This window comes from Candidatus Pantoea formicae (assembly GCF_011752625.1).
GTDB lineage: Bacteria > Pseudomonadota > Gammaproteobacteria > Enterobacterales > Enterobacteriaceae > Pantoea > Pantoea formicae.
In genome coordinates, this window is record NZ_VWXD01000007.1 from 230,227 (window position 1) to 287,442 (window position 57,216).

The 57,216-nt window shown below is 54.2% G+C and carries 52 protein-coding genes, 4 tRNA genes and 1 other RNA gene (2 of these 57 cut by a window edge); 43 read left to right on the plus strand and 14 right to left on the minus strand.

The features are described 5' to 3' along the window. The 11 genes from rffC to F3J38_RS20015 all read left to right on the plus strand — a co-directional run. Positions 1-7, plus strand: partial view of a dTDP-4-amino-4,6-dideoxy-D-galactose acyltransferase gene (rffC, locus tag F3J38_RS19965; protein WP_167141257.1) — the 3' end only. 692 nt of this gene lie to the left of the window's left edge; 7 of the gene's 699 nt are visible here — the last part of the coding sequence; its start codon lies off the left edge, out of view; its stop codon occupies positions 5-7. After that, complete coding sequence (gene rffA, locus F3J38_RS19970; protein ID WP_167141259.1) at positions 4-1,134, plus strand: dTDP-4-amino-4,6-dideoxygalactose transaminase; 1,131 nt, start codon at positions 4-6, stop codon at positions 1,132-1,134. Before rffC ends, rffA begins: the two co-directional genes overlap by 4 nt. Then, positions 1,134-2,387 carry a lipid III flippase WzxE gene (gene wzxE, locus F3J38_RS19975; protein WP_167141262.1) on the plus strand — a complete coding sequence of 418 codons (1,254 nt, stop codon included), beginning with the start codon at positions 1,134-1,136 and terminating at the stop codon, positions 2,385-2,387. The genes rffA and wzxE overlap by 1 nt, the downstream gene beginning before the upstream one ends. Continuing rightward, positions 2,384-3,454 (plus strand): TDP-N-acetylfucosamine:lipid II N-acetylfucosaminyltransferase, encoded by a 1,071-nt coding sequence (wecF, locus tag F3J38_RS19980; RefSeq protein ID WP_167141264.1) that lies wholly within the window; start codon positions 2,384-2,386, stop codon positions 3,452-3,454. The genes wzxE and wecF overlap by 4 nt, the downstream gene beginning before the upstream one ends. After that, a complete protein-coding gene (gene wzyE / locus F3J38_RS19985) occupies positions 3,451-4,809 on the plus strand; it encodes an ECA oligosaccharide polymerase (protein WP_167141266.1) in 1,359 nt (452 codons plus the stop codon). Before wecF ends, wzyE begins: the two co-directional genes overlap by 4 nt. A 3-nt stretch (positions 4,810-4,812) precedes the next feature. Then, entirely contained in the window at positions 4,813-5,547 is a 735-nt protein-coding gene (wecG, locus tag F3J38_RS19990) for a lipopolysaccharide N-acetylmannosaminouronosyltransferase (RefSeq protein WP_167141268.1), read from the plus strand. Between the two features lie 158 nt (positions 5,548-5,705). After that, positions 5,706-5,782 (plus strand) — tRNA-Arg (locus tag F3J38_RS19995). An 87-nt stretch (positions 5,783-5,869) separates the two neighbouring features. Then, positions 5,870-5,945 (plus strand) — tRNA-His (locus F3J38_RS20000). 16 nt (positions 5,946-5,961) lie between these two features. Then, positions 5,962-6,048, plus strand: a tRNA-Leu gene (locus F3J38_RS20005). A 44-nt stretch (positions 6,049-6,092) separates the two neighbouring features. Continuing rightward, positions 6,093-6,169: transfer RNA gene (locus F3J38_RS20010), tRNA-Pro, on the plus strand. Between the two features lie 33 nt (positions 6,170-6,202). Continuing rightward, positions 6,203-6,332, plus strand: a non-coding RNA gene (locus tag F3J38_RS20015) — RtT sRNA. Positions 6,333-6,925: 593 nt separating this feature from the next. Here the strand turns inward: F3J38_RS20015 and hemY are convergent. The 4 genes from hemY to hemC are packed head-to-tail and all read right to left on the minus strand — an operon-like array spanning position 6,926 to position 10,957. Further along, positions 6,926-8,122 (minus strand): protoheme IX biogenesis protein HemY, encoded by a 1,197-nt coding sequence (hemY, locus tag F3J38_RS20020; protein WP_167141270.1) that lies wholly within the window; start codon positions 8,120-8,122, stop codon positions 6,926-6,928. Positions 8,123-8,124: 2 nt separating this feature from the next. Further along, on the minus strand, positions 8,125-9,255 hold the full coding sequence (hemX, locus tag F3J38_RS20025; protein ID WP_167141272.1) for a uroporphyrinogen-III C-methyltransferase: 1,131 nt from the start codon (positions 9,253-9,255) through the stop codon (positions 8,125-8,127). A gap of 23 nt (positions 9,256-9,278) precedes the next feature. After that, complete coding sequence (gene hemD, locus F3J38_RS20030) at positions 9,279-10,019, minus strand: uroporphyrinogen-III synthase (protein WP_167141274.1); 741 nt, start codon at positions 10,017-10,019, stop codon at positions 9,279-9,281. Then, positions 10,016-10,957 carry a hydroxymethylbilane synthase gene (gene hemC, locus F3J38_RS20035; RefSeq protein WP_167141276.1) on the minus strand — a complete coding sequence of 314 codons (942 nt, stop codon included), beginning with the start codon at positions 10,955-10,957 and terminating at the stop codon, positions 10,016-10,018. Before hemC ends, hemD begins: the two co-directional genes overlap by 4 nt. 312 nt (positions 10,958-11,269) lie before the next feature. On the opposite strand from hemC, the gene F3J38_RS20040 reads away from it, so the two are divergent. The 9 genes from F3J38_RS20040 (at position 11,270) to F3J38_RS20080 (ending at position 22,169) form a co-directional block, all read left to right on the plus strand. Then, entirely contained in the window at positions 11,270-13,831 is a 2,562-nt protein-coding gene (locus F3J38_RS20040; RefSeq protein ID WP_167141278.1) for a class I adenylate cyclase, read from the plus strand. Positions 13,832-13,966: 135 nt separating this feature from the next. Next, a complete protein-coding gene (lptM, locus tag F3J38_RS20045; RefSeq protein WP_167141280.1) occupies positions 13,967-14,170 on the plus strand; it encodes an LPS translocon maturation chaperone LptM in 204 nt (67 codons plus the stop codon). A gap of 29 nt (positions 14,171-14,199) precedes the next feature. After that, positions 14,200-15,024 carry a diaminopimelate epimerase gene (gene dapF / locus F3J38_RS20050; protein ID WP_167141348.1) on the plus strand — a complete coding sequence of 275 codons (825 nt, stop codon included), beginning with the start codon at positions 14,200-14,202 and terminating at the stop codon, positions 15,022-15,024. After that, a complete protein-coding gene (locus tag F3J38_RS20055) occupies positions 15,021-15,725 on the plus strand; it encodes a DUF484 domain-containing protein (RefSeq protein ID WP_167141282.1) in 705 nt (234 codons plus the stop codon). Before dapF ends, F3J38_RS20055 begins: the two co-directional genes overlap by 4 nt. Then, positions 15,722-16,624 (plus strand): tyrosine recombinase XerC, encoded by a 903-nt coding sequence (gene xerC / locus F3J38_RS20060; protein WP_167141284.1) that lies wholly within the window; start codon positions 15,722-15,724, stop codon positions 16,622-16,624. Before F3J38_RS20055 ends, xerC begins: the two co-directional genes overlap by 4 nt. After that, on the plus strand, positions 16,621-17,337 hold the full coding sequence (gene yigB / locus F3J38_RS20065; protein ID WP_167141286.1) for a 5-amino-6-(5-phospho-D-ribitylamino)uracil phosphatase YigB: 717 nt from the start codon (positions 16,621-16,623) through the stop codon (positions 17,335-17,337). The genes xerC and yigB overlap by 4 nt, the downstream gene beginning before the upstream one ends. Before the next feature lie 172 nt (positions 17,338-17,509). Further along, positions 17,510-19,672 (plus strand): DNA helicase II, encoded by a 2,163-nt coding sequence (gene uvrD / locus F3J38_RS20070; RefSeq protein WP_167141288.1) that lies wholly within the window; start codon positions 17,510-17,512, stop codon positions 19,670-19,672. Between the two features lie 320 nt (positions 19,673-19,992). Then, entirely contained in the window at positions 19,993-20,946 is a 954-nt protein-coding gene (corA, locus tag F3J38_RS20075; protein WP_167141290.1) for a magnesium/cobalt transporter CorA, read from the plus strand. A 170-nt stretch (positions 20,947-21,116) separates the two neighbouring features. Next, on the plus strand, positions 21,117-22,169 hold the full coding sequence (locus F3J38_RS20080; RefSeq protein WP_167141292.1) for an AbrB family transcriptional regulator: 1,053 nt from the start codon (positions 21,117-21,119) through the stop codon (positions 22,167-22,169). Here F3J38_RS20080 and rarD read toward each other — a convergent pair. Both rarD and F3J38_RS20090 read right to left on the minus strand, forming a co-directional pair. Further along, entirely contained in the window at positions 22,140-23,039 is a 900-nt protein-coding gene (gene rarD, locus F3J38_RS20085; RefSeq protein WP_167141350.1) for an EamA family transporter RarD, read from the minus strand. The two genes, F3J38_RS20080 and rarD, sit on opposite strands and share 30 nt — an antisense overlap. Before the next feature lie 42 nt (positions 23,040-23,081). Continuing rightward, positions 23,082-23,552, minus strand: a complete 471-nt coding sequence (locus F3J38_RS20090) for a thioesterase family protein (RefSeq protein ID WP_167141294.1) — start codon at positions 23,550-23,552, stop codon at positions 23,082-23,084. A gap of 163 nt (positions 23,553-23,715) precedes the next feature. On the opposite strand from F3J38_RS20090, the gene pldA reads away from it, so the two are divergent. The 3 genes from pldA to rhtC are packed head-to-tail and all read left to right on the plus strand — an operon-like array spanning position 23,716 to position 27,076. Further along, positions 23,716-24,594, plus strand: coding sequence for a phospholipase A (pldA, locus tag F3J38_RS20095; protein ID WP_167141296.1), 879 nt, complete (start codon positions 23,716-23,718; stop codon positions 24,592-24,594). A 22-nt stretch (positions 24,595-24,616) separates the two neighbouring features. Beyond that, complete coding sequence (recQ, locus tag F3J38_RS20100) at positions 24,617-26,440, plus strand: ATP-dependent DNA helicase RecQ (RefSeq protein WP_167141298.1); 1,824 nt, start codon at positions 24,617-24,619, stop codon at positions 26,438-26,440. A gap of 12 nt (positions 26,441-26,452) precedes the next feature. Beyond that, positions 26,453-27,076, plus strand: a complete 624-nt coding sequence (gene rhtC, locus F3J38_RS20105; protein WP_167141300.1) for a threonine export protein RhtC — start codon at positions 26,453-26,455, stop codon at positions 27,074-27,076. A 144-nt stretch (positions 27,077-27,220) separates the two neighbouring features. On the opposite strand, the gene rhtB is transcribed toward rhtC, so the two are convergent. Next, a complete protein-coding gene (gene rhtB / locus F3J38_RS20110; RefSeq protein ID WP_167141302.1) occupies positions 27,221-27,844 on the minus strand; it encodes a homoserine/homoserine lactone efflux protein in 624 nt (207 codons plus the stop codon). A gap of 104 nt (positions 27,845-27,948) precedes the next feature. On the opposite strand from rhtB, the gene pldB reads away from it, so the two are divergent. Together pldB and yigL are read left to right on the plus strand one after the other, a co-directional pair. After that, on the plus strand, positions 27,949-28,941 hold the full coding sequence (gene pldB / locus F3J38_RS20115) for a lysophospholipase L2 (RefSeq protein WP_167141304.1): 993 nt from the start codon (positions 27,949-27,951) through the stop codon (positions 28,939-28,941). A gap of 32 nt (positions 28,942-28,973) precedes the next feature. Beyond that, a complete protein-coding gene (yigL, locus tag F3J38_RS20120; protein WP_167141306.1) occupies positions 28,974-29,774 on the plus strand; it encodes a sugar/pyridoxal phosphate phosphatase YigL in 801 nt (266 codons plus the stop codon). Positions 29,775-29,806: 32 nt separating this feature from the next. Here yigL and glpT read toward each other — a convergent pair whose 3' ends face one another. Next, entirely contained in the window at positions 29,807-31,147 is a 1,341-nt protein-coding gene (gene glpT, locus F3J38_RS20125; protein WP_167141308.1) for a glycerol-3-phosphate transporter, read from the minus strand. 433 nt (positions 31,148-31,580) lie between these two features. Between glpT and F3J38_RS20130 the strand changes: the two genes are divergently transcribed. Next, on the plus strand, positions 31,581-32,450 hold the full coding sequence (locus F3J38_RS20130) for a carboxylate/amino acid/amine transporter (protein WP_167141310.1): 870 nt from the start codon (positions 31,581-31,583) through the stop codon (positions 32,448-32,450). A gap of 557 nt (positions 32,451-33,007) precedes the next feature. Here the strand turns inward: F3J38_RS20130 and F3J38_RS20135 are convergent. Together F3J38_RS20135 and metR are read right to left on the minus strand one after the other, a co-directional pair. Next, positions 33,008-33,490: a YehS family protein gene (locus F3J38_RS20135; protein ID WP_084933263.1), complete on the minus strand. Its 483-nt coding sequence runs from the start codon at positions 33,488-33,490 to the stop codon at positions 33,008-33,010. 92 nt (positions 33,491-33,582) lie between these two features. Then, complete coding sequence (gene metR / locus F3J38_RS20140) at positions 33,583-34,515, minus strand: HTH-type transcriptional regulator MetR (protein WP_167141312.1); 933 nt, start codon at positions 34,513-34,515, stop codon at positions 33,583-33,585. Between the two features lie 226 nt (positions 34,516-34,741). On the opposite strand from metR, the gene metE reads away from it, so the two are divergent. Beyond that, positions 34,742-37,012, plus strand: a complete 2,271-nt coding sequence (metE, locus tag F3J38_RS20145) for a 5-methyltetrahydropteroyltriglutamate--homocysteine S-methyltransferase (RefSeq protein ID WP_167141353.1) — start codon at positions 34,742-34,744, stop codon at positions 37,010-37,012. A gap of 31 nt (positions 37,013-37,043) precedes the next feature. Here metE and F3J38_RS20150 read toward each other — a convergent pair whose 3' ends face one another. Then, a complete protein-coding gene (locus F3J38_RS20150; protein WP_167141314.1) occupies positions 37,044-37,880 on the minus strand; it encodes a dienelactone hydrolase family protein in 837 nt (278 codons plus the stop codon). A 300-nt stretch (positions 37,881-38,180) separates the two neighbouring features. On the opposite strand from F3J38_RS20150, the gene udp reads away from it, so the two are divergent. The 10 genes from udp to tatD all read left to right on the plus strand — a co-directional run bounded on the left by udp (position 38,181) and on the right by tatD (position 47,537). Further along, complete coding sequence (udp, locus tag F3J38_RS20155; RefSeq protein ID WP_084933275.1) at positions 38,181-38,942, plus strand: uridine phosphorylase; 762 nt, start codon at positions 38,181-38,183, stop codon at positions 38,940-38,942. A gap of 89 nt (positions 38,943-39,031) precedes the next feature. After that, on the plus strand, positions 39,032-40,300 hold the full coding sequence (locus F3J38_RS20160) for a tetratricopeptide repeat protein (protein ID WP_167141316.1): 1,269 nt from the start codon (positions 39,032-39,034) through the stop codon (positions 40,298-40,300). Between the two features lie 85 nt (positions 40,301-40,385). Further along, the gene (gene rmuC, locus F3J38_RS20165) at positions 40,386-41,897 is read left to right on the plus strand and encodes a DNA recombination protein RmuC (protein ID WP_167141318.1); all 1,512 of its coding nucleotides are present in this window, start codon (positions 40,386-40,388) and stop codon (positions 41,895-41,897) included. Between the two features lie 75 nt (positions 41,898-41,972). Next, complete coding sequence (ubiE, locus tag F3J38_RS20170; protein WP_167141320.1) at positions 41,973-42,731, plus strand: bifunctional demethylmenaquinone methyltransferase/2-methoxy-6-polyprenyl-1,4-benzoquinol methylase UbiE; 759 nt, start codon at positions 41,973-41,975, stop codon at positions 42,729-42,731. A gap of 6 nt (positions 42,732-42,737) precedes the next feature. Beyond that, positions 42,738-43,343, plus strand: coding sequence for a ubiquinone biosynthesis protein UbiJ (gene ubiJ, locus F3J38_RS20175; protein WP_167141321.1), 606 nt, complete (start codon positions 42,738-42,740; stop codon positions 43,341-43,343). Further along, a complete protein-coding gene (gene ubiB / locus F3J38_RS20180) occupies positions 43,340-44,977 on the plus strand; it encodes a ubiquinone biosynthesis regulatory protein kinase UbiB (protein WP_167141323.1) in 1,638 nt (545 codons plus the stop codon). The genes ubiJ and ubiB overlap by 4 nt, the downstream gene beginning before the upstream one ends. Before the next feature lie 109 nt (positions 44,978-45,086). Then, complete coding sequence (gene tatA, locus F3J38_RS20185) at positions 45,087-45,332, plus strand: Sec-independent protein translocase subunit TatA (protein ID WP_038643775.1); 246 nt, start codon at positions 45,087-45,089, stop codon at positions 45,330-45,332. Between the two features lie 9 nt (positions 45,333-45,341). Then, positions 45,342-45,902, plus strand: a complete 561-nt coding sequence (tatB, locus tag F3J38_RS20190; RefSeq protein WP_167141324.1) for a Sec-independent protein translocase protein TatB — start codon at positions 45,342-45,344, stop codon at positions 45,900-45,902. Between the two features lie 2 nt (positions 45,903-45,904). Further along, on the plus strand, positions 45,905-46,666 hold the full coding sequence (gene tatC / locus F3J38_RS20195) for a Sec-independent protein translocase subunit TatC (protein WP_167141325.1): 762 nt from the start codon (positions 45,905-45,907) through the stop codon (positions 46,664-46,666). An 88-nt stretch (positions 46,667-46,754) separates the two neighbouring features. Then, positions 46,755-47,537 carry a 3'-5' ssDNA/RNA exonuclease TatD gene (gene tatD / locus F3J38_RS20200; protein WP_167141326.1) on the plus strand — a complete coding sequence of 261 codons (783 nt, stop codon included), beginning with the start codon at positions 46,755-46,757 and terminating at the stop codon, positions 47,535-47,537. Here the strand turns inward: tatD and rfaH are convergent. Further along, positions 47,534-48,022: a transcription/translation regulatory transformer protein RfaH gene (gene rfaH / locus F3J38_RS20205; protein ID WP_084938407.1), complete on the minus strand. Its 489-nt coding sequence runs from the start codon at positions 48,020-48,022 to the stop codon at positions 47,534-47,536. The two genes, tatD and rfaH, sit on opposite strands and share 4 nt — an antisense overlap. A 215-nt stretch (positions 48,023-48,237) precedes the next feature. On the opposite strand from rfaH, the gene pepE reads away from it, so the two are divergent. From pepE to fre, 3 genes are read left to right on the plus strand one after another with little or no spacing between them, the layout of a single operon-like run. Continuing rightward, the gene (gene pepE / locus F3J38_RS20210) at positions 48,238-48,969 is read left to right on the plus strand and encodes a dipeptidase PepE (RefSeq protein WP_167141327.1); all 732 of its coding nucleotides are present in this window, start codon (positions 48,238-48,240) and stop codon (positions 48,967-48,969) included. A gap of 49 nt (positions 48,970-49,018) precedes the next feature. Continuing rightward, positions 49,019-50,503, plus strand: a complete 1,485-nt coding sequence (gene ubiD / locus F3J38_RS20215) for a 4-hydroxy-3-polyprenylbenzoate decarboxylase (protein WP_084938409.1) — start codon at positions 49,019-49,021, stop codon at positions 50,501-50,503. Between the two features lie 31 nt (positions 50,504-50,534). Beyond that, entirely contained in the window at positions 50,535-51,236 is a 702-nt protein-coding gene (gene fre, locus F3J38_RS20220) for an NAD(P)H-flavin reductase (protein ID WP_167141328.1), read from the plus strand. A gap of 142 nt (positions 51,237-51,378) precedes the next feature. Here fre and fadA read toward each other — a convergent pair whose 3' ends face one another. Both fadA and fadB read right to left on the minus strand, forming a co-directional pair. After that, the gene (gene fadA / locus F3J38_RS20225) at positions 51,379-52,542 is read right to left on the minus strand and encodes an acetyl-CoA C-acyltransferase FadA (protein WP_167141329.1); all 1,164 of its coding nucleotides are present in this window, start codon (positions 52,540-52,542) and stop codon (positions 51,379-51,381) included. A 10-nt stretch (positions 52,543-52,552) separates the two neighbouring features. Then, positions 52,553-54,736 carry a fatty acid oxidation complex subunit alpha FadB gene (gene fadB / locus F3J38_RS20230; protein WP_167141330.1) on the minus strand — a complete coding sequence of 728 codons (2,184 nt, stop codon included), beginning with the start codon at positions 54,734-54,736 and terminating at the stop codon, positions 52,553-52,555. 186 nt (positions 54,737-54,922) lie between these two features. On the opposite strand from fadB, the gene pepQ reads away from it, so the two are divergent. The 3 genes in view from pepQ to trkH are tightly spaced (at most 27 nt apart) and all read left to right on the plus strand, a layout consistent with a single transcriptional unit that may run on beyond the window. Beyond that, the gene (pepQ, locus tag F3J38_RS20235; protein ID WP_167141331.1) at positions 54,923-56,254 is read left to right on the plus strand and encodes a Xaa-Pro dipeptidase; all 1,332 of its coding nucleotides are present in this window, start codon (positions 54,923-54,925) and stop codon (positions 56,252-56,254) included. Then, complete coding sequence (locus F3J38_RS20240) at positions 56,254-56,871, plus strand: IMPACT family protein (RefSeq protein WP_167141332.1); 618 nt, start codon at positions 56,254-56,256, stop codon at positions 56,869-56,871. The genes pepQ and F3J38_RS20240 overlap by 1 nt, the downstream gene beginning before the upstream one ends. Before the next feature lie 27 nt (positions 56,872-56,898). Beyond that, positions 56,899-57,216 carry the beginning of a Trk system potassium transporter TrkH gene (trkH, locus tag F3J38_RS20245; protein WP_167141333.1) on the plus strand. 1,134 nt of this gene lie beyond the right edge of the window, so the window shows 318 of its 1,452 coding nt (coding positions 1-318); it begins with the start codon at positions 56,899-56,901; its stop codon lies off the right edge, out of view.

Consider the following 57,216-nt stretch of genomic DNA (forward strand, 5'->3'; position numbering starts at 1 on the left):
CTCATGATCCCATTTAATGCGCCTCCGATTGTAGGCAGCGAAGTTGAATATATGCAGTCGGCGATGGCCAGCGGCAAGCTGTGCGGCGATGGTGGTTTTACCCGTCGCTGTCAGCAGTGGATGGAACAGCACTTTGGCAGCAAGAAAGTCTTGTTGACGCCGTCCTGCACTGCTTCGCTCGAAATGGCCGCGCTGCTCATCGATATCCAGCCTGGCGATGAAGTGATCATGCCAAGCTACACCTTTGTCTCCACTGCCAATGCCTTCGTGCTACGCGGGGCCGTCATCGTGTTCGTCGATGTACGCCCCGACACGCTCAATATCGATGAAACGCTGATTGAAGCAGCGATTACTGAGAAAACCCGCGCGATTGTGCCGGTGCATTACGCGGGTGTCGCCTGCGAGATGGACAGCATCATGGCGCTGGCAGCGAAGCATAAGTTGTTTGTGATTGAGGATGCGGCGCAAGGCGTGATGTCGCAGTACAAGGGGCGTGCGCTGGGCACGATAGGCCATATTGGTTGTTTCAGCTTCCATGAAACTAAAAACTACACTGCGGGTGGTGAAGGCGGTGCGACGCTGATTAACGACGCCAAGCTGGTGGAACGTGCAGAGATCATCCGTGAGAAAGGCACCAATCGCAGCCAGTTCTTTCGCGGACAGGTGGATAAATATACCTGGCGTGATATCGGTTCGAGTTATCTCATGGCGGACCTACAGGCGGCCTACTTATGGGCTCAGCTGGAGGCGGCAGAGCGAATTAACCAGCAGCGTCTGCGCTTGTGGCAACGCTATTATGACGCGCTACAGCCGCTGGCGGCAGCCGGACGTATCGAATTACCGGTGGTGCCTAAAGATTGCCGCCACAACGCACACATGTTCTACATCAAACTGCGTGACAGTGACGATCGCCAGTCGCTGATCAACTGGATGAAAGAGGCCGAGATCCTCACTGTCTTCCACTATATTCCGCTGCACTCATCGCCAGCTGGCGAGCGTTTTGGCCGCTTCCACGGTGATGATGTGTTCACCACACCGGAGAGCGAACGTTTACTGCGCCTGCCGCTGTTCTACAACCTGACAGACAATAACCAGCGCACGGTGATCAGTTCGCTCCTGAGCTTCTTCGCCTGATGTCGCTCGCGAAAGCTTCAGTCTGGACGGCCTCATCAACGTTGGTAAAAATCGTCGCCGGTTTGCTGGTGGTGAAACTGTTGGCCGTGAGCTTTGGTCCTGAAGGGGTCGGGCAGGCGGGTAACTTCCGCCAATTGGTTACCGTATTAGGCGTGTTGGCCGGCGCGGGTATTTTCAATGGCGTGACCACTTACGTCGCACAATTTCAGCAGCAACCTGAGCAACTACGTGCCGTAACCGGTACTGCATCGAGCATGGTGATCGGGTTTTCCACCCTAGTGGCGCTGGTGTTCTTGCTGGCGGCGGGGCCGATTAGCCATGCGCTGTTTGGTCATGATGACTATGCCAATGTGGTGAGGATCGTGGCCTTTTTGCAGTTCGGTATTGCCTGGGCCAATTTGACGCTGGCGTTGCTAAAGGGCTTTCGTGATGCGCGCGGCAATGCGCTGGCGCTGATTACGGGCAGCCTGGTGGGTGTGCTGGGCTATGTCTTGTGTTGGAGGCTGGGTGGCTATACCGGGGCGTTAGTGGGCTTAGCCTTGGTTCCGGCCTTGTTGGTGTTTCCGGCTCTCCTCATGCTGCGTCGCCATCACCAAGTGTTGCCATTGAGCTGGCTTAAGCCTTCATGGCAGCCTGAGTTGGCGCGTAATCTGGCGAAATTTACGCTGATGGCGCTCATCACCTCCGTCACCTTACCGGTGGCGTGGGTGATGATGCGTAATTTGCTGGCACAACAGCAAGGCTGGGCGCAGGTGGGATTGTGGCAGGGCGTGACCAGCATTTCCGATGCTTACCTGCAGTTCATCACCGCAACCTTTAGCGTCTGGTTATTACCCACGTTGGCGCGATTAGAGCATAAGCAACAGATTGCGCGTGAGATTGGGCGTGCGCTGCGCTTTGTCCTGCCCGCCGTTGCCGCCGCCAGTTTTTGCGTGTGGTTGCTGCGTGATGTGGCTATCTGGCTGCTGTTTTCGCCGCAATTTGCCGCAATGCGAGACCTTTTTGTCTGGCAGTTGTGCGGTGACGTCTTTAAAGTAGGCGCCTATGTTTTTGGATACTTGGTGATCGCCAAAGCATCACTGCGCTTCTATATTCTGACGGAAATCAGCCAGTTTGCGCTGCTGACTGCGTTCTCTCATTGGTTGATCCCCTTACATGGTACAGCCGGAGCCGCACAAGCCTATATGGCGACCTACGTGCTCTACTTCGCCCTTTGCTGTGGCGCTTTTTTGATTTATTGCCGGAAAAAATGACTTTATTTCACGTGCTGGGATCGGATATCCCGCATCACAACCATACCCTGTTGCGCTTCTTTAATGAGGTGATGAACCGCGAACTGCCGGGCGATGCGCCGCGTCAGTTTATGGTGGTGACCTCTGCACCAGAGGCACTCAAGGTATACACGGCGTTGCATATTGAAACTTTCACCAGCAAGCGCGCGTTGGCGCAGGCGGTCATCGCACGGGCTGCCGACCGCTCGCAACGTTTCTTCTTTCATGGGCAGTTTAATCCGCAAATCTGGCTGGCATTGCTGAGCGGTAAACTCCGCCGCCAGCAGGCGTTCTGGCATATCTGGGGCGCCGATTTCTATGAAGAAGGACGTGGGCTGAAGTATCAGTTGTTTTATTTGCTGAGACGTCTGGCGCAGAGCCGAATCGCACAGGTGTTCGCGACACGTGGAGATTTGCATGCGTTTCAGCAGCGCCATCCACGGGTGCCCACATCGCTGCTCTATTTCCCCACGCGTATGCCAGAGGCTGCGGTGCCTGGCAGTGTGGTGAGCGACGATTTTACGGTTCTGCTAGGTAACTCCGGCGATCGCAGCAATCGCCACATTGAGGGTTTGCAGGCTATCCACGCTCAGTTTGGTGGCAAGGTGAAGGTGTTGGTGCCGCTCGGCTATCCAGAAAACAATCAGGTTTATATCGATGAGATAAGTGCGGCGGCACAGCGTTTGTTTCCGCAAGGTCAGGTGACGTTGCTGCGCGATAAGATAGATTTTGACACCTATCTGCATTTGCTCAGTCGCTGCCAGCTCGGTTATTTTATGTTCGAACGTCAGCAGGGTATTGGCACGCTGTGTTTACTGATTCAAGCCAATATCCCGTTTGTCCTGAATCGGAAAAACCCGTTTTGGCGCGATTTGAGCGAGCAAGGATTACCGGTGCTGTTTAGTGAAGATGAACTGGATGCGGCACGTGTCGCCGAAGCGCAGCGTCAATTGGCGCACTGTGATAAATCCTCGATTGCCTTTTTTTCCCCAGGTTACCTGGCTGGCTGGCGCCACGCGCTCAGCTTGTGTGAAAGGGAGAGAACATGAGCCTGATGCAGTTTAGTGGTCTGCTGGTGGTTTACCTGCTTTCGTTGGGCTTTATTTTGACCTTGACCTGGCGAGAATTTAAACGGGTGCGTTTCAACTTTCACCTGTTCTTTACCATTCTGTTTTTATTGACGTTTTACTTTGGCTTCCCACTGACCAGCGTGCTGGTTTTCCGTTTCAACGTCGAAGTGGTTCCGCCGGAGTTTTTACTGCAAGCCCTGCTCGCCGCCACCAGTTTCTACGCGATTTATTATGTCAGCTACAAAGTCCGTCTCAGGCCGGTTAATGCGCCGCCGCGTAAGCCGTGGCTGCAAATGAACCGAGTGGAAACGCATCTTACGTGTGTGTTGCTGGCACTGGTCGCGATTGGCACGGTCGCGGTGTTCTTTATGCACAATGGCCTGTTGCTGTTTAGGCTTTCAGCGTACAACCAGATCTTCTCCAGTGAAGTATCAGGCGTGGCGCTGAAGCGCTTCTTCTACTTCTTCATTCCTGCGATGTTGATTCGCTATTTCCTCAATCCGACGCAGCGTCAGTGGTTATGGTTTTTGCTGGTGTCGGTCGCGTTCGGATTGCTGACTTACGCTCTGGTGGGCGGGACGCGCGCCAATATCATCATTGCCTTCGCTCTGTTCTTGTTTATCGGTATTACCCGCGGCTGGATCACGTTATGGATGTTAGTCGGGGCGGGGGTGATGGCGGTGGCTGGCATGTTCTGGCTGGCGCTGCGCCGCTATAACCTTGATGTAGTGGGTGATGAAGCGTTCTATACCTTCCTGTACTTGACGCGTGACACGTTCTCGCCGTGGGAAAACCTGGCGTTATTACTGCAAAACTACGACAAAATTGATTTTCAGGGATTGGCACCGATTTGGCGCGACTTCTATGTCTTTATCCCAAGCTGGTTATGGCCTGGGCGCCCATCAATTGTGTTGAACAGCGCCAACTATTTTACCTGGGAAGTGCTGAACAACCATTCTGGACTGGCGATATCACCCACGCTGCTTGGCTCGCTGCTCGTGATGGGTGGCGTTTGGTTTATTCCGCTGGGCGCGATTGCGGTGGGTTGGCTGATGAAAGGGTTTGATAACCTTTATCTACAGGGCCGCGATGCCAAAAACCGCTACAGCGGGGCCATTTTGCAAAGCTTCTGTTTTGGCGCGGTGTTTAACATGATCGTGCTGGCACGCGAAGGGCTGGATGCGTTTGGCTCTCGTGTGGTGTTCTTTTGCGTTATTTTTGCTGCCTGCATGGCAGTGGCTAAATTGCTGTACTGGCTATTCGCTCGCGCGGGACTGATTCGCCCGCGCAGCAAACCGGTGTTTAACAGCCTTTCATCACCTTTGGGAAAATGATTAATGGAAACCGATAAGCCGCGCCATACGTTGCGCGGCGTCGATCTTCACGCGTTTAACAATATGGATAGCTTCCTGCATTTCCTCCTGCCAGATGGACAGCCACGTAACGGCACGCTGGTGGCGATGAATGCCGAGAAGATGCTTACGTTGGAAGAAGATGCTCAGCTGCGGGCGCTGATTGCCGAGGCGGAATTCAAGTATCCAGATGGCATCAGCATCGTGCGTTCATTACGTAAAAAGTATCCTGAATTACAGGTGAGTCGCATTGCCGGGGCTGATTTGTGGGAAGCTTTAATGGAGCGCGCAGGCCGAACGGGCATTCCCGTGTTTCTGATTGGTGGCCGCCAGGCTGTGCTGGATGAAACCTGCGACAAGCTGCGTCGTCAGTGGAATGTGAACATTGTAGGCAGCCAGGATGGTTATTTTGCGCCAGCCGAACGTGATGAGCTGTTCGCGCGCATTGCAGCAAGTGGTGCGAAGATTGTTACCGTGGCACAGGGATCGCCGCGTCAGGAGTTGTTGATGCGTGATTGCCGCGAACACTGGCCACAGGCCCTCTACATGGGCGTAGGTGGAACCTACGATGTTTTCACGGGACATGTCACCCGCGCGCCACGCATCTGGCAGAATTTAGGCCTTGAGTGGCTGTATCGTCTTATTCGTCAGCCTTCACGTTTGCGTCGCCAGTTAAAACTGCTGAAATATTTACGCTATCATTGGCGTGGCGATCTCTGATATCGCTGATTTATTCAGCAATTCCCGGTCGACAGGCAGCGAAACTGCGCTATTTATCGACGGAATGCACAAAGCGTAAGCAAACGCGTTTTTTTTATAAAAAAGGGCTGGACAGTATGAGGTCAAGCCCGTAGTATGCCCATCCGCAACGGCGCTACGCGCCCGTAGCTCAGCTGGATAGAGCGCTGCCCTCCGGAGGCAGAGGTCTCAGGTTCGAATCCTGTCGGGCGCGCCATTTAGTTTGTGCGCAAGAGCTTCGGTGGTTGGTTGACCGCGTTATGCAGTGAAAAGTAAGCAGGAATGCTTACGCACCAGAATTATGGTGGCTATAGCTCAGTTGGTAGAGCCCTGGATTGTGATTCCAGTTGTCGTGGGTTCGAGTCCCATTAGCCACCCCAGATTTTGCTCGGACACGCGATGGTGGCGGAATTGGTAGACGCGCTAGCTTCAGGTGTTAGTGTTCTTACGGACGTGAGGGTTCAAGTCCCTCCCTTCGCACCAAGCAAAATTACGCGGTAGCGTGAAGAAGTAGAGAAGTAAAAAATCGGCGAGTAGCGCAGCTTGGTAGCGCAACTGGTTTGGGACCAGTGGGTCGGAGGTTCGAATCCTCTCTCGCCGACCATATTCGAAAAGCCTGCTTGAAAAAGCAGGCTTTTTTCGTTTGTAGCTTAAGAGGATGAGAGCCTCCGAAGGAGGTTTGAGCCGAGCGTAGCGAGACAACGTTGCTTTAGCAACGGCCCGTAGGGCGCTTCTCGCAGAGAAGCGTAATCCTCTCTCGCCGACCATATTCGAAAAGCCTGCTTGAAAAAGCAGGCTTTTTTCGTTTTTGCCTCTCCAGATGATTTCATCCTATTTGCCTTCGGAGGCGCAAAAACGAATGCTCGCTATTGTCGCTTTTATGAGACATCTATCTCATTGATATTTAACAAGATTACAATTCCTTGCATAGCTTGTCGCTAAGCGGAGACATCTCACCGCAGGTGATGTCGCGAGATTACGACAGAGCACGATGATCGGGGTGCTATTTCAAGACTATCCCGCTGATTTAAAATAACTTATGTCACCATCTGCAATTTTGGCACGGCTTGTGCAATAATTACCGTGTAGATGCTCATTCCACCTCTTATGTTTGCTCTAGCTACATAAACCTGGGAATGATGCAGAGCCCCTTACGGTATCCGTTGTCCAACCTGGCAGTATTTGCGCACGCTTTACTGCAGTAAGAAGGACATTACGTTGAGTCGGATACCATCAGTTGTCTGAACGACCTGATCTTACACCTGCTTATGGCAGGTGTTTTTTTATCTGCACGTTGCTGCCATGCAGGCAAAAAAAAGCCGGGACAAGCCCGGCGTGCACAAAAGTAACAATCGTAAAATTAGTTGCCTGAATTGGTCTTCAATGTCAGTAACAGGCCTTCACGGCGCATTTTTGCCGCGTCTTCCGGGCGGTGCAAACGGTCATAGACATCGGCCAGCCAAGCATAATCGAACGCGTCAGGACGCTGTGCTAAAGCCTGCTCAAAGGCTTCTGCTGCCTGTTGCCATTCACCATGACGCATCAACATCTGCCCCAGCGTACTGTGCAGCAGCGGCGTCGCGCCATGCTGTTTCATTTGCTGACGTAGCGCTTTCTCCAGTGATTGCGGATCGCCGCTTTTGATGCGAGGCATCAGCAGCACCAGGCGATCGTCATACTGGCGTTTCAAGCCTTCCAGCACGATGTTTTGTGCCGTATCGGGATCGTCACACTCAATCAAATGCTCAACCATGGCGACCTGCAACGCCGTCTCTTGGCGGGTTTTACGACTCTGGTTTTGCCACCATTTCTTCAGGCCTTCACTGCCTTGGTCGGCCATTGCCTGATTCATCAGGCCCAGCCAGGCCTGCTGCTGCAATGCCTCACGTTGTACTTCGTCGTTCACCTGAGATTTTCGCATCGACGGCAAAATGTCGAGTAATGCGCCCCATGCGCCGGTACGAATATAAGCCTGTTCAGCCAGGCGCAGCACTTCTGGGTGACGCGGTGCCACTTCCAGCAAACGGTCAATGCCGTGGCGCGCCGCATGGTCTTCATTACGTGCAAGCTGCAGGCGTACGCGGGTGATTTCAACCGGAATGGTGTCGTTCTCAGAAAGCTCAGACGCACGTTCCAGATGTTGATTGGCTCGCACCTCGTCGCCGCGCTGTTGCGCCGCTTCAGCTGCCAGTAAATAGTTGGCGACGGGCTGATCGGCGTGATCGGCATTTTTCGACAGCAGTTTTTCTGCCTGCTTATAGTCACCTTCTGCCAGTTTCATCAGTGCACTTTGCGTATGGCGCTGGGCACTGCGGCGCTTGCGGCCTGTGAACCAACCACGGGTACGGGCGCCGGTACGGAACAGTCGGCGTAAAATCCACTCAATGAACAGAATCACCAGCAGGCTGAGAATCAGGATAATGACCAGACCGGTCACACTGGTTTCAATATTCCAGTTATCCGTTTGAATCAATACATAGCCCTGATGGCCCGCAATCATCGGCCCCAGCACCACCCCTGCAATCAGCAGGAGGAAAAGCACTAATACTTTTAGCATGCTTAGCCTCCTTGTTGAGTAGCCGGAACGGATGGCTGCGCCAGTAGATTTCTCACGCGGGTTTGCATCAGTTTTTCCAGCAGTGCCTGGCTCTCCAGCGTATCGGGTACATCCATTGAGATGTTTTGCTGGCTGAGTTCATCTAATTGAGCAAGAAACGCTTTCGTGGCGGCATCATTAGTGTCGTACCAGGCGCGTACCCAGGTGGATACCGCATCAATCGACTGCTTGTAGATCTCATCCTGATGGCGCGGTACGGCCTGTGCCGCAATCAACAGGCGAGAACGGATGTTTTCACGTAGATAGACGTCTTGATTTGGTGCCAGCAAAGGCTGTGCCGTGTTGTCGCGGCGGCGGATGGTAATAAAATCATCCATAAAGTTGTGCCAGCTTTTCACCAGGTTTTGACGCCATTCATGCAGCGAGCTGGATAACTCACCGCCATCCGCATCCATCGGTGAATCATCACTGTCATTGTCGGCCAGGCGCAGGTTATCGACGCCATTCGACAGCTGATTGAGTTTGAGGATGATGCCGTCGTAATCCACCTGGCTGACGGTGGAAAGTGAACTGATGTCCTGCGTCAGTGCGCGGCGCACATTCATCACGCTGGGGTCATTCATGTCAGCCAGGCTGGTGTCTGCGCTTTTTAGCAGCGCAGCGGCGGTGGTGACATCCTGGTCGCTCCACAGTTTGCGACCTGCCAATTTCACCAGGTAGTCAGCTTGCGCTACCAGCCAGGTGCGCGTGTCGTTGCCGGAAATCGTCGCGACTTTATCACGCAGGGTTTCCAGCTCTTTGGCACTGTTGTCCTGCTGAGTGCGCGCTTCCTTTAATGCCGTATTGGCCGCATCCAGCTGTTGCGTGAGCTGTTGTTTGTCGCTGCCCAGTTGCTGTTGCAACGCGCTGAGCTGCTCGCTGAGGTTTTGGTTAGTTTGAGCCTGTAAGTCGGCCTGGTGTTTCCCATTCAGGTAAAGTCCTGCGCCAATCGCCAGCGCAATCACAATCGCCACCGCACTCAGTACTTTGCCGTCGCTTTTTTTATCACGAGGCTTTTTGTTGTCTGGTTTGGGGGAAGTGTCCGCTGGGGTGGTTTCATCAACCATGGCGGAGGGGGCTTTTTGTTCCGTCATTATGGCTCATCCCATTGTTAAGTTCAGCGTAACGCGCGCAGCAGCGCATCGTTATCGGCACCATCGGCTACGTCAACGTCCTGCCAGCCTAATTCGGCGGCTTGCGTAGCCAAACGTTCACTGACGACCACCAGCCGACAGTGCAATAACCATTCCCGACGATCGATTGGCGGAAACAGTGCAAACAGTTGTTGTAACATCTCACCGCTGGTGACCACCAGTGTGGTGATACCCCGGTCGCGCCAGCGTCGGCCCTCAATAGCGCCGTCATAATGCTTTTCACAGCGCTGATAGCACTCGCAATACTCAACGCTGGCACCTCGTGCGAGCAGCGTCTCTGCCAGTAATTCGCGGCCCGGACTGCCACGCAAGATTAGCGCACGTTTGCCCTCTACTTGCTGCAAACGATTGAGACGCACCAGTTCTTCACTGGTCTCCCGCGCATGAGGATAGTCTACTTTCAGATGACTGACGGTATGCAATGCCAACGCAGTGCTGCGGCCTATCGCATAATAGTCAAGCGCATCGGGCCAGGCGAGGGCATGGCGCTGCAAGGCTGGATGGGCAAAAAGCACGACCTGCTGCGACAGCAAAAATACCATATCGCCCGGCTGCAATGCCGCCAGCTTTTGTGGCAGGTGTTCAAGATCGCGACCCGGCGTGAATTCAATCAGCGGTAAGGTCCACGCCAGTTTTCCTTGGGTTCGCAAACGCGAAACCAATTCACTGGCGGCGGGCTCTGGGCGGGTCACGAGGATGGTCATGCGGGAGGTTGTCCTTGATAGACGTCACGCAGGATGTCACGGGCACCGCCATCCAGCAGCTCTTCTGCCAGTGAAATACCCATCTGTTCAGCCTGCTCGCGCGGGCCACGACGTTCACCCACCACCATTTGATGGCCATCCGGCGAACCGACCAGGCCGCGCAGCCATAGCTGGCCATCTTCCAGTACCGCGAAGCTACCGATCGGCACCTGACAGCCGCCTTCAAGGCGGGTATTCATGGCGCGTTCAGCACGGACGCAAATCGCGGTATCGCTGTGATTCAACGCGTCCAGCAGGGTAATCAGTGCGTGATCGTCCAGGCGGCATTCAATGCCCACAGCACCTTGGCCCACTGCCGGTAAGGAGACCTCAGCCGGCATTGCCTGACGAATGCGCGCTTCCAGCCCTAAACGCTTGAGCCCCGCCGCAGCAAGAATAATGGCGTCATATTCACCGGCGTCCAGCTTACCTAAACGGGTGCCAACGTTGCCGCGCAGTGAGCGAATCACCAAATCAGGACGACGTGCGCTGAGCTGGCATTGGCGACGTAGGCTGGATGTACCGACCACCGCACCCTGCGGCAGTTCATCAATCGAGTGGTAATGATTAGAGACAAACGCATCACGCGGATCTTCACGCTCGCAGATGGTCACTAATCCTAAACCTTCGGGGAAATCCACGGGGACATCTTTCATGGAGTGCACCGCAAGATCGGCGCGATTTTCCAACATGGCCAGTTCGAGTTCTTTGACAAACAGCCCTTTACCCCCCACTTTAGCCAGCGGCGTGTCGAGGATAATATCGCCTTTAGTGACCATCGGGACCAGCTCAACGCGCAGCCCCGGATGTGCTGCCATCAGGCGTTGTTGGACATATTGTGCCTGCCACAGGGCAAGAGGACTTTGCCTGGTAGCAATTCTGAAAATTTTGTTTAACATACTGTTAACCATTTTGATCGTTCATCGATTATCCTATCATTGATAGGGGAATGCTGTCAGTTTCAACGGATTGAAAAGGCCCCGATGCCAGATTGGATCGCATAGCGCGGCATAATCTGAGGTCGAAGTCCGAAAAAGCAGGGCTACCAACGGAACGTGCTAAACTGTTAGGTAGCGCAACTTTCTTTACGGTCAATCCTCCAGGTGTTAGATTGATCACGTTTCCAGCAATAATTTGCCCGATATCTTTATTATTAAGCGGCAGGTTTTGGAAACAGGGTGCTTAACACTGGGACAATCAGGCGAAACGTCTTGTACCTCTACATTGAGACACTGAAACAGAGACTGGATGCAATTAACCAGCTGCGCGTTGATCGCGCACTGGCTGCTATGGGGCCTGCTTTCCAGCAAGTCTACAGTCTGCTGCCAACATTACTGCACTATCATCATCCGCTGATGCCGGGCTACCTCGAAGGTAGCGTTCCCCACGGCGTCAGCTTCTTCACGCCTGATGAAAATCAACAGCAGCTGCTGCAAGATCTCGCAGGCGAACAGCCACTGGATCTCAGTACGGCCGTCAAAGGCGAACGTCCTATCACGGGTATCTATTCAATGGGCAGCACCTCGTCCGTTGGACAGAACAGCGTGTCGGATCTCGATATCTGGGTATGCCACCAATCCTGGCTAGATAATGAAGAGCGCCTCAATCTGCAGCGCAAGTGTACGCTGTTGCAGAAATGGTGTGTGTCGATGGGTGTGGAAGTCAGTTTCTTCCTGATTGACGAGAACCGTTTCCGCCACAATGAGAGCGGCAGCCTCGGTGGTGAGGATTGTGGTTCGACCCAACATATTTTGCTGCTGGATGAGTTTTACCGCACCGCCGTGCGTATGGCAGGCAAGCGCATCCTGTGGAACATGGTGCCCGGCGAAGAAGAACACCATTACGACGAATACGTGATGTCACTCTATTCTCAAGGTGTGTTAACGCCGAATGAGTGGCTGGATCTCGGCGGCCTCGGCACGCTGTCCGCGGAAGAGTATTTTGGTGCCAGCCTGTGGCAGCTCTATAAAAGCATCGACTCGCCTTATAAAGCGGTGTTGAAAACGCTGCTGTTAGAAGCGTACAGCTGGGAATACCCCAATACGCAGCTGCTGGCAATGGATATCAAACAGCGCCTGCACGATGGCGAAATCATCTGCTTCGGCCTCGATCCCTACTGCATGATGCTGGAACGCGTGACGCGTTATTTGACCAGTGTCGACGACATGGCGCGCCTCGATCTGGTGCGTCGATGTTTCTACTTAAAAGTGTGTGAAAAGCTCTCGAGCGAAGATCACCATCATCAACGCTCAGGCTGGCGTCGCGAGATTCTGTCACAGCTGGTGAAAGAGTGGGGCTGGGATGATGAGAAATTAGCGGTATTAGACAACCGCGCGCAGTGGAAAATTGAACGTGTGCGTGAAGCACACAACGAATTGCTGGATGCGATGATGCAAAGCTATCGCAACCTGATCCGTTTTGCCCGTCGTAACAATTTAAGCGTCAGTGCCAGCCCGCAAGATATCGGCGTGCTGACGCGTAAACTGTATGCCGCGTTTGAAGCGCTGCCGGGTAAAGTGACGCTGGTGAATCCGCAGATTTCACCGGATCTCTCGGAAGAAAATCTGACCTTTATCCATGTGCCGGAAGGCCGCGCCAATCGCGCCGGTTGGTATCTTTACAACCAGTCGCCGGACATGAGTTCGATCATCAGCCATCAGCCGCTGGAATATAACCGTTACCTGAACAAATTAGTGGCATGGGCGTGGTTTAACGGGTTGCTGACCAGCAAAACTCGTCTGCACATGAAAGGGAACGAGTTCTGCGATCTGCCGCGCTTGCAGGAGTTGGTCAACGATGTGTCGAGCCACTTCCCGCTGCGCGTACCGGCACCGACACCAAAAGCGTTGTACAGCCCGTGTGAAATCCGTCATTTGGCGATTATCGTCAATCTTGAGCACGATCCGACCTCGGCATTCCGCAATCAGGTGGTGCATTTTGATTTCCGCAAGCTGGATGTGTTCAGCTTCGGTCAGCAGCAACAGTGCCTGATTGGCAGCATCGACCTGCTGTATCGCAACTCGTGGAATGAGGTGCGCACGCTGCACTTCAGTGGCGAGCAGGCGATGATTGAAGCGCTGAAAACCATTCTGGGCAAAATGCATCAGGATGCTGCGCCGCCCGATACGGTAGAAGTGTTCTGCTACAGCCAGCATTTGCGCGGTTTGATCAGAACGCGCGTGCAGCAGCTGGTTTCTGAATGCATTGAACTGCGTCTTTCGAGTACGCGTCAGGAGCCGGGCCGCTTTAAAGCACTGCGTATGGCGGGACAAACCTGGGGTCTGTTCTTTGAACGCATGAGCGTATCGGTGCAGAAACTGGAAAATGCGGTGGAGTTTTATGGTGCGATTTCCAATAACAAACTGCACGGTTTGTCGATCAAAGTAGAATCGAACCAGACGCCGTTACCGCCGGTGGTCAACGGCTACGCCAGCGAAGGTATCATCCAGTTCTTCTTTGAAGACACCACCAACGATCGTGGCTTCAATATTTATATCCTCGACGAGAGCAACCGCGTTGAGGTGTATCACCATTGCGAAGGCAGCAAGGAAGAGTTGGTACGCGACGTGAGCCGTTTTTACTCGTCCTCACATGACCGTTTTACGTACGGCTCTAGCTTTATCAATTTCAACCTGCCGCAGTTCTATCAGATTGTGAACACGGGCGATCGCTACCAGGTGATTCCGTTCCGCAGCCAGACACTGACGCAACTCTGCGCCACGCAGCCCGATAACGACAACGGCGACTTCCAGCCGCGCTACCAAATGCACTGATCCCGCTAGCGTTCGCGCGGTGGGATTGGCTTTTCCTCTGACATGCTCCCGGATTTGCGGGTATTTCCTGTTGCTTTTACAACGTCAACTGCGATGATAAGCAGCCAAGGCTTAAGGACAGAAAGAGCAGACAGAATGAGACGAATGATAAGTCAGCTGGGTATGGGGCTGGCGCTGGTCAGCCTGGTAGGTTGTGGCCTGAAAGGACCGCTGTATTTCCCGCCGAAAGATCAGCCAACCAAGAGCAATCAGCAAGTGACTGAGCAGCAGAAAAAAGCCGCTCAAAACGCTGACGTGAATGGGTTGGTCACCACTAAACCTGGTGTGCAGGCGAACTAATCTCTATGAGTAATCCGGCGGAGCAGAAAATGCAGTTCTCGAAAATGCACGGTCTCGGCAACGATTTCATGGTTGTGGATGCCGTGACGCAAAACGTCTTTTTTTCGCCGGAGCTGATTCGCCGTCTGGCGGACAGGCATCTGGGGATCGGTTTCGATCAGCTGCTGATCGTCGAACCGCCTTACGATCCGGATCTCGATTTTCACTACCGAATTTTCAATGCCGATGGCAGTGAAGTGGCACAGTGCGGCAATGGCGCACGCTGCTTCGCACGCTTTGTGCGTTTGAAAGGATTGACCAACAAAAGCGACATTCGCGTCAGCACACAAACCGGCCGCATGGTGCTTAGCGTGACCAGCGATGAGTTAGTGCGCGTGAATATGGGCGAACCGAATTTCGACCCGCAGCAGGTGCCATTGCGCGCCAATAAAGCCGAAAACCTTTATCTGCAACGTGTAGCGGACCAAACGGTGATGTTTGGTGCGGTATCAATGGGCAATCCGCACTGTGTGATTCAGGTGGAGAGTGTGAAAACCGCGCCCGTTGAAACGCTCGGTCCGGTGCTGGAAAGCCATGAGCGCTTCCCGGAACGAGTGAATGTCGGTTTTATGGAAGTGGTCAATCCTGAGCATATCCGTCTGCGCGTCTATGAACGTGGCGCAGGCGAAACCCAGGCGTGTGGCAGCGGCGCATGTGCGGCGGTGGCCTGTGGGATTCAGCAAGGCATTCTGGCGGAGAAAGTCCGCGTTGATTTGCCTGGCGGAACCTTACATATCGCCTGGAAAGGGGCAGGTCAGCCGCTGTTTATGACCGGTCCAGCCACACACGTCTACGATGGGTTTATTCATCTATGAAAAATGTCGAAGAGCAAACCGACAGCGCGGTTTTGCTGGACGATCAGTCGGTTAGCGCCTTCCTGCGCCAGAATCCCGATTTCTTTATACGCAATGCACGCCAGGTCGAACAGATGATGGTGCCGCATCCGGTGCGTGGCAGCGTTTCGCTGGTGGAGTGGCATATGGCGCGTCAGCGCAACCACATCCAGCAGTTGGAAGAGGAGATCACCTTGTTGATGGAGCAGGCTACGGCTAACCATCAGCTGTTTGATCGCCTGCTGTCGTTGCAGGGTCACCTTGCTTCCGCTGACAGCCTGCAAGAGATGCTCACGCGTTTACATCGCTGGGCACGTGAGCTTGGCTTGGCCGGTGCGAACGTGCGCGTGTTCAATGACAAATGGCACATTGGTGCGCCTTCTGATTTCACTCAACTGGGTTTGTCACGCCAGGCCTTCGAGCCTCTGCGTATCCAACGTTTTGGTCACGAACACCATTACCTTGGTAGCCTGAACGGTCCTGAACTGCTGCTGTTATTACCGCAGGCCAAAGCGATTGGTTCCGTCGCGATGTCACTGATGGGTGAACGCGGTGAGCTGGGTGTGCTGATATTTAGTAGCCGCGATAATCAACACTATCAGGCGGGCATGGGGACACTGCTGTTACAGCATCTGGCGCAAATGTTGCCTGAGTTGCTGTCGCGTTGGATTGAACGTGCATGAGCCCGCTGCTGCACGCGGTTGAAGGCTTTCTGCGTTACCTGAAAGTCGAACGCCAGCTTAGCCCGCTTACGCAGAAAAATTACACTCGCCAATTGCAGGCGATAATGACCATGGCCGATGAGATGAAAATCACCGCCTGGGCTCAGTTGGAACCTGCGCAGGTGCGTCAACTGGCGGCGCGCAGTCGTCGCGGCGGTTTGGGCGCCAGCAGCCTGGCGTTGCGCATGTCGGCGCTGCGCAGTTTTCTCGACTGGCAAGTAAGCCAGGGCATGTTAAGTGCCAATCCCGCTAAAGGTATCTCGACACCCCGCAATGCTCGTCATCTGCCCAAAAATATGGATGTCGATGAGGTCAACCAATTACTGGAAATCGATCTCAACGATCCGCTGGCCGTGCGCGATCGCGCCATGCTGGAAACCATGTACGGCGGCGGGCTGCGTCTGTCTGAGCTGGTCGGTTTGGATTGCCGTCATGTTGATTTAGAAGCCGGTGAAGTATGGGTGCTGGGTAAAGGCAGCAAAGAGCGTCGTGTTCCCATCGGCGGTACTGCTGTGACTTGGCTAAAGCACTGGTTGCCACTGCGTGAAAGCTTTGCGCCACAGGATGATGCCGTGTTTGTCTCCAGCCGAGGCAGCCGCATTTCCGCGCGCAACGTGCAGAAACGCTTTGCCGAGTGGGGGATTAAGCAGGGTGTGGCGAGCCATATCCATCCGCATAAGTTGCGTCACTCATTTGCCACCCATTTGCTGGAGTCGAGCGGCGATCTGCGCGCAGTGCAGGAGTTGCTGGGGCACGCGAATCTCTCGACCACGCAAATCTATACCCATCTTGATTTCCAGCACTTGGCGACCGTGTACGATGCAGCACATCCACGTGCTAAACGAGGAAAGTCTGAATGAAGTTCTACCGTCCGCTGGGGCCGATCAAAGCGATCACCTTTGATCTCGACGATACCCTTTATGACAACCATCCGGTGATCCGCAAAACCACGACTGAATCCCATGCCGCTTTGCAGGCCTATCATCCGGCGCTGCGTGAATTTACCCCAGCTGATTACCAAGCGCTGCGTGACGAATTGCTGGTGCAAGAGCCTGAGATTTATCACGACGTCTCTGAGTGGCGTCGTCGTTCGGTTGAACGGGCGTTGCTCAATGTCGGCTTGTCCGCTGCTGAAGCCACTGCGGGTGCCAGCGAAGTGATGAGTGTGTTCCATCAGTGGCGCAGCGAAGTGGATATGCCAGAAGAGACGCATCAAACGCTGACGTGGCTGGGGGAGCGCGTGCCGCTAGTGGCGATCACCAATGGTAATGCCTGCCCGGAAAAGCTGGGGATTCATCACTACTTCCAGTTTGCCCTTCGCGCAGGTCCGCACGGCCGCGCAAAACCTTGGCAGGATATGTACCATCTCGCTTCGGCGCGTTTAGGCATCGCGCCTGAACATATTCTGCATGTGGGTGATGATCTCACCACCGACGTGGTGGGTTCTCTGCGGGCGGGCATGCAAGCCTGCTGGATTAACCTGCGCGGCGGTAATCTGATGAAGATTGACGATGCGCGTTTGGTTCCGCATGTGGAAATTCATCAGTTGGCATCGCTGACCTCGCTGCTATAATGCTGTATGTCTATCCAGCTAATGGCTGGATAGGAACAGACATTTCCTGATAAAAAATCGCAGCAGCGCAATGACTTGCGCGATAAATCGCACCGCGACCAGGGGTGCGTTGGTGGAGTGGTTGAGAATAACATTCCGCCATCCTCTTTTATTATTTGGCAAAACGGTGCTTATGGACGTTTCTGATCTGCTTAACGGCTTGAATGACAAACAGCGCGAGGCGGTCGCCGCGCCGCGCAGCAACCTGCTGGTGCTGGCCGGAGCAGGCAGTGGCAAAACCCGTGTGTTGGTGCATCGCATTGCCTGGCTGCTGTCGGTAGAAAACTGCTCGCCCTATTCGATTATGGCGGTGACCTTTACCAACAAAGCGGCGGCAGAAATGCGCCATCGTATCGATCAATTGATCGGCACCAGCCAGGGCGGGATGTGGATCGGGACCTTCCACGGGCTAGCGCACCGTTTACTGCGCGCGCATCATCTTGATGCCAACTTGCCACAGGATTTCCAGATTCTCGATAGCGACGATCAGCTGCGCCTGTTAAAACGCCTGATCAAAGCCATGAATCTTGATGAGAAACAGTGGCCTGCACGTCAGGGCATGTGGTACATCAACGGCAAAAAAGATGAAGGTCTGCGCCCTAAGCACATCGAAAGTTATGGTAATCCGATTGAGCAAACCTGGCTGCGCATCTATCAGGCGTATCAAGAGGCGTGCGATCGCGCGGGCTTAGTCGATTTTGCTGAACTGCTACTGCGCGCCCATGAGTTGTGGCTCAACAAGCCGCATATCCTGAATCACTACCGCGAGCGTTTCAGTAACGTGCTGGTTGATGAGTTCCAGGATACCAACAACATTCAATATGCCTGGATTCGCATGCTGGCAGGCGATACCGGTCGTGTGATTATCGTCGGTGATGATGACCAGTCGATTTACGGCTGGCGCGGTGCGCAGGTCGAGAACATCCAACGCTTCCTGCAGGATTTCCCTGGCGCGGAAACCATTCGTCTGGAGCAGAACTACCGCTCTACTAACAATATCCTGAAAGCGGCTAATACCTTGATCGCCAATAACAATGGGCGTCTCGGCAAGGAGCTGTGGACTGATGGCAGTGATGGCGAAAAAATTTCCATCTACTGTGCTTTCAATGAGTTGGATGAAGCGCGTTTCGTGGTGAATCGCATCAAAACCTGGCATGAGAACGGCAACGCGTTACAAGACTGCGCCATTCTCTACCGCAGCAACGCCCAGTCACGCGTGTTAGAAGAGGCGCTGCTGCAGGGCAGCATGCCATACCGTATTTACGGTGGTATGCGCTTCTTCGAACGTCAGGAGATCAAAGACGCACTCGCCTATCTGCGTCTGATGGCCAACCGCAATGATGATGCCGCCTTTGAGCGTGTGGTAAACACGCCGGTACGCGGCGTGGGCGATCGCACGTTAGATGTGGTGCGCCAAACCGCACGCGATCAGCAATTGACCCTGTGGCAAGCCACTCGTGAACTGCTGCAAAACAAAGCGTTAGCTGGACGCGCCGCCTCTGCGTTGCAACGTTTCTGTGAACTGGTGGATTCATTGGCCACGGAAACCGCCGACATGCCGCTGCACGTGCAAACCGACCGGGTGATTAAGGATTCCGGTCTCTGGATCATGTACGAGCAGGAAAAGGGCGAGAAAGGCCAGGCGCGCATCGAAAACTTAGAGGAACTGGTGACGGCGACGCGCCAGTTCAGCTATCAGGATGAAGACGAAGACCTGATGCCGCTGCAGGCATTCCTGTCGCATGCGGCACTGGAAGCCGGTGAAGGTCAGGCCGATAAGTGGCAGGACGCAGTGCAATTAATGACCCTGCACTCGGCAAAAGGTCTGGAATTCACCCAGGTGTTTATTGTTGGCATGGAAGAGGGCATGTTCCCGAGCCAGATGTCGCTGGATGAAGGTGGCCGTCTGGAAGAGGAACGCCGCTTGGCGTATGTCGGCGTCACGCGCGCGATGGAAAAGCTCACGCTAACCTACGCCGAAACCCGCCGTCTTTATGGTAAAGAAGTGTATCACCGCCCATCCCGCTTTATCGGCGAATTACCGGAAGAGTGCGTCGAAGAGGTGCGTCTGCGTGCCAGCGTGAGCCGCCCTGTGAGTCATCAGCGTATGGGCACGCCTATCGCGCAGAACGACAGTGGTTTCGCGCTCGGACAGCGTGTGCGCCATGCCAAATTCGGTGAAGGCACCATCATTAACCTCGAAGGCAGTGGTGAGCACAGCCGTCTGCAAGTGGCGTTTCAGGGGCAGGGGATTAAGTGGTTGGTGGCGGCTTATGCCCGCCTGGAAACGGTGTAGCGCGGTTGCGCTACCTTGACGACTTTTTCGTCTCAGCGTAACATGCGCGCACTATTATCATGAGAGGACAATGCCTTGGACGCGCCCAGTCGATGCTGGCTCAACCGCCTGTTTAACAGGAATAACTTCTAAGGTTACCTCTCATAGCGGGTAGCCTTAGCGGTTATCAGCGACCTCCCTTTACACTCTCGTCGCACGAGTCAGCACTGATTTACCCTTGAAGCGAAAGTTTCCGCGTTCAGGCTTTGCCGTGCCTGTTTTGCCTCTGGCATGACGGTGTACCGCCTTGTCCCATTTAGTCTGCAATGGGGAGTATTGCTATGCTGAGCGCCTTTAAACTCGAACGCGATCGCCTGACGCGCATCGAGCTGGAAGACAATAACGACAAACTCAACACTTCGGTTTGGGTCGATTTAATCGAACCCGACGACAGTGAACGAGACCGTGTGCAGTCGGAGCTGGGTCAAAGCCTGGCAACGCGCCCGGAGCTGGAAGACATTGAAGCTTCGGCCCGTTTCTTCGAAGACGAAGACGGTCTACACATCCACTCCTTCTTCTTCTTTGAAGATGCGGAAGACCACGCCGGTAACTCCACGGTGGCGTTTACCATTCGCGAAGATCGCCTTTACACGCTGCGTGAACGAGAGCTACCCGCTTTCCGTCTTTACCGCATGCGAGCGCGTAACCAGACACTGACCGATGGCAATGCCTACGAGCTGCTGCTGGACCTGTTCGAAACCAAAATCGAACAGCTGGCGGATGAGATCGAAAACATCTACAGCGCGCTGGAAAAACTCAGCCGCGTGATCATGGAAGGCCAGCAGGGCGAAGAGTACGATCAGGCGTTGTCGCGGCTGGCGGAACTGGAAGATATCGGCTGGAAAGTGCGTCTGTGCTTGATGGATACGCAGCGTGCGCTGAACTTCCTGGTGCGTAAGGCGCGTCTGCCGGGGAATCAGCTGGAGCAGGCGCGTGAAATCCTGCGCGATATCGAGTCGCTGCTGCCCCACAACGAATCCCTGTTCCAGAAAGTGAACTTCCTGATGCAGGCGGCGATGGGCTTTATCAACATCGAGCAGAACCGCATCATCAAGATCTTCTCGGTGGTTTCGGTGGTCTTCCTGCCGCCGACGCTGGTGGCTTCCAGCTATGGTATGAACTTCGAGTTTATGCCAGAGCTGAAGTGGAGTTTTGGCTACCCTGGTGCTATCACCTTGATGATTCTTGCTGGTCTGGCGCCATACCTCTATTTCAAACGGAAAAACTGGTTGTAATCACACAGCCTGACACGTTTTTCCGATTTCGTAGCGGCGCGATTTATCGCGCTTATCTGAAGCGACAATGCCGCTAGCAGATGCGTAACAAATTGCGCCGCGACAAAACTGGCATGGTTTAACTTTTCTGCGTAGGCTGTTGTCACTTCTCACTTTCTGATTTCCACCCTATGGCGCGTCTTTCTTTGCGACAGCAGTGGACCATTCTGCTGATTGCTTCATTAGTACTGGGGATCATTCTCCAGTTGTTTCACCTTCCTGCTGCACTGCTTTTGGGGCCGATGATCGTCGGTACCGTAATGGGCCTTTCTGGCGCGACCGTGCGCATCGACAAACGTTTTTTTGTGCTCGCGCAAGCGGTGTTGGGCTGCATGATCGGGCAAACGCTGTCACCGGCAATTCTCTCACCGCTGTTAGCGGATTGGCCGGTGGTGCTGGCGGTGCTGGTGCTCACGCTGGCAGCCAGCGGTGTGTCGGGTTTTCTACTGGTGCGCTTTAGCAACCTTCCAGGGCCAACCGGTGCGTGGGGATCGTCGCCCGGCGGCGCTTCTGCGATGGTGGCCATGGCCGGTGATTTCGGTGCGGATGTGCGCTTAGTGGCGTTTATGCAGTATTTGCGTGTGTTGTTCGTGGCGACTGCAGCGGCCGTGGTGGCGCGTATTGGCCTTGGCACCAACGGTGGTGCAGTGGAGCTGGTATGGTTCCCTGCCTTACAAAGCAGCTTCATCCTGACATTGGTGGTGATGTTTGCCGGTGCGTGGCTAGGGCAAAAATTGCGTATCCCTTCGGGTGCGCTGCTGCTGCCTGCCTTGATTGGCGCGACGCTGCATGGTACCGATGTCGCCACTTTGCAGGTGCCGGAATGGTTATTGGCGCTGGCTTATGCGTTGATTGGCTGGAGCGTGGGCTTGCGTTTCACGCGTCCGATCTTCCTACTGGCGCTGCGCACGCTGCCGCAAATGCTGGTGTCGATTTTTGGCCTGATGCTGCTGTGTGGAGGGTTGGCGTGGATGTTAACGCGCGTGCTGCACGTCGATCTGATGACGGCGTACCTGGCAACCAGCCCAGGCGGGCTGGATACCGTGGCGATCATTGCCGCGGGCAGCCGGGTCGATATCGCATTTGTGATGGCGTTGCAGACATTACGTCTGTTCACCATCCTGCTGACCGGCCCGGCAATGGCGCGGTTTATCTCACGCTATGCGCACGCGAGTGCGAGCTGAAAAAGCAATCGCATCAATGATAAAGATGGCGAGTGCCAGCCAGATAAAGCCGAAGGTGACCATTTTATCCGGCGTCAGGCTCTCGCCATAGAACAGTACCGCCAGCAGGAACATCAGCGTGGGGCCCAAATACTGGAAGAAGCCCACGGTTGACAGACGTAAACGCGCGCAGGCGGCGGCAAACAGCATCAAGGGAATCGTCGTGACGATACCTGCGGCGACCAGTTTCAGATTGAGACTCAGCGGGTTAGCACTCAGATGGCTGGTTGCGCTGTCGGCGAAGCCAAACAGGTAAATGGCTGCGAGCGGGAAAAGCCAGGCGGTTTCGATCAGCATGCCGCTTTGTGCATCCACCTGAATCTTTTTCCTTACTAAGCCATAGAGCGCAAAACTCAGCGCCAGGCCCAAGCCGATAATCGGCAGCGAACCAAATTGCCACAGCTGTACCAGCACGCCGGTGGTGGCAAGTGCGACCGCCACCCACTGCAGACGACGGAACCGCTCGCGTAGAAACAGCATCCCAAACACTACGTTGATCAACGGGTTGATGAAATAGCCGAGGCTGGCCTCCAACATATGCTGATTATTCACGGCCCAGATGAACAGCAGCCAGTTTCCGCCGATGGTCACGGCAGTCAGCGCCAGCAACAGCACTTTTTTAGGTTGTGCGAGCACCGTGCTCACCTGTTTCCAGCTGCGGCTCAGGGTGATCAGTACCAGCATAAACAGCGCGGACCAAATCACGCGATGCGTCATGATTTCTGTGGGCGGTACCTCTTTCACCAGCTTAAAATAGGCGGGTGCAATGCCCCAAATAAAGTAAGCGCCGAGTGCATAACCAATGCCCTGACGCGTTTGTTGCGTATCCATCATCACTGTCCAAAAGGCGGCGACAAGCGCACGCCATCAAAGTTATCCAATTAAATAGGTTGCTGTTGCGGTGGCGATGTAATCGCCCTGCTGGTTGTGCAGCTCAACACGTGCAACTGCCACCTTATTGCCTGCGCGCAGCAGACTGCTGGTAGCAACGAATCGTTCCCCACGCCCAGGGCGCAGATAATCCACGCGCATATCAATGGTGCCCATGCGCGACAGACGCTGGCGCAACTCCTCTTCACTGATGCTCTCCTGGCGAGACAGCGCATGGCTGACGCAGACCAGCCCGGCCGCGACATCCAGCACCGACGCGATGACACCCCCATGCAGAATTTGCTGCGCGGCATTACCGACCAACATGGTTTTGTTCGCAAATCCTAATTCGGCGTAATCCGCCTCTAGCCGATCGAGTTCCAGTCCCAGGGCCTGATTGAAGGGCATGTGATAAACAAAGATTTCGCCAATCAGACGGCGAGCTTCCTGCTGTGTCAGCAACGGGGATGACATAGTTTCTGCCTTAAGATGTTAAAGAGTTGTGTATATTATGCCGCGTTCGCGCTGCTTTCCAGTTTCAGAAATCGGCACTGATCAACCTGTGCCTTTATGTGTAGAATGGCGTGCTTTTTGAACATTGCCCTAATAATGACAACACGCAGTTCTGGAGAATGTTATGCGTAAGCTATACGCGTTGCTGGCCGCAGCTTTGATGATACCTGCGCTGGCACAGGCTGATGAAGCCACCATAAAAGAGGTGCATGACGCCCCAGCGGTAAAGGGCAGTATTATCGCCAACCTGTTGGAGAAACACGATAACCCTTTCGTGCTTTATCCCTACGAAAACAACTACCTGCTGTACACTTACACCAGTAGCATGAATAAACAGGCCATCTCATCCTATGATTGGGCCAATAAAGCGAAAAATGATGAAGTCAAATTCCAGCTCAGCCTGGCGTTTCCGCTGTGGCGTGGCATTCTAGGCGATAACTCGATATTAGCCGCGTCCTATACCCAGCGTTCTTGGTGGCAGCTCTCCAACCGGGGTGCCTCATCGCCATTCCGCGAAACCAACTATGAACCGCAGATTTTCCTCGGCTGGGCAACAGATTACACCTTTGCGGGTTGGACACTGCGCGACATTGAAACCGGTCTGAACCACGAGTCAAATGGACGTAGCGATCCGACTTCGCGTAGCTGGAACCGCGTTTACGCGCGCCTGATGGCGCAAAACGGAAATTTCATGGCGGAAATTAAGCCGTGGTATCGCATCCCCGAAAATGAAAATAACGACGATAACCCCGACATCACCAAATACATGGGCTACTATCGCGCCAAGCTTGGGTATGAGCTGGGCGAGAGTATTTTCAGCGTGGAAGGCAACTATAACTGGAACAGCGGCTACGGCGGCGCCACTTTCGCCTGGAGCTATCCGATCTCCGAGCATGTGCGCTTTTACACTCAGCTGTTCAGCGGGTATGGTGAATCGCTCATCGACTATAACCACCGTCAAACCCGTTTTGGCGTGGGTGTAACGCTTAACGATTTATTCTAATCAGTCAGAAAACAGGATTACCGTGGCAACATCGGCAGTGCTTAATCAGGAAATGCTGGCGCAGCAAGTTCTACAGGATACTTTCGGCTACCAGCACTTTCGTCCCGGCCAGCAGACCATCATCGAAACCGCGCTAGCAGGGCGGGATTGCCTGGTGGTGATGCCAACCGGCGGCGGTAAATCGCTGTGCTATCAGATCCCCGCGCTGGTGCGTGAAGGATTGACGCTGGTGGTCTCGCCGCTGATTTCACTGATGAAAGATCAGGTCGATCAGTTGTTGGCCAACGGTGTGGCGGCAGCGTGCCTCAACTCCACTCAGACGCGCGAGCAGCAGCAACAGGTGTTTGCTGACTGCCGCACGGGCAAGCTGAAGCTGCTGTATATCGCCCCTGAGCGACTGATGATGGACAACTTCCTCGACAGTCTGCATCAGTGGAACCCTGTGATGCTGGCGGTGGATGAGGCGCACTGTATCTCGCAATGGGGCCATGATTTCCGCCCGGAATATGGCTCGATTGGTCAGCTACGCCAGCGCTTCCCAGAGTTGCCGGTGATGGCGCTGACCGCCACTGCCGATGAAACCACGCGTAATGACATCGCCCATCTGTTGCAGATGGACGATCCGCTGATTCAAATCAGCAGCTTTGACCGTCCCAACATTCGCTATACGCTGGTGGAGAAATTTAAACCCACCGATCAGCTGCTGCGCTATGTGCAGGAACAGCGTGGCAAAAGTGGCATTATTTACTGTAACAGCCGCGCCAAAGTGGAAGACACCGCTGCACGTCTGCAAAGCCGTGGCCTGAGTGTGGGGGCCTATCACGCTGGTATCGATAGCGCTCAGCGCGCCCATGTGCAGGAAGCCTTCCAGCGCGACGACCTGCAAATTGTGGTCGCGACCGTGGCATTCGGGATGGGGATCAATAAACCCAACGTACGCTTTGTGGTGCATTTCGATATTCCGCGCAACATCGAGTCCTACTATCAGGAAACCGGTCGCGCAGGGCGTGATGGGCTGCCTGCTGAGGCTATGATGCTTTACGATCCGGCGGATATGGCATGGCTACGTAAGTGCCTGGAAGAGAAAGCCCCCGGCCCATTGCAGGATATTGAGCGCCATAAACTCAATGCGATGGGGGCCTTTGCGGAAGCGCAAACCTGCCGCCGTCTGGTATTGCTCAATTACTTTGGTGAAGGGCGACAGCAGTCCTGTGGTAACTGTGATATCTGCCTCGACCCGCCGCGTCGTTATGATGGTTTAGTGGAGGCGCAAAAGGCGCTGTCCAGCATTTATCGCACCGGGCAACGTTTTGGTATGAGCTATATTGTTGAAGTTTTGCGCGGCTCAACTAACCAGCGTATCCGCGATAACGGTCATGACAAACTGCCGGTCTACGGCATTGGCCGTGAGCAGAGCCAAGAACATTGGATTAGCGTGCTACGCCAACTGATCCATCTCGGCATGGTGACGCAAAATATTGCTATGCATTCGGCATTACAACTGACGGAAGCGGCGCGTCCAGTGTTACGCGCTGAAGTGCCGCTGATGCTGGCGGTACCGCGTATCGTGACAGTTAAAAGCCGCAGTAGCGCACCGAAAGTTTACAATGGCAACTACGACCGCACGCTGTTTGGCAAGCTGCGTAAATTACGTAAAGCGATTGCCGATGAAGAGAACATTCCGCCATACGTGGTGTTTAACGATGCCACGCTGATTGAAATGGCGGAACAAATGCCGATAACCGCCTCGGAAATGCTGAGCGTGAACGGAGTCGGTCATCGCAAGCTGGAACGATTTGGTAAGCCGTTCCTGGTGATGATCAAAGAACATGTCGATGAAGAGTAAAGGAAACAAACCATGTTGATGTTATTTGCCACTGTTGCGCTGGTGCATCTGGTTGCGCTGATGAGCCCTGGCCCCGACTTCTTCTTTGTCTCGCAAACTGCCGCTAGCCGTTCGCGCAAAGAGGCGATGATGGGCGTGTTGGGCATTACGCTGGGGATCGTCATCTGGGCGGGCGTGGCGCTGATGGGCCTGCATCTGATCCTGCAAAAAATGGCTTGGCTGCATGAAATCATCATGGTGGGCGGTGGTTTGTATCTGCTGTGGATGGGCTGGCAGTTGCTGCGCTCAGCACGTCAGCAGCATAAAGCCCCGCAGGTTAATGCGCCGGTGGTGGAACTGCCAAAGAAAGGTATGAGCTTCCTGAAAGGTTTTCTGACTAATCTGTCGAACCCGAAAGCCATCATTTATTTCGGCAGCGTGTTCTCACTGTTTGTGGGTAATGATGTTGGCGCGATGGAACGTTGGGGTCTGTTCTTGCTGATTATCGGTGAAACCTTCGCCTGGTTTACGCTGGTGGCCGCCATCTTTGCGCTGCCGTGGATGCGTGACAAGTATCAGCGTATGGCGAAGTGGGTTGATGGGATGGCTGGTGTACTGTTCGCCGGATTCGGCATCCACCTGATTATCTCGCGGTAAACCTGGTTTACTTGCCATTTCGCCACCGGGCAGTGCTCGCCCTCCTCACGTACTACGTGTACGCTCCGGGGGCTGTGCGCTGGCCGGCACCGAACTGGCTGCGCCACCGACGGTTTACCTTTGCTGCGACAACGGGAAAACGTCTTAGGCCATTTTACGCGCACTCGCCAACAACGCACCGACTGCCATAAACAAACCGCCGAAAGTTCGGTTTAGCAATTTCATCTGCTTAGGGCCTTTAATCCAGCCTGCGATGCGCGTTGCCAGCGTGGCATAACCAATCATCACAATAATATCGACCACAATGGTGGTGACGCCGAGCACCAGATACTGCATTAACTGCGGCTGGTGTGGCTGAATAAACTGCGGGAACAGTGCGGCCAGAAACACGATGCTTTTCGGATTGGTGAGGTTCACCAGCACGGCGCGTTTAAACAACCGACGACGCGGCATGGCTTTTGCGACCGCATCCAGATCAATGCCACCTGCGGAACGCCACTGCTGAATACCGAGCCACACCAGATAAGCGGCACCCGCCCATTTCAGCACTTCGAACGCCATAAGCGATTGTGAAAACAGCGCACCGAGACCCGCACCCACCAGCACAATGTGAATCGCCAGGCCAAGCTGTAATCCGGTGATCGAAGCGGCAGCGCCGCGATAACCGTGGCTGATGCCGGTGCTCATGGTGTTGATCGCACCGGAACCGGGTGAAAGGCTGAGGATAGTTGTCGTCAGCAGATAGGTTAACCACCATTCAATGGTCATGTGTGACATTCCCTGAAGTGAACGAAGTGTGACACAATACGCCAGAACATCGCGGTACGCTATGGCGCACAGATGCGCGATGAGGCTTTTTTTCTGGGGGACGGATGCAGCATCATAAACAGAGTTGGCTCGGGCGTGAGAGAGGCTTTTCTGCCTTTGCCACCGGACCGCTGCTCGACTTCTGGCGTCGGCGTGAAGAGTGTGAATTCACCGGCGTCGGCAACCTGAAAATTCGCTATGTTCGTTTCACTTCACCGCAACATCGCCGTGTCATCCTGATTGTACCTGGTCGCATCGAAAGCTATATCAAATACCCGGAACTGGCTTACGATCTGTTCCACTGCGGTTACGACGTGGTCATCCTCGATCATCGTGGGCAAGGGCGCTCCGATCGCCTGCTGGCCGATTCACATCGCGGACATGTGGTGGAGTTCAGCCACTACGTTGACGACTTAGAAACGCTGTATCTTAAAGAGATCGTCAGCAACCATTACCCGCAAAGGTATGTGCTGGCGCACTCAATGGGCGGTGCGATTTTAGCGTTGTTTCTGGCGCGTCAGCCGCAGGCGTTCCATGCCGCGGCGTTTTCGGCTCCAATGTTCGGCATCGTGCTGCCGCTGCCCGACTGGATGGCGCACCCGATTTTGGACTGGGCGGAAAAATTGCCGGCGATTCGTGAGCGCTATGCGCTCGGCACTGGCCGCTGGCGCGCCAGTCCGTTTGGTATTAATCGCCTGACGCATAGCCGGGAGCGCTATCGGCGCAACCTGCGTTTTTACGCTGACGATCCGGGGCTGCGAGTAGGTGGCCCAACCTATCATTGGGTGCGTGAAGGCGTGCATGCCGGACGCAGTATCATCAGTCAGGCGGCGAAAATTACCACGCCATCCCTGGTATTACAGGCCAGCGAAGACGATGTGGTGGATAACCGCTCACAAGATATTTTTTGTACGGCGATGGCCGATGCAGGGCACCCCTGCGAAGGAACCGTGCCGTATGTGATTCAAGGTGCGCGTCACGAGATTTTGTTTGAAACAGACGCTATGCGCGCCGAAGCGCTCAACCTGGTGGTCGATTTCTTCGAACGCCACGTTTAATTTTTTATCCGATATCAATACCAGAGGTTTACATGTACCACATCGTCGCATCCGACCTGGATGGCACGCTGCTCTCGCCGGAACATCGCCTGACACCTTTTGCCCGCACCACTTTGCAGGAGTTGGTTGCGCGTGATGTTCATTTTATTTTTGCCACCGGACGCCATTACATCGATGTGGGTCAGATGCGCGATAACCTCGGCATTCCGGCGTACATGATCACCTCTAATGGTGCTCGTGTGCACAATACGGAGGGGGAACTGGTGTTTAGCCATAACCTCGATGCGGACATCGCCAGTGAACTTTACGGCTTGCAATATCACGATGAACACATCCTGACGCATGTTTATCGTGACGATGAATGGTATATGAGCCGCCATCGTCCTGAGGAGCAAGACTACTTCCGTGAGTCAGTCTTTAACTATCAGGTTTACCAGCCGGGCATGCTGCCAACCGACGGCATCAGTAAAGTGTTCTTCACCTGTGATGAACCAGAACGTCTGGCGCCACTGGAACTGGCGATTGAAGCACGCTGGGGCGATCGCGTGAACGTCAGTTTCTCACTGCCAACCTGCCTTGAAGTGATGGCCGGCGGCGTGTCAAAAGGCCATGCGCTGGAGGCCGTCGCCAAACAACTGGGTTACTCGCTGAAAGAGTGCATCGCGTTTGGTGATGGTATGAACGATGTCGAGATGCTGAGCATGGCGGGTAAAGGCTGCATTATGCGCAATGCGCATCAGCGGTTGAAAGACACGTTGCCCACACTGGAAGTCATTGGCAGCAACGCCGAAGACGCGGTGCCGCATACGTTGCGTAAGCTGTTTTTAGCCTAAAAAAATGGCCGGTTAATCCGGCCATTTTTTTGTTATGCCATCTGCTTCTTGTGTTTGTGCTCATTGACCATGGTCAGCAGCAGTAAAATCACCGCTAACACCGATCCCGCAATCATCACCATGAAACCGCCATCCCAGCCGAAGTAATCCACGGTGTAACCGACAATCGCACTGGCCGCCACCGATCCACCGAGATAGCCAAACAGACCGGTAAAGCCTGCTGCCGTGCCGGCCGCTTTCTTCGGCGCCAGCTCCAGCGCATGCAGGCCAATTAGCATCACCGGACCATAGATCAGGAAGCCGATCACGATCATGCACAGCATATCGATGCCAGGATTGCCCGGCGGGTTGAGCCAGTAAACGATAGTGGCGATGGTCACCAACGTCATAAAGAACACGCCGGTCGCACCACGATTGCCCCTAAACACTTTGTCCGACATCCAACCGCACAGCAAGGTGCCGGGAATACCCGCATATTCATAGAAGAAGTAAGCCCAGGAAGATTTATCCAGCGTGAAGTGCTTCACCTCTTTCAGATAGGTCGGGGACCAGTCGAGGATGCCGTAACGCAGCAGGTAAACAAACACGTTAGCCAGTGCGATATACCACAACAGCTTATTGGGCAGGATGTACTGCATGAAAATTTGCTTTGCTGTCAGCTCCTGCTCATGGTTCTCACTATAATCCGGCGGATAGTCATTTTTATAGGCCTCAATCGGCGGCAGACCACAGGACTGCGGTGTATCGCGCATCAGGGCAAACGCAATCATGGCGATAATGATGGCACCAAACGCTGGCATATAGAGTGCTGCTTTCCAGTCGTTAAACCACGCCATGCCCAGCAGGAACAGTAACGGTGGAATGCCTCCGCCCACGTTATGTGCGCAGTTCCACACCGAAACAATGCCACCGCGCTCCTTCTGCGACCACCAGTGCACCATGGTGCGTCCGCATGGCGGCCAGCCCATGCCCTGGAACCAGCCACACAAAAACAGCAGCACAAACATCAGCATGATGCTGGAGGTGGCCCACGGCACAAAGCCCATAAAGAGCATCACGGCGGCGGCCAGAATCAGTCCAGCAGGTAAAAAGACGCGCGGATTTGACCGGTCAGAGACGGAACCCATGATGAACTTGGAGAAACCGTAGGCGATGGATATTCCGGACAAAGCAAAACCGAGATCGCCACGCGAAAAGCCCTGTTCGACTAAATAGGGCATTGCCAGCGCAAAGTTTTTACGGACCAGGTAATAGGCGGCATAACCAAAGAAAATGCCGATGAAAATTTGCCAGCGTAGCCGACGATAGAGCGGATCGACACGATCGTCAGCGACTTGCGGCTGATGCGGTGCCGGTTTGAAGATACTTAACATGAAGGTGGCCCTCCAAGGGCGCAATATTTTTATTTATTCCCAGCAGGTTGGGTCAAAAGCCATCTGGCGTTAAAGCAGAAATCAAAGTTCCTTTTCGCGCATAGAATAGGGATAGTTGCGGTGCGTTACTGTGATGTGTGACACATTTGTTACAGTTTGATGACACCAAAGAGCGATATAAACCAGAAAATGTTGGAATTCGCGCATTAATCGTCGGGGCTTTTACGTTTGAAAGGTCAATCCATTGCGCTGCTGAAATAGATTTACTGCATCAACAATCAACATCCCGGTTTTGCAAGTGAGCGATCCCGCGCTGGCTTAAGGAAGTCAGGAGTTGTTTGATTTTATTTTGACCGCTTGTCAACCAGATAATTAAGCCCGCTTACGACAGTTTGTTTACACTAGCGCCACTGTTCATTTTGGGATCGATGCCGTGCCGTTACTGATCGTTACCACCATTTTGTGGGCTTTTTCCTTTAGTTTGATAGGGGAATACCTTGCGGGCCAGGTTGACTCCTGGTTCTCTGTACTGATGCGCCTTGGGTTGGCTGCGCTGGTCTTTTTGCCCTTCCTGCGCTGGAAGGGATATCGCGTTTCAACCCTCCTGCTGTATATGCTGGTAGGGATGCTGCAACTCGGCGTCATGTACCTGCTGAGTTTTGAGGCTTATACCTACCTCAGCGTGACAGAATTCCTGTTGTTTACCGTGATGACGCCGCTTTACGTCACGCTGATTTACGATTTGCTCAGTAGGCGTCGGCTGCGGATTGGCTATGCCTTCAGCGCGTTGTTGGCAGTAGCGGGTGCGGCCATTATCCGCTATGACAAAGTCAGCGATCATTTCTGGTTCGGTTTACTGCTGGTTCAGGCAGCTAACATCTGCTTCGCCATTGGTATGGTCGGTTACAAGCGCTTGCAGGAAACCCGCCCGATGCCGCAGCACACGGCATTCTCCTGGTTCTATTTAGGCGCGGTGATCATTGCCATCATTGCGTGGAGCCTGTGGGGTAACCCGAACAAACTGCCGACCACAACCCTGCAATGGGGCATTTTGGTGTGGCTGGGCGTGGCGGCATCAGGTCTAGGCTACTTTATGTGGAACTACGGTGCGACGCAGGTCGATGCGGGTACGCTTGGCATTATGAACAACATGCACGTGCCGGCGGGCTTGCTGGTCAATCTGGCGATCTGGCAGGAGAAACCGCACTGGCCGAGCTTTATTGCCGGGGCGATTGTCATTTTCGCTTCACTTTACGTGCACAAGCGTTGGGTAGTGGGGCATGTCGCTAAAAGCGATGCCTAAATGGCCGAGCTGAAATGCTAACACGTTTGTTGCCTTCGCTTCGCCGTAGCTGACCTGGTATCAAAGCGACGCTCAAGCTTAAGGGAAGGGATAGCGTGGCAGAGGAGCAAAGCGTCCGAGCCATGGATGGCGAGGCCGATCCACAGGGAAGTGAGATTCCTTCGTGATCGGAGCGGCTTGCATCTGACCTGGTATCAAAGCGACGCTCAAGCTTAAGGGAAGGGATAGCGTGGCAGAGGAGTAAAGCGTCCGAGCCATGGATGGCGAGGCCGATCCACAGGGATGTGGGTTTCCTTTGCGATCTGCCACGCTATCCCTGACTGAGCACTAACAAAAAGCAATCAGCCCTTTCCCGACTGAGCACTAACACATAGCAATCAGCCCTTTCCCGACTGAGCACTAACAAAAAGCAATCAGCCCTTTCCCGACTGAGCACTAACAAAAAGCAATCAGCCCTTTCCCGACTGAGCACTAACACATAGCAATCAGCCCTTTCCCGACTGAGCACTAACAAAAAGCACTCAGCCCTTCCCTGACTGAGCACTCACACAAAGTTATCAGCCCTTTTTCGCGGGCGCCGCAGGACGATTCATCATCGTCAATCCCTTCAAAAAGTTACGCAGAATCTGGTCGCCGCACTCGCGGTAATTCTTATGATCGGGATTGCGGAAAATCGCACCGACTTCAGCCTGGGAAATCTTAAAGTTTGCCTTCTCCAGCACCACCGGAATATCTGTGGTCTTCAACGCAAACGCGATACGCAGCTTCTTGATGAAAATATTGTTATTCATGCGACGCTCTACCGAGGGTGCAGGCGCGTCTTCGCTCTTACCACGACGGTAAAAAATCAAACCGTTGAGGAAGTAACCCATCAATACGTCGGGCAGTTTACGAAACGCCGCATCTTCATCTTTCTTCATCCATGCCTGTACATCTTCCAATGGCACTTCGCTGCCCGCTAAGGCAAAAATCTCCACCACTTTGCTATCGCTCAAATCAAGCATATAGCGCACGCTGCGCAGAACATCGTTACTCGTCATGGTGAAACTCTCTTGGTCGCGGGTTGAGGCGGCGCATTATAGAGCAGGCAGGGCAGGGATAACAGCACGGGCGACACAGGTCGCCCGCAAGATCATGAAGAAATCGACTGAAGTGAACCTGGACGAGCAGCATCACGGACAAAGGGCAGATGATCACATGCATGTTGACGAGCGAAACGCACAAAGGCTTCCAGAATCGGCTGGCGCTGCTCGCCATCGCGAACGGCGGCATATAAGCGGCTCCACAAACCCTCACCCAGCGTCTTCGTCACCACCAGGCCCTGTTTTTCAAAGCTCTCTACCACCCAATGCGGCAGCGCGGCAATCCCCATTTGTGCCGACACCATCTGAATCAGCAGCAGGGTATTGTCGACATTCTTCAGTGCCGGAGTGACGCCAGCGGGTTGCAGGAAATGACGCCACACATCAAGTCGCTGACGCTGTACGGGATAAATCATCAACACTTCGTCGGCCAAATCTTCCGGTGAAATATGGTCGAGCTTGGCCAGTGGATGATCGGGGGCCAGCACCAGGCGCACTTCGAAATCAAACATCGGCGTATAAAAAAGTCCGCTGCGCGGCAGAATATCGGAGGTGAGCACCACATCCAGTTCACCCTGCTGTAAAGCGGGTTGCGGATCAAAGGTCACGCCCGATTTGAAATCCATCACCACCTGCGGCCAGCTCTGGCGGAAATTATTCAACGCAGGCGTCAGCCACTGAATGCAGCTATGGCACTCAATCGCAATGCGCAGCGTGGTTTGATGCGGCTCATGGCAATCCTGCAACGCTTGCTGAATCTGCGGCAAAATCTGCTCGGCCAACTGCAGCAAAATTTCCCCCTGCGGCGTAAACCGCAACGGCTGGCTCTTGCGCACAAACAGGCGAAAGCCCAGCCGCTGTTCCAGGTCGCTGAACTGATGAGATAACGCCGATTGTGTCTGATGAAGCTGGGCAGCGGCAGCGGCTAAGGAGCCGGTGTTCTGCAATGCCTGCAGCGTTCTCAGGTGTTTGAGTTCGATCATGAGAGTCCTTCACATCGAGATTGAACAAATTGCGCTTGAGGAACATACAGTACCCGCAGATTATGGCGGTGTAAACATCTGGACGGCTAAACATCTCAAGCAAGCGTTGCGGCCGCTTTACTTTTATCGCGTGAATACGCTCAGCGAACGGCAAATTCGCCCGCTGGATGAACGTAAATCGGTTTTGGTGCGTGCTTTACGGTTAAGAATATCTGGAGAACATGACATGACCATTCTGAATCACACTCTTGGTTTTCCTCGCATTGGCCTGCGCCGCGAACTGAAAAAAGCACAGGAAAGCTACTGGGCTGGTAATAGCTCACAGGAAGCCTTGCTGGCTGTAGGGCGTGAGCTGCGCGCTCGCCACTGGCAACAACAGAAAGAAGCCGGGGTCGATGTATTGCCGGTGGGTGATTTTGCCTGGTACGATCATGTATTGAGCACCAGCTTAATGTTGGGCAACGTACCTGCACGGCATCAGAACAAAGATGGCTCTGTGGATCTGGATACGCTGTTCCGTCTGGGTCGTGGCCGCGCGCCAACGGGTGAACCTGCCGCCGCGGCTGAGATGACCAAATGGTTTAACACCAATTATCACTATATGGTGCCGGAATTTATCCAAGGCCAGCCGTTCAAACTCACCTGGACTCAACTGCTGGATGAAGTGGACGAGGCATTGGCGCTCGGCCACAACATTAAACCGATCCTGTTAGGCCCGGTCACCTACCTGTGGTTGGGGAAAGTGAAGGGCGAGCAGTTTGACCGCCTCTCCTTGCTGAATGACATTCTGCCCGTCTATAAGCAGGTTCTGGCTGAGTTGAAAAAGCGCAATATTGAGTGGGTGCAGATTGATGAGCCCGCTCTGGCACTGGAGTTGCCGCAGCTATGGCGTGATGCATTCAATCCTGCTTATGCTGCACTACAAGGTGAAGTCAAGCTGCTGCTCACCACCTACTTCGACAGTATTGGCCAAAATCTCGATGTGATTAAAACGCTACCGATACAGGGGCTGCACATTGATCTGGTACAGGGTAAAGACGACATTCAACACGTTCATCAACAACTTCCTGCTGAGTGGCTGTTGTCGCTGGGGGTGATTAATGGCCGTAACGTCTGGCGTGCTGACCTCAGCCGCTGGTTCGAGCGTCTGCAACCGCTGGTTAGCCAACGCAAACAGCTATGGATAGGTTCTTCCTGCTCACTGCTGCACAGCCCAATTGATCTCAGCGTGGAAACCCGACTCGATGCGGAAGTCAAAAGCTGGTTTGCCTTTGCTTTGCAGAAGTGCGTGGAGCTGTCTTTATTGAGCCACGCTCTCAACAATAATGATGCGGCATCGCTGGAAGCCTGGAGTGCGCCCATTCGCGCCCGCGCTCACTCAGCACGTGTACACAACGCGGCGGTGGGCGATCGGCTGGCAAAAATTCAGGCCAATGACTTAGCGCGCCGCAGCCGCTATACCGAGCGTGCCAAAACGCAGCGTAATCGCTTTAAACTGCCTGCATGGCCAACTACCACCATCGGCTCTTTCCCACAAACCACTGAAATTCGCGGCCTGCGTCTCGATTTCAAAAAAGGCAATATTGACGGTAGCCACTATCGAACAGGTATTGCGCAACACATCAAACAAGCGATTGCCGAGCAAGAGCGGCTGGGCCTCGACGTGCTGGTGCATGGTGAAGCTGAGCGCAACGACATGGTGGAATACTTTGGTGAGAACCTCGACGGCTTTGTATTCACTCAGAACGGTTGGGTGCAGAGTTATGGTTCTCGCTGTGTGAAACCGCCGGTGATCATCGGTGATATCAGCCGTCCGCAGGCGATTACCGTCGAGTGGGCAAAGTACGCGCAGTCGCTGACTGACAAACCCGTCAAAGGCATGCTCACCGGCCCGGTCACTATCTTGTGCTGGTCATTCCCGCGTGAGGATGTGACGCGAGAAACCATCGCCAAGCAAATTGCTTTGGCATTGCGGGATGAAGTGGAAGATCTCGAGAGCGCCGGTATCGGCATTATTCAAATTGATGAGCCAGCCCTGCGTGAGGGGCTGCCGTTGCACCAGTCTGACTGGGCTGCCTACCTGACATGGGCCGTGGATGCCTTCCGTCTCAACGCTGCGGTGGCAAAGGATGAGACCCAGATCCACACGCATATGTGCTACTGCGAGTTCAACGACATCATGGCGTCCATCGCCGCGCTCGATGCTGATGTGATCACCATCGAAACATCACGCTCAGATATGGAACTGCTGGATGCGTTCAAAGCGTTTGAGTACCCCAACGAAATCGGCCCTGGGGTCTACGATATTCACTCGCCCAATGTGCCCAGCGTGGAATGGATGGAAGCATTACTGGGTAAGGCCGCGCAAAGTATCCCGCCTGAGCGTCTGTGGGTGAATCCGGATTGCGGTCTGAAAACGCGTGGCTGGAGTGAAACACGGCAGGCACTGGCGAATATGGTGAAGGCGGCGCAGAAGCTGAGGGGAGAACCGGTTTAATAAAATGGGGGCGCGGCCGCGCCCCTTTTCATCACGCGTTCGGTGCGACGCCATACTGTTTGAACCACGCCAGCATTCGCGACCAGCCATCAGCGGCAGAATCAGCATGATAGCTCGGACGATAATCGGCGTTAAAAGCGTGTCCTGCTTCTGGGTAAACCACTATTTCTGCCTTGGCATTCGCTGCATGCAGTGCCTGGCGCATCTTATCAATGCTCTCAAGTGGAATGCTTTCATCCTGACCGCCATACAAACCCAGTACCGGTGCGGCAAGATCGACGGCAATATCAATCGGGTGCTTCTGCTGTTTAAGCGTTTTTTCACCCTCTAAACGGCCATACCATGCTGCGGCAGCACGCACTTGTGGATTATGTGCGGCAAACAGCCAGCTAATGCGACCGCCCCAACAGAAACCGGTGATTGCCATACGACGAATATCACCGTCATGACGGGCAGCCCAGTTGGCAACGTGATCGAGGTCGGACAGGACCTGCGAATCCGGTACTTTGCTCACTAACTCTTTAAATAGCGTAGGGATATCACTGTATTCGCTGGGGTCACCCTCTCGGAAATAGAGTTCCGGGGCAACCGCCAGATAACCTTCCTGCGCTAAACGGCGGCATAAATCGCGAATATGCTCGTGAACGCCAAATATCTCCTGTACGACCAACACAACAGGCAACGTGCCTTCATACTCTTTAGGGCGTGCATAATAAGCCGGCAGGTTTTCCCCTTGGCTCGGCACCGATGTCTCCCCGGTATGAATATTGTCGCTGGATGTAGTAATGGTGCTGCTGGCGATGGGCTGAACGGCGGGAGCAAAGCCGCCGGTTGCTGATTTTTGTGCCATATTGTCTTCGGTTTTCATTGTTCTCTCCGTGCTAGCAAGTGCGCAATCACGTAACTATAGCCTGGCTTAGGAGCGAGGCTGACGTAGGGTGCAGAGGGACTTTTTCAGATGTTCTCCTTCTCTATTAACACTGCCACTCGCACTTACACAGTACCGCTTGTAGCAATTCAGATTTAACGACCGCTATTGTGTGACTCAAATCACACAATAATTTTCTTAAAATGTAATTTTCATTGTCGATAGTGAAATTAATCACATATTTATGCCGCTCACTGACGTAGAGTGGCGCGCACATCCCTTATCTATCAGGAGTCTGTTATGGCCCAGTCTGACGTTTTCCACCTTGGTATCACTAAAGCCGACCTGAAAGGTGCCACATTGGCTATCGTTCCCGGCGATCCGGAGCGTGTGAAAAAAATCGCGGCGCTGATGGATAACCCCCAACATCTCGCTTCGCATCGTGAGTTCACCACCTACCTGGCAGAAGTGGACGGTAAGCCGGTCGTGGTGTGTTCAACCGGGATCGGTGGTCCTTCAACCTCTATTGCCGTTGAAGAACTGGCTCAGTTGGGTGTGCGCACTTTCCTGCGTGTCGGTACTACCGGTGCGATCCAACCCAATATCAATGTTGGCGACGTATTGGTGACCACGGCTTCCGTGCGCCTTGACGGTGCCAGCTTGCACTTTGCCCCAATGGAATTCCCTGCCGTGGCTGATTTCACCTGTACGACCGCGCTGGTCGCGGCTGCTGAAGCCTGTGGCGCCAAAACGCACATTGGTATTACAGCGTCTTCTGACACCTTCTATCCCGGCCAAGAGCGTTACGATACCTTCTCAGGACGTGTGGTGAATCGCTTCCAGGGCTCAATGCAAGAGTGGCAGCAAATGGGCGTGCTTAACTATGAGATGGAATCCGCTACACTGTTAACCATGTGCGCCAGTCAGGGGCTGAGAGCGGGCATGGTGGCGGGTGTTATCGTTAACCGTACGCAAAAAGAGATCCCGGATGCGGTGACCATGAAACAGACCGAAAGTGATGCGGTGAAGATTGTGGTTGAAGCAGCGCGTCGCTTAATTTAGTGCGCAAGGCGGAAGGGAATTTACGGATAGGAAATCACCTTTCTGCCGCTTGATTGCGCACTTTTTCAGCTGATACTGAGGAAAAAACTATGCGCAAAACGGTTACTGCTCCTCGTCCTGCCTTTGTCAAAAAAACCGCTGCAACGCAATCACATATTGAGGGCGTGGCAGCGCGTTTTCGCCACGCGATGGCGGCCTCTGATTTCCCTGTGGCATGCCAGTGCTGTGAAGAAGTCCTGCGCGTGATGCCCCACAACATGCAGGTGCTCAGCGACTATGCACTGACGCTGATGCGGATCGGTGAATACAAAAAATCCTACAAAACCTACCAAAAAATCTACCAGGCGCCTGCGGCGCAGCGTGCCCAGGCATCCGACACCTGGCTGGATGGCTTAACGGAAGTGTGTGGCTGGTTGGAAAAGCACGATGAAGTGGCACGCTACGGCCGTGAATCGCTGGAAAAATCTGATGCGATTTTTCGCCAGGGTCACAAGGTGGCTTTTCCCACAGAGACGCCACCCCCGTTCAATCCTGCGAATCCCAATGAAAACGTCATCTCTTTTAGTTTGTACGGTGGTCAGCCGCGCTACTGTGAAACGCTGATTAAAAATATTGAAGTCGCTCGTGAGCTTTATCCCAACTGGATCTGCCGTATCTATCTTGACGACAGCGTGCCTCGGCATGTCTGGCAGCGCTTGCAACAGTCGAACACACAGCTGGTGGATATGTCGCATGAGAAGAGCATCTTCCCCACGCTATGGCGCTTTCTGGTGATGGATGATGTCAACGTGAAGCGCTATATCGTGCGTGACGCTGATTCATTGCTCTCTGAGCGTGAAGTCAGCGCGGTGGATGCCTGGCTCGATTCGCCATACTGGTTCCACCACATGCGCGACTACTTTACGCACACCGAGCTGCTATTGGCAGGGATGTGGGGCGGCTGCCATGGCGTGTTCCACAACGTTGAGCAGCAGATGCGAGACTTCATTGCGAAGTACAGCGGTAGCGAGCGTTTCACCGACCAATACTTCCTCAAGGTGGCGCTGTGGCCGACCGTGCGCGAGAGCGTGCTCAATCATGACAATCTCTTCCATTTCCATCACGCGCAGGCATGGCCCGCACACCCGCCGATTCGCTGGCAAACCGACCGCTTCCACGTTGGCAGCAATGCGGGTTTCTCGAGCATGGCGGGAAAAGTCGAAAATGAAGATAACGGATGGCAGCAGGTGGAACTCACCTGTAATGGCCAAAGCTGGCATTACCCTGCCAAGGTGAAAGGCACCGAATGGGTGCTGCCGATGCCGTTTTTCCTGATCGATGCGTGGAGGGCAGGGGAATTGACGGTGAAAGCGCTGTAATTTGCCCGTTAGTGACATAACAATCTGGACATTCATACAGTAGCATCTTACCTTTTCCCTCAGCGAAACGATCCGCGGGGGAATTATGGATCAGCAACTTATCATTAGCGGCGCGCTGGCGCTGGCCGGATTGGGCATTGGCTGGATGCTTGCCCAATTGCGCGCCGGGCACCAGCACGCCAGTTTCACCACTGAGCGGCGCCTGCTGGAAGAGGCGCAGCAGCGTCAGCAGCAGCAGCTTGAACAGCTGCAACAGCAAATCCAACAGCGTGAACAAGAGCTGCGCCAGTTACATGGTGCACTGAGCGGTGCGCAGGAAAGATTACAGCAGCTTGATTACTGGCGCGGCGAGAGCGAGCAGCTAAACCGCGAATTGCGCAATCAGCTGGAAGTGAACAGTGCGCAGGAAGCCGAGTTGCGTGAAGTCACTATCCGACTTGAAGAGACGCGTTTTGCTGCTGAAGAGAAGCATCGTTTGCTGACGAACAGTGAACAGCGTCTCAGCGCACAGTTTGAAAACCTGGCAAACCGCATTTTCGAAAACAGCGGGCGTCGGGTTGATGAACAGAACCGCCAAAGCCTGAATAGCCTGATTGGGCCGCTGCGAGAGCAACTGGATGGTTTTCGCCGCCAGGTCAACGACAGCTTTGGTCTGGAAGCGCGCGAACGCCACACCCTGGCGCACGAGATCCGTCAGTTGCAGCAGCTCAATGTGCAAATGGCGCAGGAAGCGGTAAACCTCACTAAGGCCTTGAAGGGTGATAACAAAATCCAGGGTAACTGGGGTGAAGTGGTGTTAACGCGTGTGCTGGAAGCCTCGGGTTTGCGCGAAGGCTATGAGTATGAAACACAAGTCAGCGTGCGGTTGGAGCAGCAAGGCAGGATGCAACCCGATGTCATTGTGCGGCTACCTCAAGGTAAAGACGTGGTCATTGACGCCAAAATGACGTTGATTGCCTATGAGCGTTACTTTAACGCCGAAGACGAAGCCACGCGTGAGCAAGCCATCCAGGAACACATCAGCGCGATGCGCGGCCATATCCGCTTACTGGGGCGAAAAGATTATCAACAATTACCAGGTTTACGCTCTCTGGATTATGTGTTGATGTTTATCCCGGTCGAGCCGGCATTTCTGTTAGCCATTGATCGCCAGCCCGAGCTGATCAGCGAAGCGCTGCAACAGAACATCATGTTGGTCAGTCCAACCACATTGCTGGTGGCGCTGCGCACCATCAACAATTTATGGCGCTATGAGCATCAGAGCCGCAATGCACAACGTATCGCAGACCGTGCGGCAAGGCTGTATGACAAAATGCGCCTGTTTGTTGATGACATGAGCGGCATAGGCCATAACCTCGACAAAGCGCAGCAGAGCTATCAGCAGGCGATGAAAAAACTGGCGGAAGGGCGCGGCAACTTAATCGCGCAAAGTGAAGCTTTTCGCACGCTGGGCGTGGAGATCAAGCGGCCCATCAATCCTCAACTGGTTGAGCAGGCGCAGCCAGAGGAAGCGGATGAAAATTGGGCCGACGAGATTGAGCCCGATGAAAAGCCAACAGATTCTTCCACCGCTTCGCTGCGCCGTATCAATGAATAGCACGGTGGTCACGTGCTCGCGTAGCGCGACTCTGATACACTTCGGCAAGAATTGTTTGTGGAACAGGTAAACCCGATGGCAGATGAATCACAGCAGGAAACTACCCATTTTGGCTTTAAGACCGTCGCGAAAAGCGAAAAGGCCGATAAAGTCGCGGACGTGTTTCATTCCGTAGCGGCAAAATATGACCTGATGAACGATCTGATGTCGTTTGGCATCCATCGTGTCTGGAAGCGTTTTACTATCGATAGCAGCGGCGTGCGCCGTGGGCAGCGTGTATTGGATCTCGCCGGTGGTACCGGTGATTTAACCGCAAAATTCTCTCGCCTGGTGGGCGAAACCGGCCAAGTGGTATTGGCGGATATCAACAGTTCAATGTTGAAGATGGGCCGTGAGAAGCTGCGCAATATGGGCGTGTCAGGCAATGTCAGTTATGTGCAGGCTAATGCCGAAGCACTGCCGTTCCCCGATAACTATTTCGATTGCATCACCATCTCATTCGGTCTGCGTAACGTGACCGAAAAAGAGAAGGCGCTGGCATCGATGTTCCGCGTGCTTAAGCCGGGTGGCCGTCTGTTGGTGCTGGAATTTTCTAAACCGCTGCTGGAACCCTTAAGCAAAGCCTACGATACCTACTCGTTCCACATCTTGCCGCGTATTGGCCAGATAGTGGCGCAGGATGCGGAAAGCTATCGCTATTTGGCAGAATCGATTCGTATGCACCCCGATCAGGAAACCCTGAAAGCGATGATGAACGATGCCGGTTTCGAAAATACCACCTACTTCAATATGACTGGCGGTATTGTGGCGCTGCATCGCGGCTTCAAGTTCTGATTTATCATGACTTTTACCCCGCTTATTACTGGCGGTCTTGAGACCGCCCTCAATCGTGTTCTCTATCGCGACCGCAGTCTGAAAGCTGCGCGCCAGCGTCTGGCCGGTAAAGTCTTAACCCTGCGTTTGCAGGAGCTGGATTTCCCGCTGGTGCTGGTGTTCAGCGAGTCACAACTGGATGTGCTGAGTGACTGGCAAGACGGCAGTGATTGCAGTGTGAGCCTGCGCCTCAGTACGTTGCCAAAATTGCGCGATCGCCAGCAGCTCACCAGCCTGATTCGCAGCGGTGAGCTGGATGTGGAGGGCGATCTGCAGGTTGTGCAGCAGTTCTCTGCGCTCATGGATCTCGCCGAACTCGATCCGGCCGAATACCTTGCGCCGTGGATTGGCGATATCGCAGCGCAAGGCGTAAGCCAGGCGGCACAGCATGCGCTGAAATTTGTGCAGAAGCAGGTCACCCGTCGACAAGACTATCTTGGCCAGGTCCTGACGGAAGAGTGGCGTGTCGCACCGGGTGCACTGGAACTGGCGTGGTTCTGCGAAGAGGTAGAGGCGATGGAACGTTCGCTTAATGCGTTTGAAGCGCGTTTAGCACAGCTGGAGGCGAAATGACGCTGGGAGAAATTCGGCGCTTATACTTCATCATCAAGATCTTTCTGACCTACGGTCTTGATGAACTGATCCCCCACATGCGCATCACATTGCCGCTCCGCATCTGGCGGCGCTGCATCTTCTGGATCCCTAACAAGCATAAAAACGAATCGACGGGCGTACGCATTCGTCTGGCAATGGAACAGCTTGGCCCGGTGTGGATCAAGTTCGGTCAGATGCTTTCAACGCGTCGTGATCTCTTCCCACCGGCGATTGCGGATGAACTCGCGGTGTTGCAAGACCGCGTCGCGCCGTTTGATGGCCTTAAAGCTAAAGAGCAGATTGAACGTTCAATTGGCGGCCCAGTTGAGACCTGGTTTGATGATTTTGACATCAAGCCGCTGGCCTCCGCGTCAATTGCACAGGTGCATACGGCGACGCTGAAATCTAACGGCCGTGATGTGGTGATCAAGGTGATCCGCCCGGACATTCTGCCGGTGATCAAAGCGGATATGAAGCTGATCTACCGCATGGCACATTGGGTTCCTCGTTTGCTGCCGGATGGTCGTCGTCTGCGCCCGGTTGAAGTGGTGCGCGATTACGAAAAGACCCTAATTGATGAACTCAATCTGCTGCGCGAGTCGGCGAATGCCATCCAGCTGCGTCGCAACTTCGAGCAGAGCCCGATGTTGTATGTGCCGGAGGTGTTCTCGGATTACTGCAGCGAATCGATGATGGTGATGGAGCGCATCTACGGTATTCCGATCTCCGATGTGGCCGCGCTGGAGCAGCATGGCGTCAACATGAAGATTTTGGCAGAGCGCGGCGTGCAGGTGTTCTTCACCCAGGTGTTCCGTGACAGCTTCTTCCACGCTGATATGCATCCCGGCAATATCTTCGTTAGCTACGACCATCCAGAAGATCCGCAATACATCGCGATTGACTGCGGTATTGTCGGCTCGTTGAATAAAGAAGATAAGCGCTATCTGGCGGAAAACTTCATCGCCTTCTTTAATCGTGATTACCGCAAAGTGGCGGAACTGCACGTGGATTCCGGATGGGTGCCGCCGGACACGAACGTCGAAGATTTTGAGTTTGCCATTCGCACTGTCTGTGAACCTATTTTCGAAAAGCCGCTGGCGGAGATCTCTTTCGGCCATGTTTTGCTGAATCTGTTCAACACCGCGCGCCGCTTCAATATGGAAGTGCAGCCACAACTGGTGCTGCTGCAAAAAACGCTGTTGTATATCGAAGGTATTGGCCGTCAGCTTTATCCGCAACTCGACTTATGGAAAACCGCGAAACCTTTCCTTGAGGACTGGATCAAGGATCAAATCGGTATTCCTGCCATCTTACGCGCGGTGAAAGACAAGGCGCCCTTCTGGGCGGAGAAACTGCCGGAACTGCCAGAGCTGTTTTATGACAGCATGCGCCAGCACAAGTTATTGCAGCACAGCGTCGATAAGCTGGTCAGTGATATGAATGCGCAACGTACTCGTCATCACAAGGCGCGCTATCTGTTTGGTGTCGGGGCTACACTGTTATTAAGCGGTACTGCGGTACTGCTGAGTCGGCCCGACTGGGATTTCTTCCCGGCGCTGTTAATGGCCGCTGGCATCGTTACCTGGCTGATAGGTTGGCGCAAGACAAACTGATTGTCTGCCTGGTGCAAATCGCGTAATGTCGCATGCTAAAGCCCGAATTCATACGGGCTTCTGTGCGTCACATTCAAGAGTTTTTCACAGAATATTAGAGGCATATCTCATGGGCGGTATCAGTATTTGGCAATTGTTAATCATTGCCGTCATTGTTGTACTTCTGTTCGGTACCAATAAACTTCGTAACCTGGGTTCGGATTTAGGCTCTTCCATTCGTGGCTTCAAAAAGGCCATGGGCGATGAAGACGATAAAAAGGATCAGCCGAAAGAGCAGGACGCTGACTTCAACGCCAAGACTCTGGCAGATAAACAGCAAACCTCGGCGAGTAAAGACGACGCCCGGGACAAGTAAGGGTTAACTGTGTTCGATATTGGTTTTAGTGAACTGGTATTGGTGTTCGTTATCGGGCTGATCGTTCTTGGCCCGCAACGATTACCGGTTGCGGTGAAAACCGTCGTGGGCTGGATTCGGGCGATTCGCTCCCTGGCTGCTAACGTGCAAAACGAACTGGCGCAGGAGCTGAAACTGCAGGAGTTGCAGGACAGCCTGAAAAAGGTTGAAGAGGCGGGTCGTGGCTCGTTGTCGCCTGAGCTGAAAGAGTCAATGGAAGAACTGCGTAAAACCGCTGATTCCATGAAACGTTCTGTGCAGCAGAGTATCGATATTGAGAAAGCGGAAGATGAATCCAACACCATTCATCAGCCGCATCCTGCTACAGCTCAGCCAGCTCAGCCAGCGGTGACACCTGCGACGGCCGAGCATCAGGCTAGCGCACCGGCGCAGGCACCCCAGCCAGCGGCGGCCGAGCATCTGGCCAGCGTACCGGCACAGGCACCTCAACCGGTAGCAGCAGAAGCTCAGTCATCAGTTAGTACCGCGCAGAATGTGACGCCTACTCCCACCGTAAAAGATGAAAGATAAACATGGCCGTTGAAGATACCCAACCGCTCATCAGCCACCTGATTGAGCTGCGTAAGCGTTTGTTGAACTGCATTATTGCGGTGTTTGCTATCTTTTTGTGCCTGGTTTATTTCGCTAACGACATCTATCACTTGGTGGCATCGCCACTAATCAGCCAGATGCCGGCTGGCGCCAGCATGATTGCCACCGATGTTGCCTCACCGTTCTTCACGCCGATTAAGCTCACTATTATCGTATCGGTATTTCTTGCGGTACCGGTGATCTTGTATCAGGTTTGGGCATTTGTGGCGCCTGCACTGTATCGCCATGAGCGTAAATTGGTGATGCCACTGCTGTTCTCTAGTACGCTGCTGTTCTATGTCGGCGTGGCCTTTGCCTATTTCATCGTGTTTCCGCTGGCGTTTGGCTTCTTTGCCAAAACGGCACCGCAGGGTGTGACGATCGCAACTGATATCACCAATTACCTCGACTTCGTGATGACCATCTTCATGGCATTTGGTGTCGCCTTTGAGGTGCCAATCGCGATTGTTCTGCTGTGCTGGACCGGAATCACAACACCTGAAGATTTGCGCAAGAAACGTCCTTACATGCTGGTCGGCGCATTCGTTGTTGGGATGTTGCTCACACCTCCGGATGTTTTCTCGCAAACTTTGCTCGCTATTCCGATGTACTGCCTGTTTGAAGTCGGCGTATTCTTCTCCCGCTACTATGTGGGTAAAGGACGCAAAGCGTCAGAGGATGAGGAACAGAACACCGAATCCTGATGTCCTTTAAGCAGGGCATCCCGCAAGCGAGCGGGGTGATGATGAATCTAAGCCGCCCACTTGGGCGGTTTTTATTTGGGAAAAGAACATGTTCGATATCGGTGTAAACCTGACCAGCACGCAATTCGCAAAAGATCGCGAGCAGGTTGTGAAACGTGCGCGCGAAGCAGGCGTCACCGGCCTGTTGATTACGGGCACCAATGCCCTGGAGAGCCAGCAAGCACGCCAGTTGGCGGCGCACCATAGCGGTTACTGTTGGTCAACGGCGGGCGTGCACCCGCATCATGCCAGTGAATGGTCGGCGGAAACGGCGAATACCTTGCGCCGCCTGGCTGAAAGCGAAGAGGTGGTGGCGATAGGCGAGTGTGGCCTCGATTTTAACCGTAATCTCTCGGCACACGATCAGCAGGAATATGCGTTTGATGCGCAGCTGGCCCTGGCGGCGGAGTTGCAGCTACCCGTGTTTCTGCATTGTCGTGAAGCACATGAACGCTTTGCTGCGGTACTGGCGCCATGGCTTCCCAAATTGACGGGTGCGGTGGTGCACTGCTTTACCGGTACGCGTGAAGAGTTGGAAGCCTGCCTGGCAATGGGGTTATCAGTGGGTATTACCGGCTGGGTATGCGATGAACGTCGTGGCATGGAGCTGCGTGAGATGTTGCCGCTGATTCCAGCCGAGCGACTGTTGCTGGAAACCGACGCTCCCTATCTTTTACCGCGAGATATGCACCCGCGTCCGCCTTCTCGTCGCAATGAGCCGTGTTTTTTGCCGCATATTGTGCAGCAAGTGGCGAACTGGCGTGGGGAAGAGGCAGAGACGCTGGGCGCGCGCGTCGATAGCAACGCACGCCAGCTGTTTAAGCTGGCTTAAAGCTTACGGAACTGCTTGTTATCAACACTGCGCATCACTTGTTTGTTGAGCAGGTTGAGCAGTAATACGGAGCGAGTCTCGCCATCAGGCTCGGCAAAGATCGCGCGCAGTCCTTCAAAGGTTCCCTCGGTGATGATCACTTCATCACCGCTTTGCGGTGTTTCCGGATCCAGCAGGATTTGTGGCACATCGGTCTGCAGCGCTTCAATCACTTCGCTGGAGACGGTGGCAGGTTGCGCACCAAAGCGCACAAAGTGGCTGACACCGCGCGTGCTGCTGATGGTGGTGGTGTGAATCGATTCCGGATCGAACTCGATGAACAGATAGTTAGGGAACAACGGTTCACTTACCGTCGTGCGTTTGCCGCGCACAATCTTTTCCAGAGCGATCATAGGGCTGAGGCAATTCACCTCTTGCCGCTCAAGATGCTCTTTCGCGCGCAACAGCTGTCCACGTTTGCAATAGAGTAAGTACCAGGATTCCATAACTGCTCCCAAATATTGGACGCTAAGAATAACAAACCTGTTGTCAGAGTTATAGCGCATCGGCCAGCGTAAACGGGGCTGTGAAAGAAAAATCACTACGATTTTTCCGATTGGTGCGGCTTCTTAACGCATTCTTCCAAGAAAATTGACGGCTGATGACCATCTGTATCAGACTCCTTCACCATCTCTTGCTTCAATTTGAAAAGGACTGGCTGATGGAACTGTTCTTGTTAAGTAACGGCAAAGTGGCTGACGATGCGCCACTGTTAAGCTACGCCCACCCACAACTGCACGCGATGATTGCGCAGCGTGGCATCACTTCGGCGGTGCTGGTGCCGTATGCGATCATTCGTGGCGACCACGCACAGCGTGCGCAAGACCTGTCTGACTCATTGGGTATTGAGGTGCGCACCGTACACGAGTTTGACTCCCCGGTGGCAGCGATTGAACAGGCGGAGTTGATCCTGGTGAGTGGAGGCAACACGTGGTTCCTCAACCAGATGCTGCACGAGCACGGGCTGATTGTGGCGATCCAGCGTGCGGTGCGCGAGCGCGATGTTCCATATGTGGGCTGGAGCGCCGGCTGCAATGTGGCCACGCCATCGATTCGTACCACCAACGACATGCCGGTGCGCAGCAGCGTCGTATTGCCTGCGCTGGGGCTATTCCCGGTGCAGATCAACCCGCACTATCTCGACGCACACGTGAGCGGCCACATGGGGGAAACCCGTGATGAGCGCCTGGCCGAGTTTTGCGCGGTCAATCCGCATGAATCGGTCATTGCGCTGCGTGAAGCCAGCTTCTTACACGTTAGCGAAAACCGCCTGCGCTACTACAGCGCGCGTGGCGAAGATTTTAAGGTGTTCCGTCACGGCGAACCTATCATGGCCTACCATGATGTGCTGGCAATTCAGGCACTGGTACCATTCTCCTGTCAGTCCGTTTAATGTTTGGGTATATACTTCCCGATTCACTTTGGCCGGAAGCTAACGCCGCATGAAATATCAGGATTTACGAGACTTCCTCGCGTTGCTCGAGCAGCGTGGCGAGTTAAAGCGCATCACTCAGGAAATTGATCCTGAGCTGGAGATGACGGAAATTGCCGATCGTACGTTACGTGCGGGCGGCCCGGCACTGCTGTTCGAAAACCCAAAAGGGTACGACATGCCGGTATTATGCAACCTGTTCGGCACGCCGAAGCGTGTGGCGATGGGCATGGGCCAGGAAGATGTCAGTGCGCTACGTGAAGTAGGCAAGCTGCTGGCGTTCCTGAAAGAGCCTGAGCCGCCTAAAGGTTTCCGCGATTTATTCGACAAGATGCCGCAGTTCAAACAAGTGCTGAATATGCCGACTAAGCGCCTGCGCAATGCGCCGTGCCAGGAAGAGGTATTCAGTGGTGATGATGTCGATTTGTCGCGCATTCCGGTAATGAAATGCTGGCCAGGCGATGCTGCACCGCTGATTACCTGGGGATTAACTGTTTCCCGTGGGCCGCACAAAGAGCGCCAGAATCTCGGTATTTATCGCCAGCAGGTGATCGGCAAGAATCGCGTGATCATGCGTTGGCTGTCGCATCGCGGCGGCGCGCTGGATTTCCAGGAGTGGTGCAAAGCGCATCCGGGTGAACGTTTCCCGGTATCCGTTGCGCTCGGCGCTGATCCTGCCACCATTCTTGGCGCGGTGACGCCCGTGCCGGATACCCTTTCCGAGTACGCCTTTGCCGGCTTGTTGCGCGGCAATAAAACTGAAGTGGTGAAGTGCCTCTCAAACGATCTCGAAGTGCCCGCCAGTGCGGAAATTGTGCTGGAAGGCTATATCGAGCCGGGCGATCTGGCACCGGAAGGACCCTACGGCGATCACACTGGCTACTACAATGAAGTAGATAGCTTCCCGGTATTTACCGTGACGCACGTAACGCAACGCCGCAACCCCATTTATCATTCAACCTATACCGGTCGTCCACCGGATGAGCCAGCGGTTTTGGGTGTGGCGCTGAATGAAGTGCTGGTGCCGATTTTGATCAAGCAATTTCCGGAAATTGTGGATTTCTACTTGCCGCCAGAGGGATGCTCCTATCGTCTCGCCGTGGTAACCATTAAGAAGCAGTATGCCGGTCATGCTAAGCGCGTGATGTTTGGCGTGTGGTCTTTCCTGCGCCAGTTCATGTACACCAAGTTTGTGATTGTCTGTGACGATGATGTCAACGCACGTGACTGGAACGACGTGATTTGGGCCATTACCACCCGCATGGATCCGGCGCGGGATACGGTGATGGTGGAGAACACGCCTATTGATTACCTCGACTTCGCCTCGCCGGTTTCCGGTTTGGGTTCGAAAATGGGGCTCGATGCCACGAATAAGTGGCCCGGTGAGACGACGCGCGAGTGGGGCACGCCAATTGTGAAAGACCCGGCTGTCACGGCGCGTATTGATGCGATTTGGGATGAGTTAGCTATCTTTGCCGAGCCGCCGCAGCGCTAACGGCGGCACAGAACCATAAAAAAGGGCACGTATGACGACGTTAAGCTGCAAAGTCACTTCGGTTGAAGCGATTACGGACACGGTTTACCGCGTTCGTTTGATTCCGGCAGCGGATTTTAACTTCCGCGCGGGACAATACCTGATGGTTGTGATGGATGAGCGTGATAAGCGCCCGTTTTCGTTGGCTTCCACACCAATGGAAAAGGATATTATCGAATTGCACATCGGCGCATCGGACATCAATCTGTATGCCATGGCAGTGATGGATCGCATCAAGAATGATCGTCAAATCACGGTAGATATGCCGCACGGCGATGCATGGCTGCGTGAAGACAGCGATCGTCCCATCATTCTGATTGCCGGTGGCACAGGCTTCTCATACGCACGCTCGATCCTGTTGACTGCCCTGGCGCAGCAGCCGGATCGCGACATCGCCATTTACTGGGGTGGCCGTGAGCTGATGCATCTGTATGATCTGGATGAACTGAATGCGTTAGCGGTGAAGCACCCTAACCTGAAAGTGATTCCGGTAGTGGAACAGCCAGCCGAGGGTTGGGAAGGACGCGGTGGCACGGTGTTGACCGCCGTGATGCAAGATTACGCTACCCTCAGTGGACACGATATCTATATCGCGGGACGCTTTGAGATGGCGAAGATTGCGCGCGAACGCTTCTGTGCGGAGCGCGGTGCCGTTGAAGCACAGATGTTCGGCGATGCGTTTGCTTTCATCTAATATCGGCATGTCATAATGCACTAAGTTTGTAAGGTGGCTACTTGAAGCCACCTTTTTTTTGGTTTTATCGCTGTGGATGGTGTGCATTGGTCCCAAAAAAAGCCCGCCCAGTTGGGCGGGAACACATGCAACATTCAACGTATTAAACGCGTTCGAACACCGTCGCGATGCCCTGACCCAAGCCAATGCACATGGTGGCCAGACCAAAATGTGCATCGCGACGTTCCATAAGATTCAACAATGTGGTGCTGATACGTGCACCAGAACATCCCAGTGGATGTCCCAATGCAATCGCACCACCGTTCAGATTCACTTTCTCATCCAGCTGATCCCGCAGCCCTAAATCCTTAATGCAGGGGAGCGTCTGGGCCGCAAAGGCTTCGTTGAGTTCAAACAGATCAATATCCTGCTCGCTCAAGCCTGCGCGCTTCAGCGCCAGTTTGCTAGCAGGCACCGGGCCGTAGCCCATGATGGACGGATCGCAGCCCACCACCGCCATGCTACGAATACGTGCACGCGGCGTCAGGCCAAGATCTCTGGCGCGGCTTTCACTCATGATCAGCATGGCTGCTGCACCATCAGAGAGGGCGGATGACGTCCCCGCTGTGACGGTGCCATTGACGGGATCAAAGGCGGGACGCAGCGCAGCTAGCCCCTCCAGGGTGGTATCTTCGCGAATCACTTCATCCGTGTCATAGCGTTTCAATACGCCATCGGCATCATGGCCATAAGTCGGCACAATTTCGCGTTTGAAGTCGCCTCGCTGTGTAGCAGCCCAGGCGCGTTGATGTGAACGCAAGGCGAAGGCATCTTGTTGCTCGCGGGTGATGTGGTGCATACGCGCCAGCATCTCAGCGGTGAGACCCATCATGCCCGCCGCTTTTGCCACGGTACGGCCTAGGCCTGGATGGAAATCGACACCGTGGTTCATTGGCACATGGCCCATATGTTCCACCCCCCCAATCAGGCAACTGTGTGCATCGCCTACCATTATGGCGCGTGCCGCATCGTGTAGCGCCTGCATGGATGAGCCGCACAGGCGATTCACGGTACTGGCCGGGACACGATGGGGAATCTCCGCCAGCAATGCCGCATTACGCGCAATGTTAAAGCCCTGTTCCAGCGTCTGCTGCACGCATCCCCAGATGATGTCATCCAGCGAAGCGGGATCAACACCTGGATTACGGCTCAGCAATTCGCGCATCAAATGCGCAGAGAGATCTTCCGCACGAACCTGTCGAAATGCGCCGCCTTTTGAACGACCCATTGGTGTACGCACGGCATCAACGATGACTACATTTTCCATTTTCTTCACCTCAGGCACTTTGTAATGCCGCTTCGTCAATCGGCTGAACCGCGGGATACCAGCTCTGCTGCTGATGGGCTTTCTGCACTATCTGTTCAGGCAACGTATAGAGTGGGCCTAGCGCAATGTAACGTTTCGCTTGATCAACCACGTTGCTGTTACCCAACGTATCCATGTAGCGGAAAGCTCCGCCGCGGAACGGAGGGAAGCCAAGGCCATAAACCAAGGCCATATCGGCTTCAGCAGGCGAAGCGATGATGTTCTCTTCCAGGCAGCGAACGACTTCGTTGAGCATCGGAAGCATCATGCGGTTAGCAATATCCTCGTCGCTGAATACGCGTTTCGGCTCACAAATCGGTTCCAGCAGCGCATCAACCGCCGGGTCGGCTTTTTTCTGTGCTTTGCCTTTTTTGTCTTGCTCCCACAGGTAAAAGCCTTTGCCGTTCTTCTGCCCGAAGCGTTGCGCATCGAACAGCACGTCAATGGCATCGCGGTAGTCTTTCTGCATACGTGTGGGGAAACCCTGCGCCATCACTTTTTGTGCGTGGTGGGCGGTATCGATACCCACGACATCCAGCAACCAGGCGGGTCCCATTGGCCAGCCAAACTGTTTCTCCATCACCTTATCGATTTGACGGAAATCGGCACCGTCGCGCAGCAACAGGCTGAACGCAGCGAAATAGGGGAACAGAACACGGTTGACGAAGAATCCGGGGCAGTCATTGACCACAATTGGGGTTTTGCCCATTTTGCTTGCCCAGGCGACGACTTTACTGATGGTCGCTTCTGAGGTTTTCTCACCGCGAATCACTTCTACCAATGGCATGCGTGGGACCGGATTGAAAAAGTGCATGCCGCAGAAATTTTCCGGGCGTTGTAATGACTGCGCCAGCAGGCTAATCGGGATGGTAGAGGTGTTAGACGCGAGAATCGCATCCTCGCGTAAGTGTTGCTCGGTTTCGGCCAGCACTTTGGCTTTGATTTGTGGATTCTCAACTACTGCTTCAACCACCACATCGGTCCGCTCAAATCCGGCGTAATCCAGCGTGGGTTGAATCGTCGTGAGTACACTGGCCAGCTTGGCACCGTCGATTTTGCCGCGCTCCAACTGCTTGTTGAGTAATTTGCTGGCTTCGGTCATCCCCAGAGTCAGTGCCTGCGGATTGATATCTTTCATTTTCACCGGCACGCCTTTCCATGCAGATTGATAGGCAATACCGCCGCCCATGATCCCTGCGCCCAGCACTGCCGCTTGCTGTGGTGCACCGGCTGCGCTGCTGTGTTTCTTCGCCAGGCCTTTGACATATTGATCATTCAGGAAGATACCGACCAGCGCCCGCGCCACATCACTCTGTGCCAGAGGGACAAAGGCAGCGGTTTCCAGTTTCAGCGCATCATCACGGTGTAATCCCGCAGCGGCCTCGATGGTTTTTACCGCAGTGATAGGCGCTGGATAGTGTTTGCCCGCAGTTTGCATGACCATGCTTTTGGCAATGGTAAAGCTCATCGCGGCTTCTATGGGGCTCAGTTTCAGCGGGTTAAGTTTGGGAGCACGTCGCACCTGCCAGCTGCCTTGCACTATCGCATCCTGCAACATGGTCAGCGCTGCCGTGCGAAGTTTGTCGCTGCTGACCACCGCATCGATCAAACCGAGTTTGAGCGCGCTGTTACCATCAATATCTTTTCCGGCGGCAATGATCTCCAGTGCGCTATCCGCACCCAGCAGGCGTGGCAGGCGCACACTGCCACCAAAGCCAGGCATGATACCCAGTTTGGTTTCCGGCAAGCCGATGCGTGCAGTTGGTGTAGCGATACGGAAATCGGTGGCGAGTACGCATTCACAACCGCCGCCAAGCGCATAACCGTCAATAGCGGCTACCGTGGGAACGGGTAAATCTTCCAGACGATTAAAGATGCTATTGGCAAACGCCAGCCATTGGCTCAATTTCTCTTCAGGCGCATCAAACAGCGACAGAAATTCGGTGATATCGGCGCCGACAATAAAGGCGGGTTTGGCTGAGGAGAGCAACAGACCACGCAGCGCGGGTTGTTGCTCCAGTACGCTGAGCGCTTCGCCTAATGAGGCAACAGTTTTCGTATCGAGTTTGTTCACTGAACCCGGTGCATCGAACACCAGTTCGGCAATGCCGTCGTCGAGCCAGTGAACTGAAAGGGTATCGCCTTGGTAGAGCATGTCCGTCTCCTGAAACCGCGAAAGGTGATCTGGTCATACCAGATGAGTTGGAGTGTGGGCGGCATGTTAATTTTTTGCAAACGGGTCTTTGCTTATTTGATACGCCGATCACAGCGTGTGCAGCACGGCAACGCACGGTTGGCTGTGCTACACTGCGGCCACTTTCGCGACATCGGAGACAAGTCCATGGATTCACTGAAAACCCTGTATCACGCGCATATCAATACGCTGCAACAGCGTGCGCAGCAGGTACTGGCACGCTTTAAGCTTGATGCCATGTTGATTCATTCTGGCGAGCTGTTAACCGTTTTCCTCGACGACCACGACTATCCGTTTAAAGTGAATCCGCAGTTCAAAGCTTGGGTGCCTGTCACGCAGGTTCCCAACTGCTGGTTATGGGTTGATGGGGTGAATAAGCCGAAGCTGTGGTTCTATTCGCCGGTGGACTACTGGCACAACGTTGAGCCGCTGCCAGACAGCTTCTGGACGCACGATGTCGACGTGGTGGGGCTGAAAAATGCGGATGATATCGCTCAACTGTTGCCTGCCCAGCGCGACAATGTCACCTACATTGGTCCGGTGCCTTCTCGCGCAACACAGCTGGGTATCAACAGCGACCATGTTAATCCAAAAGGCGTGATCGACTTCCTGCACTATCATCGCAGCATCAAAACCGATTACGAGCTGGCCTGCATGCGTGAAGCGCAGAAGCTGGCGGTAGCGGGGCATCGTGCGGCGAAAGAAGCCTTCTTCTCCGGCATGAGCGAGTTCGATATCAATATTGCCTATCTGACCGCGACGGGCCACCGCGATATTGATGTGCCGTACGGCAACATCATTGCGCTGAACGAACACGCTGCCGTACTGCATTACACCAAACTCGATCATCAGCCACCGGCCAAGCGCCACAGTTTTCTGATTGATGCGGGTGCGGAATACCTTGGCTATGCTGCCGATCTGACGCGCAGCTATGCGGCGCAGAGTAAATCGCGCTATGCCGAAATGGTAGAAGCGATGAATAAAGAAGAGTTGGCGCTGATCGCTACGCTGAAAGCTGGCGTGCGCTATACCGACTACCATCTGCAAATGCATCAGCGCATTGCCCGACTGTTGCTGAAGTTTGACTTGGTCAAAGGCCTGACTGAAGAGACGCTGGTGGCGGAAGACCTGACCGGTCCATTTATGCCGCACGGTTTGGGGCATCCGCTGGGCTTGCAGGTGCATGACGTGGCCGGCTTTATGCAAGATGACAATGGCACGCACTTGGCCGCACCGTCACAGTATCCTTATCTGCGTTGTACCCGCGTGCTGGAACCGGGCATGGTGCTGACCATCGAGCCAGGTTTCTACATTATCGATTCACTGCTAGCGAAACTGCGTGGCGGTAAGTACAACCAGTACTTTGACTGGCAGGCGATCGATGCACTAAAACCGTACGGTGGTATTCGTATTGAGGATAATGTGGTCATCCACGCCAATCGCGTTGAAAACATGACGCGCGACCTGCATCTGGCCTGATGGTTGCGTACGATATTCCCGCTGAGGCTGTGAGCCTCAGCGAGGAAACCATCAAGAAAAGCCGCTTTATTACTTATCTGGCGCATACCGTTGGCGTTGAGGCGGCGCGTGCTTTTGTACAGCAGGTGAAGTTGGAACATCCTGCGGCGCGCCATCACTGCTGGGCGTGGGTTGCTGGGGCACCGGATGATTCGCAGCAGCTGGGTTTCTCCGATGATGGTGAGCCTTCTGGCACGGCGGGAAAACCGATGCTGGCACAGTTGATGGGGAGTGGCGTGGGTGAGATTACGGCGGTGGTGGTGCGTTATTATGGCGGCATTATGCTGGGCACCGGTGGATTAGTGAAAGCGTATGGCGGCGGCGTGCAGCAGGGGCTGAAGCAACTGATGCGTGCGCGTAAAGTGCCGATGCAATCTTTTACCTTGCAATGTGATTATGCCCAGTTGAGTGATATCGAGCGTCTGTTGCAACGCTTTGACGGCATCATTGAAGAGAGCCATTATCAGGATCGTATCGCGCTACGTCTGGCGTTGCCGCATCCACAGATTGATGGCTTTCGGCAAAACCTTTCTGACTACAGCCGGGGCGCGCTGACGCTCATCCCGCTGGACCATTAAAAGCATCTGTTTAAAGGAAACGGCTGAATGCATTTTCGCGCCATTACCCGCATCGTGGGCTTGTTGGTGATTTTATTCTCGGTGACGATGATCCTGCCGGGGCTGGTGGCCTTGATTTACCGCGACGGCGCTGGGCGCGCGTTCAGCCAGACCTTTATGATGGCGATTGTTATCGGCTCGCTGCTGTGGTGGCCGAATCGCAAAAAGAAAACCGAACTGAAGCCTCGCGAAGGATTTCTGATTGTCGTGCTGTTCTGGACCGTGCTGGGAAGCGTGGGGGCCATGCCCTTTATTTTCGCGGAACAGCCGCATTTGTCGGTCACCGATGCGTTCTTTGAATCCTTC

What these genes read in the sequence shown, in the direction of transcription:
- pepQ (WP_167141331.1), top strand. Translation starts at nt 54,923, where the DNA reads ATGGATTCACTGAAAACCCTGTATCACGCGCATATCAATACGCTGCAA.
- tatC (WP_167141325.1), top strand. Translation starts at nt 45,905, where the DNA reads ATGGCCGTTGAAGATACCCAACCGCTCATCAGCCACCTGATTGAGCTG.
- tatA (WP_038643775.1), top strand. Translation starts at nt 45,087, where the DNA reads ATGGGCGGTATCAGTATTTGGCAATTGTTAATCATTGCCGTCATTGTT.
- yigB (WP_167141286.1), top strand. Translation starts at nt 16,621, where the DNA reads ATGAAGTTCTACCGTCCGCTGGGGCCGATCAAAGCGATCACCTTTGAT.
- rarD (WP_167141350.1), bottom strand. Translation starts at nt 23,039, where the DNA reads ATGGATACGCAACAAACGCGTCAGGGCATTGGTTATGCACTCGGCGCT.
- wecF (WP_167141264.1), top strand. Translation starts at nt 2,384, where the DNA reads ATGACTTTATTTCACGTGCTGGGATCGGATATCCCGCATCACAACCAT.
- wzxE (WP_167141262.1), top strand. Translation starts at nt 1,134, where the DNA reads ATGTCGCTCGCGAAAGCTTCAGTCTGGACGGCCTCATCAACGTTGGTA.
- hemD (WP_167141274.1), bottom strand. Translation starts at nt 10,019, where the DNA reads ATGACCATCCTCGTGACCCGCCCAGAGCCCGCCGCCAGTGAATTGGTT.
- ubiJ (WP_167141321.1), top strand. Translation starts at nt 42,738, where the DNA reads ATGACTTTTACCCCGCTTATTACTGGCGGTCTTGAGACCGCCCTCAAT.
- ubiB (WP_167141323.1), top strand. Translation starts at nt 43,340, where the DNA reads ATGACGCTGGGAGAAATTCGGCGCTTATACTTCATCATCAAGATCTTT.
- dapF (WP_167141348.1), top strand. Translation starts at nt 14,200, where the DNA reads ATGCAGTTCTCGAAAATGCACGGTCTCGGCAACGATTTCATGGTTGTG.
- F3J38_RS20055 (WP_167141282.1), top strand. Translation starts at nt 15,021, where the DNA reads ATGAAAAATGTCGAAGAGCAAACCGACAGCGCGGTTTTGCTGGACGAT.
- lptM (WP_167141280.1), top strand. Translation starts at nt 13,967, where the DNA reads ATGAGACGAATGATAAGTCAGCTGGGTATGGGGCTGGCGCTGGTCAGC.
- rmuC (WP_167141318.1), top strand. Translation starts at nt 40,386, where the DNA reads ATGGATCAGCAACTTATCATTAGCGGCGCGCTGGCGCTGGCCGGATTG.
- wecG (WP_167141268.1), top strand. Translation starts at nt 4,813, where the DNA reads ATGGAAACCGATAAGCCGCGCCATACGTTGCGCGGCGTCGATCTTCAC.
- metR (WP_167141312.1), bottom strand. Translation starts at nt 34,515, where the DNA reads ATGATCGAACTCAAACACCTGAGAACGCTGCAGGCATTGCAGAACACC.
- uvrD (WP_167141288.1), top strand. Translation starts at nt 17,510, where the DNA reads ATGGACGTTTCTGATCTGCTTAACGGCTTGAATGACAAACAGCGCGAG.
- pldA (WP_167141296.1), top strand. Translation starts at nt 23,716, where the DNA reads ATGCGTAAGCTATACGCGTTGCTGGCCGCAGCTTTGATGATACCTGCG.
- rhtB (WP_167141302.1), bottom strand. Translation starts at nt 27,844, where the DNA reads ATGACCATTGAATGGTGGTTAACCTATCTGCTGACGACAACTATCCTC.
- metE (WP_167141353.1), top strand. Translation starts at nt 34,742, where the DNA reads ATGACCATTCTGAATCACACTCTTGGTTTTCCTCGCATTGGCCTGCGC.
- yigL (WP_167141306.1), top strand. Translation starts at nt 28,974, where the DNA reads ATGTACCACATCGTCGCATCCGACCTGGATGGCACGCTGCTCTCGCCG.
- fre (WP_167141328.1), top strand. Translation starts at nt 50,535, where the DNA reads ATGACGACGTTAAGCTGCAAAGTCACTTCGGTTGAAGCGATTACGGAC.
- F3J38_RS20090 (WP_167141294.1), bottom strand. Translation starts at nt 23,552, where the DNA reads ATGTCATCCCCGTTGCTGACACAGCAGGAAGCTCGCCGTCTGATTGGC.
- F3J38_RS20150 (WP_167141314.1), bottom strand. Translation starts at nt 37,880, where the DNA reads ATGAAAACCGAAGACAATATGGCACAAAAATCAGCAACCGGCGGCTTT.
- fadB (WP_167141330.1), bottom strand. Translation starts at nt 54,736, where the DNA reads ATGCTCTACCAAGGCGATACCCTTTCAGTTCACTGGCTCGACGACGGC.
- rhtC (WP_167141300.1), top strand. Translation starts at nt 26,453, where the DNA reads ATGTTGATGTTATTTGCCACTGTTGCGCTGGTGCATCTGGTTGCGCTG.
- udp (WP_084933275.1), top strand. Translation starts at nt 38,181, where the DNA reads ATGGCCCAGTCTGACGTTTTCCACCTTGGTATCACTAAAGCCGACCTG.
- glpT (WP_167141308.1), bottom strand. Translation starts at nt 31,147, where the DNA reads ATGTTAAGTATCTTCAAACCGGCACCGCATCAGCCGCAAGTCGCTGAC.
- fadA (WP_167141329.1), bottom strand. Translation starts at nt 52,542, where the DNA reads ATGGAAAATGTAGTCATCGTTGATGCCGTGCGTACACCAATGGGTCGT.
- pldB (WP_167141304.1), top strand. Translation starts at nt 27,949, where the DNA reads ATGCAGCATCATAAACAGAGTTGGCTCGGGCGTGAGAGAGGCTTTTCT.
- hemC (WP_167141276.1), bottom strand. Translation starts at nt 10,957, where the DNA reads ATGTTAAACAAAATTTTCAGAATTGCTACCAGGCAAAGTCCTCTTGCC.
- ubiE (WP_167141320.1), top strand. Translation starts at nt 41,973, where the DNA reads ATGGCAGATGAATCACAGCAGGAAACTACCCATTTTGGCTTTAAGACC.
- wzyE (WP_167141266.1), top strand. Translation starts at nt 3,451, where the DNA reads ATGAGCCTGATGCAGTTTAGTGGTCTGCTGGTGGTTTACCTGCTTTCG.
- F3J38_RS20135 (WP_084933263.1), bottom strand. Translation starts at nt 33,490, where the DNA reads ATGACGAGTAACGATGTTCTGCGCAGCGTGCGCTATATGCTTGATTTG.
- tatD (WP_167141326.1), top strand. Translation starts at nt 46,755, where the DNA reads ATGTTCGATATCGGTGTAAACCTGACCAGCACGCAATTCGCAAAAGAT.
- hemX (WP_167141272.1), bottom strand. Translation starts at nt 9,255, where the DNA reads ATGACGGAACAAAAAGCCCCCTCCGCCATGGTTGATGAAACCACCCCA.
- corA (WP_167141290.1), top strand. Translation starts at nt 19,993, where the DNA reads ATGCTGAGCGCCTTTAAACTCGAACGCGATCGCCTGACGCGCATCGAG.
- pepE (WP_167141327.1), top strand. Translation starts at nt 48,238, where the DNA reads ATGGAACTGTTCTTGTTAAGTAACGGCAAAGTGGCTGACGATGCGCCA.
- rffA (WP_167141259.1), top strand. Translation starts at nt 4, where the DNA reads ATGATCCCATTTAATGCGCCTCCGATTGTAGGCAGCGAAGTTGAATAT.
- hemY (WP_167141270.1), bottom strand. Translation starts at nt 8,122, where the DNA reads ATGCTAAAAGTATTAGTGCTTTTCCTCCTGCTGATTGCAGGGGTGGTG.
- xerC (WP_167141284.1), top strand. Translation starts at nt 15,722, where the DNA reads ATGAGCCCGCTGCTGCACGCGGTTGAAGGCTTTCTGCGTTACCTGAAA.
- ubiD (WP_084938409.1), top strand. Translation starts at nt 49,019, where the DNA reads ATGAAATATCAGGATTTACGAGACTTCCTCGCGTTGCTCGAGCAGCGT.
- F3J38_RS20080 (WP_167141292.1), top strand. Translation starts at nt 21,117, where the DNA reads ATGGCGCGTCTTTCTTTGCGACAGCAGTGGACCATTCTGCTGATTGCT.
- rfaH (WP_084938407.1), bottom strand. Translation starts at nt 48,022, where the DNA reads ATGGAATCCTGGTACTTACTCTATTGCAAACGTGGACAGCTGTTGCGC.
- F3J38_RS20240 (WP_167141332.1), top strand. Translation starts at nt 56,254, where the DNA reads ATGGTTGCGTACGATATTCCCGCTGAGGCTGTGAGCCTCAGCGAGGAA.
- F3J38_RS20160 (WP_167141316.1), top strand. Translation starts at nt 39,032, where the DNA reads ATGCGCAAAACGGTTACTGCTCCTCGTCCTGCCTTTGTCAAAAAAACC.